General features: G+C 62.3%; 57 protein-coding genes and 1 tRNA gene (2 of these 58 running past the window's edge). 19 read left to right on the forward strand and 39 right to left on the reverse strand.

Annotated elements, in window-relative coordinates; all coding sequences use genetic code 11:
• From HMPREF1219_RS11135 to HMPREF1219_RS11170, 8 genes are all read right to left on the reverse strand, one after another.
• Positions 1-1,942, reverse strand: partial view of a heavy metal translocating P-type ATPase gene (locus tag HMPREF1219_RS11135; RefSeq protein ID WP_016459034.1) — the 5' portion only. The gene continues 650 nt to the left of window position 1, outside the view; only the first 1,942 of its 2,592 coding nucleotides appear in the window; its start codon is at positions 1,940-1,942; its stop codon lies off the left edge, out of view.
• On the reverse strand, positions 1,935-2,411 hold the full coding sequence (locus HMPREF1219_RS11140; RefSeq protein ID WP_016459035.1) for a hypothetical protein: 477 nt from the start codon (positions 2,409-2,411) through the stop codon (positions 1,935-1,937). Before HMPREF1219_RS11140 ends, HMPREF1219_RS11135 begins: the two co-directional genes overlap by 8 nt.
• Positions 2,412-2,413: 2 nt before the next feature.
• Positions 2,414-2,935 (reverse strand): hypothetical protein, encoded by a 522-nt coding sequence (locus HMPREF1219_RS11145; protein ID WP_016459036.1) that lies wholly within the window; start codon positions 2,933-2,935, stop codon positions 2,414-2,416.
• Positions 2,932-3,903 carry a porphobilinogen synthase gene (hemB, locus tag HMPREF1219_RS11150; protein WP_016459037.1) on the reverse strand — a complete coding sequence of 324 codons (972 nt, stop codon included), beginning with the start codon at positions 3,901-3,903 and terminating at the stop codon, positions 2,932-2,934. Before hemB ends, HMPREF1219_RS11145 begins: the two co-directional genes overlap by 4 nt.
• A 13-nt stretch (positions 3,904-3,916) precedes the next feature.
• A complete protein-coding gene (locus HMPREF1219_RS11155) occupies positions 3,917-5,620 on the reverse strand; it encodes a uroporphyrinogen-III synthase (RefSeq protein WP_016459038.1) in 1,704 nt (567 codons plus the stop codon).
• Between the two features lie 631 nt (positions 5,621-6,251).
• Positions 6,252-7,124 (reverse strand): hydroxymethylbilane synthase, encoded by an 873-nt coding sequence (gene hemC / locus HMPREF1219_RS11160; protein WP_016459039.1) that lies wholly within the window; start codon positions 7,122-7,124, stop codon positions 6,252-6,254.
• Positions 7,121-8,434, reverse strand: a complete 1,314-nt coding sequence (locus tag HMPREF1219_RS11165) for a glutamyl-tRNA reductase (protein WP_016459040.1) — start codon at positions 8,432-8,434, stop codon at positions 7,121-7,123. Before HMPREF1219_RS11165 ends, hemC begins: the two co-directional genes overlap by 4 nt.
• Positions 8,435-8,465: 31 nt before the next feature.
• The gene (locus HMPREF1219_RS11170; RefSeq protein ID WP_084594787.1) at positions 8,466-8,684 is read right to left on the reverse strand and encodes a glutaredoxin family protein; all 219 of its coding nucleotides are present in this window, start codon (positions 8,682-8,684) and stop codon (positions 8,466-8,468) included.
• A 146-nt stretch (positions 8,685-8,830) separates the two neighbouring features.
• Here HMPREF1219_RS11170 and HMPREF1219_RS11175 point away from each other — a divergent pair, with 146 nt between their 5' ends.
• On the forward strand, positions 8,831-9,865 hold the full coding sequence (locus HMPREF1219_RS11175) for an HAD-IB family hydrolase (protein ID WP_016459042.1): 1,035 nt from the start codon (positions 8,831-8,833) through the stop codon (positions 9,863-9,865).
• 49 nt (positions 9,866-9,914) lie between these two features.
• Here HMPREF1219_RS11175 and HMPREF1219_RS12660 read toward each other — a convergent pair whose 3' ends face one another.
• From HMPREF1219_RS12660 to HMPREF1219_RS11195, 5 genes are all read right to left on the reverse strand, one after another.
• Positions 9,915-10,016: a 30S ribosomal protein bS22 gene (locus tag HMPREF1219_RS12660; protein ID WP_003855542.1), complete on the reverse strand. Its 102-nt coding sequence runs from the start codon at positions 10,014-10,016 to the stop codon at positions 9,915-9,917.
• Between the two features lie 160 nt (positions 10,017-10,176).
• Positions 10,177-10,368: a helix-turn-helix domain-containing protein gene (locus HMPREF1219_RS11180; protein WP_040427789.1), complete on the reverse strand. Its 192-nt coding sequence runs from the start codon at positions 10,366-10,368 to the stop codon at positions 10,177-10,179.
• A 139-nt stretch (positions 10,369-10,507) separates the two neighbouring features.
• On the reverse strand, positions 10,508-11,281 hold the full coding sequence (gene proC, locus HMPREF1219_RS11185; protein WP_016459044.1) for a pyrroline-5-carboxylate reductase: 774 nt from the start codon (positions 11,279-11,281) through the stop codon (positions 10,508-10,510).
• Between the two features lie 3 nt (positions 11,282-11,284).
• On the reverse strand, positions 11,285-12,319 hold the full coding sequence (locus tag HMPREF1219_RS11190) for an efflux RND transporter permease subunit (protein ID WP_016459045.1): 1,035 nt from the start codon (positions 12,317-12,319) through the stop codon (positions 11,285-11,287).
• Positions 12,316-13,260, reverse strand: a complete 945-nt coding sequence (locus HMPREF1219_RS11195) for a Ppx/GppA family phosphatase (protein WP_084594789.1) — start codon at positions 13,258-13,260, stop codon at positions 12,316-12,318. Before HMPREF1219_RS11195 ends, HMPREF1219_RS11190 begins: the two co-directional genes overlap by 4 nt.
• A gap of 32 nt (positions 13,261-13,292) precedes the next feature.
• Here HMPREF1219_RS11195 and HMPREF1219_RS11200 point away from each other — a divergent pair, with 32 nt between their 5' ends.
• Positions 13,293-14,102: a DUF3109 family protein gene (locus HMPREF1219_RS11200; RefSeq protein WP_016459047.1), complete on the forward strand. Its 810-nt coding sequence runs from the start codon at positions 13,293-13,295 to the stop codon at positions 14,100-14,102.
• Positions 14,103-14,265: 163 nt separating this feature from the next.
• Here the strand turns inward: HMPREF1219_RS11200 and HMPREF1219_RS11205 are convergent, their stop codons facing one another.
• Genes HMPREF1219_RS11205 through mshA form a run of 4 tightly spaced genes read right to left on the reverse strand, consistent with a single transcriptional unit; the run spans position 14,266 to position 18,257 of the window.
• Complete coding sequence (locus HMPREF1219_RS11205) at positions 14,266-14,949, reverse strand: response regulator transcription factor (RefSeq protein ID WP_016459048.1); 684 nt, start codon at positions 14,947-14,949, stop codon at positions 14,266-14,268.
• Between the two features lie 8 nt (positions 14,950-14,957).
• Positions 14,958-16,202 carry a sensor histidine kinase gene (locus HMPREF1219_RS11210; protein ID WP_016459049.1) on the reverse strand — a complete coding sequence of 415 codons (1,245 nt, stop codon included), beginning with the start codon at positions 16,200-16,202 and terminating at the stop codon, positions 14,958-14,960.
• A 3-nt stretch (positions 16,203-16,205) separates the two neighbouring features.
• Complete coding sequence (locus HMPREF1219_RS11215; RefSeq protein ID WP_016459050.1) at positions 16,206-16,952, reverse strand: phosphoglyceromutase; 747 nt, start codon at positions 16,950-16,952, stop codon at positions 16,206-16,208.
• A gap of 21 nt (positions 16,953-16,973) precedes the next feature.
• Positions 16,974-18,257, reverse strand: coding sequence for a D-inositol-3-phosphate glycosyltransferase (mshA, locus tag HMPREF1219_RS11220; protein WP_040427839.1), 1,284 nt, complete (start codon positions 18,255-18,257; stop codon positions 16,974-16,976).
• 98 nt (positions 18,258-18,355) lie between these two features.
• Here mshA and HMPREF1219_RS11225 point away from each other — a divergent pair, with 98 nt between their 5' ends.
• Positions 18,356-20,116, forward strand: a complete 1,761-nt coding sequence (locus HMPREF1219_RS11225; protein WP_051120571.1) for a long-chain-fatty-acid--CoA ligase — start codon at positions 18,356-18,358, stop codon at positions 20,114-20,116.
• A gap of 247 nt (positions 20,117-20,363) precedes the next feature.
• Positions 20,364-21,332 (forward strand): lactate/malate family dehydrogenase, encoded by a 969-nt coding sequence (locus HMPREF1219_RS11230; RefSeq protein WP_040427792.1) that lies wholly within the window; start codon positions 20,364-20,366, stop codon positions 21,330-21,332.
• A 75-nt stretch (positions 21,333-21,407) separates the two neighbouring features.
• Here the strand turns inward: HMPREF1219_RS11230 and HMPREF1219_RS11235 are convergent, their stop codons facing one another.
• The gene (locus HMPREF1219_RS11235) at positions 21,408-22,451 is read right to left on the reverse strand and encodes a UDP-N-acetylmuramate dehydrogenase (RefSeq protein ID WP_016459054.1); all 1,044 of its coding nucleotides are present in this window, start codon (positions 22,449-22,451) and stop codon (positions 21,408-21,410) included.
• 24 nt (positions 22,452-22,475) lie between these two features.
• Between HMPREF1219_RS11235 and HMPREF1219_RS11240 the strand changes: the two genes are divergently transcribed.
• Complete coding sequence (locus tag HMPREF1219_RS11240; RefSeq protein ID WP_016459055.1) at positions 22,476-22,967, forward strand: DUF2505 domain-containing protein; 492 nt, start codon at positions 22,476-22,478, stop codon at positions 22,965-22,967.
• A complete protein-coding gene (locus HMPREF1219_RS11245; RefSeq protein ID WP_016459056.1) occupies positions 22,967-23,731 on the forward strand; it encodes an LmeA family phospholipid-binding protein in 765 nt (254 codons plus the stop codon). The genes HMPREF1219_RS11240 and HMPREF1219_RS11245 overlap by 1 nt, the downstream gene beginning before the upstream one ends.
• Here the strand turns inward: HMPREF1219_RS11245 and HMPREF1219_RS11250 are convergent.
• A complete protein-coding gene (locus tag HMPREF1219_RS11250; RefSeq protein ID WP_016459057.1) occupies positions 23,718-24,071 on the reverse strand; it encodes a hypothetical protein in 354 nt (117 codons plus the stop codon). The genes HMPREF1219_RS11245 and HMPREF1219_RS11250 overlap by 14 nt on opposite strands.
• A 14-nt stretch (positions 24,072-24,085) precedes the next feature.
• Here HMPREF1219_RS11250 and HMPREF1219_RS11255 point away from each other — a divergent pair, with 14 nt between their 5' ends.
• Positions 24,086-24,664 carry a TetR family transcriptional regulator gene (locus HMPREF1219_RS11255; RefSeq protein ID WP_016459058.1) on the forward strand — a complete coding sequence of 193 codons (579 nt, stop codon included), beginning with the start codon at positions 24,086-24,088 and terminating at the stop codon, positions 24,662-24,664.
• Between the two features lie 128 nt (positions 24,665-24,792).
• On the opposite strand, the gene HMPREF1219_RS11260 is transcribed toward HMPREF1219_RS11255, so the two are convergent.
• From HMPREF1219_RS11260 to HMPREF1219_RS13375, 10 genes are all read right to left on the reverse strand, one after another.
• Positions 24,793-25,074: a DUF2516 family protein gene (locus HMPREF1219_RS11260; RefSeq protein WP_016459059.1), complete on the reverse strand. Its 282-nt coding sequence runs from the start codon at positions 25,072-25,074 to the stop codon at positions 24,793-24,795.
• A gap of 4 nt (positions 25,075-25,078) precedes the next feature.
• Complete coding sequence (locus tag HMPREF1219_RS13010; protein WP_016459060.1) at positions 25,079-25,228, reverse strand: hypothetical protein; 150 nt, start codon at positions 25,226-25,228, stop codon at positions 25,079-25,081.
• A 6-nt stretch (positions 25,229-25,234) separates the two neighbouring features.
• Positions 25,235-26,545 (reverse strand): DUF445 domain-containing protein, encoded by a 1,311-nt coding sequence (locus HMPREF1219_RS11265; RefSeq protein ID WP_016459061.1) that lies wholly within the window; start codon positions 26,543-26,545, stop codon positions 25,235-25,237.
• A gap of 80 nt (positions 26,546-26,625) precedes the next feature.
• Positions 26,626-27,015: a hypothetical protein gene (locus tag HMPREF1219_RS11270; protein WP_016459062.1), complete on the reverse strand. Its 390-nt coding sequence runs from the start codon at positions 27,013-27,015 to the stop codon at positions 26,626-26,628.
• A gap of 46 nt (positions 27,016-27,061) precedes the next feature.
• Entirely contained in the window at positions 27,062-27,817 is a 756-nt protein-coding gene (locus HMPREF1219_RS11275) for a succinate dehydrogenase/fumarate reductase iron-sulfur subunit (protein WP_016459063.1), read from the reverse strand.
• On the reverse strand, positions 27,817-29,805 hold the full coding sequence (locus HMPREF1219_RS11280; protein ID WP_040427840.1) for a fumarate reductase/succinate dehydrogenase flavoprotein subunit: 1,989 nt from the start codon (positions 29,803-29,805) through the stop codon (positions 27,817-27,819). The genes HMPREF1219_RS11275 and HMPREF1219_RS11280 overlap by 1 nt, the downstream gene beginning before the upstream one ends.
• A gap of 96 nt (positions 29,806-29,901) precedes the next feature.
• Positions 29,902-30,657 (reverse strand): succinate dehydrogenase cytochrome b subunit, encoded by a 756-nt coding sequence (locus tag HMPREF1219_RS11285; RefSeq protein WP_016459065.1) that lies wholly within the window; start codon positions 30,655-30,657, stop codon positions 29,902-29,904.
• A gap of 208 nt (positions 30,658-30,865) precedes the next feature.
• On the reverse strand, positions 30,866-31,057 hold the full coding sequence (locus HMPREF1219_RS13450) for a DUF6767 domain-containing protein (protein ID WP_143485476.1): 192 nt from the start codon (positions 31,055-31,057) through the stop codon (positions 30,866-30,868).
• Positions 31,058-31,282: 225 nt separating this feature from the next.
• A complete protein-coding gene (lpdA, locus tag HMPREF1219_RS11290) occupies positions 31,283-32,692 on the reverse strand; it encodes a dihydrolipoyl dehydrogenase (protein ID WP_016459066.1) in 1,410 nt (469 codons plus the stop codon).
• A gap of 440 nt (positions 32,693-33,132) precedes the next feature.
• Positions 33,133-33,258, reverse strand: a complete 126-nt coding sequence (locus tag HMPREF1219_RS13375; RefSeq protein WP_016459067.1) for a hypothetical protein — start codon at positions 33,256-33,258, stop codon at positions 33,133-33,135.
• Positions 33,259-33,575: 317 nt separating this feature from the next.
• Here HMPREF1219_RS13375 and HMPREF1219_RS11295 point away from each other — a divergent pair, with 317 nt between their 5' ends.
• The 7 genes from HMPREF1219_RS11295 to HMPREF1219_RS11325 all read left to right on the forward strand — a co-directional run bounded on the left by HMPREF1219_RS11295 (position 33,576) and on the right by HMPREF1219_RS11325 (position 39,764).
• The gene (locus HMPREF1219_RS11295) at positions 33,576-34,880 is read left to right on the forward strand and encodes an alpha/beta hydrolase (protein ID WP_016459068.1); all 1,305 of its coding nucleotides are present in this window, start codon (positions 33,576-33,578) and stop codon (positions 34,878-34,880) included.
• A 128-nt stretch (positions 34,881-35,008) separates the two neighbouring features.
• Positions 35,009-36,166 carry a polysaccharide biosynthesis protein gene (locus HMPREF1219_RS11300; protein ID WP_016459069.1) on the forward strand — a complete coding sequence of 386 codons (1,158 nt, stop codon included), beginning with the start codon at positions 35,009-35,011 and terminating at the stop codon, positions 36,164-36,166.
• 181 nt (positions 36,167-36,347) lie between these two features.
• Positions 36,348-37,157 (forward strand): glycosyltransferase, encoded by an 810-nt coding sequence (locus HMPREF1219_RS11305; protein WP_016459070.1) that lies wholly within the window; start codon positions 36,348-36,350, stop codon positions 37,155-37,157.
• A 21-nt stretch (positions 37,158-37,178) separates the two neighbouring features.
• The gene (locus HMPREF1219_RS11310) at positions 37,179-37,871 is read left to right on the forward strand and encodes a glycosyltransferase family 2 protein (RefSeq protein WP_040427793.1); all 693 of its coding nucleotides are present in this window, start codon (positions 37,179-37,181) and stop codon (positions 37,869-37,871) included.
• Positions 37,868-38,212: a DUF2304 domain-containing protein gene (locus tag HMPREF1219_RS11315; protein ID WP_016459072.1), complete on the forward strand. Its 345-nt coding sequence runs from the start codon at positions 37,868-37,870 to the stop codon at positions 38,210-38,212. The genes HMPREF1219_RS11310 and HMPREF1219_RS11315 overlap by 4 nt, the downstream gene beginning before the upstream one ends.
• Complete coding sequence (locus HMPREF1219_RS11320) at positions 38,212-38,931, forward strand: acyltransferase family protein (RefSeq protein WP_016459073.1); 720 nt, start codon at positions 38,212-38,214, stop codon at positions 38,929-38,931. The genes HMPREF1219_RS11315 and HMPREF1219_RS11320 overlap by 1 nt, the downstream gene beginning before the upstream one ends.
• A 38-nt stretch (positions 38,932-38,969) precedes the next feature.
• A complete protein-coding gene (locus HMPREF1219_RS11325; RefSeq protein ID WP_016459074.1) occupies positions 38,970-39,764 on the forward strand; it encodes a DsbA family protein in 795 nt (264 codons plus the stop codon).
• A 216-nt stretch (positions 39,765-39,980) separates the two neighbouring features.
• Here HMPREF1219_RS11325 and HMPREF1219_RS11330 read toward each other — a convergent pair whose 3' ends face one another.
• Entirely contained in the window at positions 39,981-40,907 is a 927-nt protein-coding gene (locus HMPREF1219_RS11330; RefSeq protein WP_016459075.1) for an NAD-dependent epimerase/dehydratase family protein, read from the reverse strand.
• Between the two features lie 66 nt (positions 40,908-40,973).
• Between HMPREF1219_RS11330 and HMPREF1219_RS11335 the strand changes: the two genes are divergently transcribed.
• Positions 40,974-42,365 (forward strand): MFS transporter, encoded by a 1,392-nt coding sequence (locus tag HMPREF1219_RS11335; RefSeq protein ID WP_016459076.1) that lies wholly within the window; start codon positions 40,974-40,976, stop codon positions 42,363-42,365.
• Positions 42,366-42,459: 94 nt separating this feature from the next.
• Here HMPREF1219_RS11335 and HMPREF1219_RS11340 read toward each other — a convergent pair whose 3' ends face one another.
• The 4 genes from HMPREF1219_RS11340 to HMPREF1219_RS11355 all read right to left on the reverse strand — a co-directional run bounded on the left by HMPREF1219_RS11340 (position 42,460) and on the right by HMPREF1219_RS11355 (position 46,871).
• Positions 42,460-42,942 (reverse strand): hypothetical protein, encoded by a 483-nt coding sequence (locus tag HMPREF1219_RS11340; RefSeq protein ID WP_016459077.1) that lies wholly within the window; start codon positions 42,940-42,942, stop codon positions 42,460-42,462.
• Between the two features lie 225 nt (positions 42,943-43,167).
• Positions 43,168-43,794, reverse strand: a complete 627-nt coding sequence (locus HMPREF1219_RS11345) for an MBL fold metallo-hydrolase (protein ID WP_016459078.1) — start codon at positions 43,792-43,794, stop codon at positions 43,168-43,170.
• A complete protein-coding gene (locus tag HMPREF1219_RS11350) occupies positions 43,794-44,870 on the reverse strand; it encodes an S-(hydroxymethyl)mycothiol dehydrogenase (RefSeq protein ID WP_016459079.1) in 1,077 nt (358 codons plus the stop codon). Before HMPREF1219_RS11350 ends, HMPREF1219_RS11345 begins: the two co-directional genes overlap by 1 nt.
• Before the next feature lie 45 nt (positions 44,871-44,915).
• A complete protein-coding gene (locus tag HMPREF1219_RS11355; protein WP_016459080.1) occupies positions 44,916-46,871 on the reverse strand; it encodes a glycoside hydrolase family 3 protein in 1,956 nt (651 codons plus the stop codon).
• A 78-nt stretch (positions 46,872-46,949) separates the two neighbouring features.
• Between HMPREF1219_RS11355 and HMPREF1219_RS11360 the strand changes: the two genes are divergently transcribed.
• Positions 46,950-47,297 carry a DoxX family protein gene (locus tag HMPREF1219_RS11360; protein WP_016459081.1) on the forward strand — a complete coding sequence of 116 codons (348 nt, stop codon included), beginning with the start codon at positions 46,950-46,952 and terminating at the stop codon, positions 47,295-47,297.
• A gap of 9 nt (positions 47,298-47,306) precedes the next feature.
• Positions 47,307-47,903: a DedA family protein gene (locus tag HMPREF1219_RS11365; RefSeq protein ID WP_016459082.1), complete on the forward strand. Its 597-nt coding sequence runs from the start codon at positions 47,307-47,309 to the stop codon at positions 47,901-47,903.
• Between the two features lie 94 nt (positions 47,904-47,997).
• On the opposite strand, the gene HMPREF1219_RS11370 is transcribed toward HMPREF1219_RS11365, so the two are convergent.
• The 3 genes from HMPREF1219_RS11370 to HMPREF1219_RS11380 all read right to left on the reverse strand — a co-directional run bounded on the left by HMPREF1219_RS11370 (position 47,998) and on the right by HMPREF1219_RS11380 (position 50,052).
• Positions 47,998-48,555, reverse strand: coding sequence for a hypothetical protein (locus HMPREF1219_RS11370; RefSeq protein ID WP_245554465.1), 558 nt, complete (start codon positions 48,553-48,555; stop codon positions 47,998-48,000).
• 223 nt (positions 48,556-48,778) lie between these two features.
• A tRNA-Thr gene (locus HMPREF1219_RS11375) sits at positions 48,779-48,851 on the reverse strand.
• A 52-nt stretch (positions 48,852-48,903) separates the two neighbouring features.
• Complete coding sequence (locus tag HMPREF1219_RS11380; protein ID WP_016459084.1) at positions 48,904-50,052, reverse strand: DNA polymerase III subunit delta'; 1,149 nt, start codon at positions 50,050-50,052, stop codon at positions 48,904-48,906.
• Between the two features lie 34 nt (positions 50,053-50,086).
• Here HMPREF1219_RS11380 and HMPREF1219_RS11385 point away from each other — a divergent pair, with 34 nt between their 5' ends.
• The gene (locus tag HMPREF1219_RS11385; protein WP_016459085.1) at positions 50,087-51,505 is read left to right on the forward strand and encodes an adenylate/guanylate cyclase domain-containing protein; all 1,419 of its coding nucleotides are present in this window, start codon (positions 50,087-50,089) and stop codon (positions 51,503-51,505) included.
• Positions 51,506-51,641: 136 nt separating this feature from the next.
• Here HMPREF1219_RS11385 and topA read toward each other — a convergent pair whose 3' ends face one another.
• Together topA and HMPREF1219_RS11395 are read right to left on the reverse strand one after the other, a co-directional pair.
• Positions 51,642-54,503 (reverse strand): type I DNA topoisomerase, encoded by a 2,862-nt coding sequence (topA, locus tag HMPREF1219_RS11390; RefSeq protein WP_016459086.1) that lies wholly within the window; start codon positions 54,501-54,503, stop codon positions 51,642-51,644.
• A 145-nt stretch (positions 54,504-54,648) separates the two neighbouring features.
• Positions 54,649-54,852 carry a cold-shock protein gene (locus tag HMPREF1219_RS11395; RefSeq protein WP_016459087.1) on the reverse strand — a complete coding sequence of 68 codons (204 nt, stop codon included), beginning with the start codon at positions 54,850-54,852 and terminating at the stop codon, positions 54,649-54,651.
• Positions 54,853-54,884: 32 nt separating this feature from the next.
• Between HMPREF1219_RS11395 and HMPREF1219_RS11400 the strand changes: the two genes are divergently transcribed.
• Positions 54,885-55,789, forward strand: partial view of a DEAD/DEAH box helicase gene (locus tag HMPREF1219_RS11400; protein WP_016459088.1) — the 5' end (the start) only. 1,318 nt of this gene lie beyond the right edge of the window; 905 of the gene's 2,223 nt are visible here — the first part of the coding sequence; it begins with the start codon at positions 54,885-54,887; its stop codon lies off the right edge, out of view.

A 55,789-nucleotide genomic window follows, 5' to 3' on the forward strand; every position in this document is an offset into this window, starting at 1 on the left:
CCTGGACGGTGACCATGTCGCCGTCCTTGTTGGGGATTGTGACCATACCGACGAAAGAGCCCGTGTTTGTCACGGTGAGGTCATCCACGTCAATCCAGTGCGGAATGCCATCCCCGCCGGTTCCCGCGTCGCGGGCTTCGCGCGCGGCGCGGACGATGGCCCGTGAGGCCGGGTGGGTGGATTCCATCGCCAGTGCACCCGCAACGCGGAGGACGAGCTCGGAATCTTCGCCGCGGGCGGCCGTGACGGACTCCACCGTTGATTCACCCGTCGCCAGGGTGCCAACGCGGTTGAACACCACCGTGTCCACGTCATCGAGGTTGCGCATCATTTCCGTGTTGCGCACGAGAATGCCCTTGCGGGCGCAGTTTTCCAGGCCCAACCGCATGGCCAGGGACGTGGACAGGGCCATCGCCACCGGTCCGACGGAGGCCAGGACCGCGAGCGCGGAGGCAAACGCCGAGTTCAGGTTGTTGGAAATGAGCCACCACAGACCGAAATCGATCACGGCAATGGTCAGGGCTGCGGGAACGAGCATGGAGGCCGACTTGGTGGCAACGTAGGTCGACCGGTTGGAGTACTGCGTGGCCTTAGACAGCCAGCGGCGAATCCCCGCCAGCCGGGTCTGCGAGCCCGTCTTAGCCACGCGGACCTTGAGTGGCCCGCCCCGGTTTAGCGATCCGGCGAATACCTTGGAGTTCACCTTCACGTTATGGCGCGTCCCATTGTGGATAAAGGTGTGCTCCACCTCACCGGCACCGCCGATGACGAACCCGTCGACGGAGATCATCGCCCCGGTGGGAACGATGATGTCATCGCCGTTTCGCACCTCGGAAACCGGGAGCACAACGCGGGTGGGCTTGCCCGTCTTGTGGTCGCGACGGACCACGGTCACGGTGTCGTTGGGGTTGATATCGCGCTCAGACCAGTCCTCCAGCAGGTTCGACCGGGTGCGGCGGGACAGTATCCGGCCGAACAGGAGGAACACCGTGGTGCCGCAGGCCACGTCGAGGAACAGTTCGCCGTCGGTGATGCGACGGTAATCGTAGGCGAACAGGCTTGGGGTTGATTCCCAGCCGAGGCTGCCCGCTGGCGTGCAGACGAGCAGGAAAATACTCCAGCAATAAGCGGCGATGATCGCCAGCGAGCTCGCCGCATCGAGCGCACTCATGCCACGCCGGAACCCACCGAGCGCGGCCCGGTGGAACGGCCAGGCGCAATAAGTCACCACGGGTGTGGCGAGCGCCAGGCACACGTACTGCCAGTAATCAAACTGGAAGTTCTCGTTGTAGCTCATGAGCAGAACAGGAAGCGTAAAGATGAAGCTCACGATGAGCCGCCACTTGGTGATCAGCTCCCGGGCCGTAAACAGCACCTCGTAGCCGGTTGACTCGTCGCGGTGCGAGATCGGGCGACCGGAGTGAAGGAATCCAGAGGAACGTTCGGGCGCGGTAGCGGACTTCAGGCGCTGCAACCGTAACTCTTCCGAGCGAGGGAGACGACCGTAGCGTCGAGAAGCCCCGACGGGACGGTGCTCGCGCAGGAACCGCGAGTGGTCGGGCTTGTCACGGTGACGCGCGCGACGCTGCAGCGACCCCGCGGTGAGCTGGGCCTCAAAGCCGTGCTCCTTGAGCTTCTCAATGAGGAACGATGGCGAAACCACATCGGGAGCCGTCACCCACGCCACGGAGGTGAGGAAGTTGAGGCTGACCTGCACGCCCGGGGACTGCTCGAGGATCCCAATCACCTGCGACACATCCGCGGCGTTATTGAGGCCCTCAATTTCCAGCCCGTAACTGGACAGATCGTTGCCACGCCAGGGCTGATCCGAGTCCGTCACCTGAATCTGGTGACTGCGGGGGCGATCGTAGTTGATCCCGATCTTTGCCGCCGCCTGCTTAGCCTCGGCAATCGACTGGCCCACAGAGTTCAGCTCAGACATGTCCACCCCGAATCCGTTCGACGTACGCGTTGGATTCCTGCGTGTACATAAGAAGGGCAGCGAAGGCCAGCAACACGGGGATAATCCCCAACACGAATCCACCCGCCTTCACTACAAACGCCAACAGGTTACCGATCACGGCCACAAGCACCACCACTGCGAGCCACCTGCGGGACATAGTCGAACCGCGACGTAACTGCGAGGCCAAGACGGCGACAACAAGCGCGATGACAATGTTGAAGACGGCGACGATGCGCTGGTTGCGCACCACCGCGGCCCGGAAACTCGGGTCCACATCTAGTTCCCCCTGGTAGCCAGAGGTTGCCAGAACCAGGCCCGCAAACATCATGAGGATGGCTGTGCCGATGAAGAGGAAAAAACTCACCGTCAGTGAGATGGGGTGCCCCGCAGACTTCGGACTGTTGTTCTGCATCTCCGGACGGTACATCGAGGGGAACATCTCCGGCATGGCTAATCCTCCTTCACTCGATTTTTTTCCACGTAGCTCCGCGTTTCCTGGCGGGAGCTGAAGTATATGCCGGTGGCGGCCGCTACGATGACCACGATGTGGGCCCAACCAATGACGAGTGTGAGCCACGTGGGGACGCCCAGCGCCCCGGCCACCGACACACCCATCACGGCATCGATGATGAGGATGCCGCTGAACAGTTGGAGCGTGAAGTTAGCCGAAAATGCTTGCTTCTTGCCCTGCTTGACGCGGTAGGCAAAAAACAGGATGAGGCCGGCGAAGAGCAGACCGAAAGCGACGTTAAAAACCAGACCCATATATCCCGCCAGGGTGACGTACGTGCCGGGATCGATCCCCTCAGGAACCTTGGCCTCTCCCAGCGCCTCGCGGGCCGCGGACTGCGGATATGTCCCCGCTACGCCTTGGAGGATGAGCCCGAGCGCCTTGAAGATGGCGAGCACAAGCCAGCACCGCAGCGCGTAGCTTACGGTGGTGGGGATGGTCTGCTCTTCGGTTTGTGTCACAGCTTCTTGGCTGCCTCTACCGCGTAGTACGTGAGGATCTGGTCAGCGCCCGCGCGCTTGATGGAGGTGAGCGACTCCATCATGATGCGGTCGCGGTCAATCCAGCCGTTTCGTGCGGCTGCCTCGATCATCGCGTACTCGCCCGATACCTGGTAGCTGGCCACCGGCACGGTGGACTCCTCGGCAACGGCGGCGAGCACATCGAGGTACGGCAGGCCCGGCTTCACCATGACCATGTCCGCTCCCTCGGCGATATCCAGCTCCACTTCCTTGATGGACTCGCGGAAATTGCGCGGATCCTGCTGGTAGGTCTTGCGGTCGCCCTTGAGCGAACAATCGACGGCCTCGCGGAACGGGCCGTAGAAGGCCGAAGCGTACTTGGCCGAGTAGGCCATGATGGCGACGTCCTCAAAGCCCTCATCGTCGAGCGCGTCACGGATCGCGCCGATCTGGCCGTCCATCATGCCCGAGGGGCTGACCATGTGTGCTCCGGAGCGGGCCTGGGACACGGCCATCTTCTGGTACAGTGCGACGGTGGGATCGTTATCCACCCGGCCGTCCTCGGTCACGACACCGCAGTGGCCGTGATCGGTGAACTCGTCGAGGCACGTATCCGCCATGACGAGGACATCGTCACCGAACTCCTTGCGCAGGCGCGCGATGCCCTTGTTGAGGATGCCGTCCTCGGCCCAGGCCTGGGAGCCGACGGCATCCTTCGACACCGGGACACCGAACAGGTCGACGCACAGCACGCCAGCGTTGGCGGCCTCCTCGACGGCCTTCACCAGGGAATCCAGCGTGTGCTGGTACTGGCCCGGCATGGAGGAAATCTCCTGCGGAGCGTCAATCCCCTCGGCCACGAACATCGGGTAAATGAAATCGGAGCGATGCAGATGCGTCTCCGCAGTGAGCTCCCGCATGGCGGGGTTCACACGAAGGCGACGGGGACGGAAAGTTTGCTTAGTCATGTCCCCTACCCTACTATTGCGCGCTCTTCTTGCGACTACGACGCTTCTTCCGTGGAGCGGGGAGCGTCCCGGCGGCACGAAGACCAGCCACGTGGTCGGCTAGCGCGTCGACAAGCGTGACAATAGAGGCCACCTCCGGCACAACGTCGACACGCAGGCCCAGCTCCCTGGCGGTCTCTGCGGTGGCGGGCCCGATGCAGGCGATAATGGTGCGCGCATGCGGCTTGCCGGCGATGCCTACGAGGTTCTTCACCGTGGACGAGCTGGTGAAACAGACGGCATCGAAGCCACCGGACTTGATCATGTCCCGGATTTCCACGCTCGGCGGCGCCGCGCGGACCGTGCGGTAGGCGGTGATGTCATCCACTTCCCAGCCAAGATCGCGCAGGCCATCGGCGACCACGTTGGTGGCGATGTCAGCCCGGGGCATGAACACGCGACCCACCGGGTCGATATCCTCGTCGTACTCCGGGAATACCTCAACCAAACCGTGCGCGTTCTGCTTGCGGGCCGGTGGCATGAGCTCCGGGGTGATGCCGAGCGACGAGATCTTCTCTGCCGTCTTGGCACCCACCGCCGCGAACTTCACGCCGGCGAAACTGCGCGCATCCAGGCCGAAGGCGGTCACCTTGCGCCACAGCGCCTTGACGGCGTTGACGCTGGTGAGCACGACCCACTCGTAGCGGCCCTCGACGATGCCCTTGATGGCTCGATCCATCTGGGCCGGGTTGCGTGGCGGCTCCACCGAGATGGTGGGCACCTCCTGCGGGATCGCGCCGTGGGAGGCCAGCCGTGCCGACATCGGCCCGGCCTGCTCTTTCGAGCGTGGCACGAGGACGCGCCAGCCGTACAGCGGGCGGGATTCCCACCACGAGTACTTGGTGCGATCATCCACGCCCTTGCCCAGCGTGACCACGAGCGTGCCCGGCAGCTCCCCGTCGAGCTTGCCCAGGTTGGCCAGGGTTGTATCGTGGGTGCGCTGCAGGCGCGTGGTGCCGTTGACGGTCACCGTCGCGGGCGTGAGGTTGGACAGCCCCTCCTCAAGCAGCTTGGTTGAGATGGTGGCGAGGTGCTCAGCCTCCGCTTGGATCACCAGCGGCTGTGGCGCGGATGCCAGCCCCTTCCAGTTGATGTCCTCGTCGCGGGTGAGGTCCACCTTGGTGTAGTTCGAGTCGAGCGTGATGCCGGCGAACATGGGCACGGTGGCCGGCAGACTCATGCCGGGGACGATGTGAAAATCAAGGCCCCGCTCAGTGACGGTGTTTATCTCTGCCAAAACCGCGGGGTTGGACAGCGGGTTGCCGCTGACAACGCGGACGACGTCGATGCCCTCGTCCGATTTCTGCTTCAGCCAATCGGCCGACTTGTCCGGATCCTCAGCTGCCATGACGGTGATCTCGGCTGCGGTCGGCGGTGCGGGCCGCGGTGGGCGACGACGCGCCCCACCAGCCTTCGCCTCGGCGCACAGCTTCTCGTACGCTTCCTCGGCTTCCTTTTTCTTCTGTGGTGGAACTGGAAGCTCCGCGCCGATGACTGCGCTCACACCGTCAGAAACCTGTGGTTCGACGAGCGCATAGGCGGTGTTAGCCAGCACGTTGCGTGCGGTGACCGTGAGCAGATCGGGGTTTCCCGGCCCGGCACCGACGAAGGTAATCCGGCCCTTTTCCTGGACCGGCTCCGCCTTCTTCTCAGCCGTAGAGCCTGTTTCGCCTGCCATAAACGCTTTCTAGCTTTCTCTTCGTCCTACGCTTTCTTGTGTTTCCCGGCCCGGGGCCTTCACCGGCCCCAAACTAGGGAAACGCCCTGCCTGCGCGCTGCATTTCCCGGCCCGGTATAAAAAACCGCACCCGCTGCAAACCTCTCAGGAGGGCATGTGGTAATAAAGGATAATTCAAAACCCACGAAAATAGAAAACCACGAAATTTCTTTCGCCGTATCGTTTACAGATTAAACTCAGTCTTCCCCTGCATCACCGTGCAGGATTGAGCTTGATTTGTTCGATTCTACGAATGACAGCACTACTGTTGGAGAAGCCTTTCACTGCAAACCCACGGTCAAAGAGATATCTCCGTCGGAATTACTTTTCTAACCAACCGCGTCATAGGAAAGTTGATGTTGTACCCAGCCTTTCCATCCTTGGACTTTGCAAATTCAACTGCTCGCCGTTGAGCTGCAGGATCAGCCTTTACCATCATCAAAAATGGCCTGCAAACCCCAATTCGGCCAGCTGGGTTCAGCTTCTGCACACCTCATGGATCAGCCGAACCCAGGCCACAAAGCCAACCAACACCCCTAAAGAAGTCGAGACCTGTCTACCTACTGCCAACACGCGTCACGAAAGCGCAAGACTACCGAATGATCTCCTCGGCACCCCGGGCGCGCAGCTTCTCGGCCACCTGGCGGCCAAGTTCGTCGGGGTCGGTGCCAGTGGCGGTCTCCACGATCTGCTTGGAGCCATCGATGGCGAAGGCACCGGCAGTGAGCGTGATCTTAGAGCCGTCAACGGTGGAGTACGCCGCCAGCGGGGCCGTGCAACCGGCCTGGAGGGTTGCCAGGACCGCACGCTCGGCGTGGGCAGAAGCGGTGGCGGAGGCGTCGATAAGCGTGGAGATGGCCTCCACCGCAGTGCGGGACTCCACCGCAAGGATGCCCTGCGCGGGGGCCGGCATGAGGTAGGTGGGGTCGAACACCTGGGTGGCCTCGTCGCCGCGGCCGATGCGGGTGAGCCCGGCGTGGGCCAGGATGACGGCATCGAGCTCACCGGAGGCGACCTTGCCCATGCGCGTATCCACGTTGCCGCGCAGGGGGCGAATATCGAGGTCAGGGCGCAGCGCGCGGAGCTGAGAAATGCGCCTGGGCGCGCCGGTACCTACCTTGGCCCCCTCGGGCAACTGGTCAAGGGGGAGGCCGTCGCGGGCGATGAGCGCCTCGCACGGGGTCTCGCGGACCGGGTAGATGGTAGTGAGGCCCTCGGGCTGACCGGTGGGAAGGTCCTTGCAGGAGTGGACGGCAACATCGATCTCGCCGCGGTCCATAGCCTCGCGCAGCGCCTGGGTGAACACGCCCACGCCGATCTTTTGCACCGGGGACAGGTTGCGGTCGCCCGGGGTGGTGATGATCTTCAGTTCTGCGTCGTAGCCTGCGCGAATGAGGGCATCTCGAACATGGCCCGCCTGCGTGGTGGCAAGCTTGGAACCGCGTGTACCGATGCGAAGTGTCACTTGTTCTCCTTTGTTGCCTTGTTCATGGTGGCGCTGGTGGGCAGCTTGGCTGCCTGCGTCGATACAGACGGCGGTTGGAGGCCGAACAGCTGCTGCAGCGCGTTATCGTAGCTAATCGTCCCCGAGTTGGCGGCCAGGGCTTTGACCTGCACCGTTGGCTGGTGAAGAAGCTTGTCGACGACCCGTTGTACGGTTTTTGCTACCTCACTGTGAACCTCGGGGTCGGTGTCCACCCGGTTATCAAAGCGCTCCATCTCCTTCTTCACAATCCCGGCAGCCATGCTGCGCAGCGCGGACAGCGCCGGGGCCACATCGCGAACACGCTGGGCCGAGGAAAAGGCATCGAGCTCCTCGCGGATGATCCGCTTGGCTATCTCCTCTACCTCTTTCGATTCCTCGCGCTCGGACTGCTTGAGCGACTCGATGTTAATGAGCGTGCCGGGGACCTCGGGATCGATATCGCGGGGCATGGACAGATCCACAAACACGGGCGAGTTGGTGGTGATATCCGGGGCCTTGACGGTGTAATCGTGGGCGCCGGTGGCGGAGACGATGATGTCCACATCCCCGTAGGTCTTTTGCCGCTCGTTGAACTCCACGGCGTGGGCCGGCACACCGGCCTCGCGGGAGTGCTGCGCGAGCCGCTGGGCGCGGTCAAACGTGCGGTTGGCAATGACAAGCTCGTCGATGCCACGCTTGCCCAGGTGGGTGGCGGCAAGCGAACTCATCGCGCCCGCGCCGAGCACGAGCGCCCGGTGGCCCTCAAAGCTCTCGGAGTGCAGCGTCTCGGCCACCTGGTCGAGGGCGAAGGTGACCATGGAGGCACCGGTCGCGTCGATGCCGGTTTCGGTATGCACCCGTTTTCCGGTGTGGAGCGCTGCCTGCGCCAGGGCGTGCAGAGTTGGGCCCACCGTGCCGTTTTCGCTCGCGGCCTGGTAGGCGGTGCGCACCTGGCCGATGATCTGCTGTTCACCCAGCACCATGGAGTCCAGCCCGCTAGCCACGGCGAGCATGTGCTCCGCTGCCGCGTCGGCGTAGCGGACGTAGAGGTGCTCCCGCAGCTCCTCCGCATCGAGCCCCGAGACATCGGCGAGGCACTCGACAATCTCGTTTACCCCCGAGTGGAAGCTGCTTGTCACCGAATACACTTCGACACGGTTACAGGTGGAAAGCAGGATCACTTCCGACAGCGACGGGCAGTTCACCAGACGCGTGGCCGTGCGGTCGCGCTTTTCGGGGTCCATGGAGACCCTCTCGAGCACCGTCACCGGCGCCACGCGGTGGGACATGCCCACAACTAGTACGCTCACGAAATATTCACCTCATGCCTTAGGGACTTCGTCATTTTCCTAGCGCCTCGATGAGTTCGTCGTTATCCACTTCCCAGCACGCGAACTCATCACCGTCAATAAGAATAACCGGTACCCGGTCTCCGTATTCCATAGCCAATTCTTTGTCAGTGTCCACGTCACAGGTAGCAAACGTGGATCCGTGGGCGAGAACGACGGGCTTGATCTGACTTTCCACCCGTGCGCACGAGCCACAGGTAGCCCGCACCATCAGGGTTACTTCATGAGCCACGGTCGTTGCACTTCCTCCGGGTCCTTCGATAGTCCTAAATATCTGTTCTTATCATGCACTATAAGCCAAAGATGCCTACGATGTAACATACCGGCAAAGCATAGAAAGGCCTAAACGAACCACCCGTGGCACCGTCTCAATCAACCAACGATCTCCTCACTGCGTGGACCATTTCCCACGGCAACCTCCGCCGTTTTTTGGAGGAGACGGCACTCCCCCCGCTGGGCCCCAAAGCACAGGAGGAGGCCGGCGAAGCAGCAGCCGAGGAGGCCATCAAAACCACCTTTGGTCTTGGCATCGATGCCTACGCGGGTGGCGTTGACGCGGTGACGGGGGCCTACGAGGCCGCCGGCGCGCACCACCTGTCCACCCCAGATCCGGACATCCCCCAAGAGGAGGGAGTGGCCGCGTTCTTTGACGTGGACAATACCCTCATTCAGGGTGCCTCGCTCATCATGTTCGCCGTGGGGCTGGCCAAGCGCCACTACTTCCGCACCCGGGAGCTCATCCCGTTTGCCTGGAAGCAGGTGAAGTTCCGCGTCGGGGGCTCGGAAAGCGCCACGGATATGGCCAAGGGCCGCGAACAGGCGTTGGACTTTATCAAGGGCCGCGATGTGGACGAGCTCGTCGCGCTGTGCGAGGAGATTGTGGACGAGAACCTCCCGGACAAAATCTGGCCCGAAACCTCCGAGCTGGCCGCCATGCACCTCGCAGCCGGCCACCAGGTGTGGCTCGTGACATCCACGCCCGTGCAGCTCGCGCAGATCATAGCCAGGCGCTACGGCATGACGGGCGCCTTGGGCACCGTCGCCGAGGTGAAAGACGGCAAATTCACCGGCAGGCTCGTCGGCGATATTCTCCACGGCCCAGGCAAAAGCCACGCCGTTGCAGCCCTGTCCACCATCGAGAACCTCGACCTCGAGCGGTGCACCGCGTACTCGGATTCCATCAACGATATCCCCATGCTCTCCATGGTGGGCACGGCGGTGGCGATCAACCCCGACCGGGCTCTGCGCTCCGAGGCCAAGAAGCGAGGCTGGGAGGTGCGGGATTACCGCTCGATCCGCAAGCTTGCCCTCCGGATCGGCCTGCCCGCCGCCGTGGTGGCCCTGGTGACCCTCGTGGGCAGCGCCGCGCATGCAAAAGGCCACCAGGACTAAGTCCGGTGGCCTTAAGAACAAGTGAGCTGAAAGCCCACGTTCCAAGTTTTTACTTGCCGAGCTTCCTGCGCTGAACGCGGGTACGGCGGAGCATCTTGCGGTGCTTCTTCTTGGACATGCGCTTACGACGCTTCTTGATTACGGAACCCATAGGGCTTTCAACCTCACTTATTTATGTTGGCTTGTTGTAGCTTTCTAGTGTCTCACACAGTCGCGGCTGCCTGATAGCCAACCGCGTCAATAAAAAGTTCAAGACACGAACGGCAACATCATAGCGCTAGCTACTGGAGTACACCAAAATCGGTTGTGTTCTAACCGACTTCGTAGGCGGATGCCTCCAAGTATTCGGACACGGCCTTCTCGTTTACACGGAAAGAACGTCCCACTCGGACCGCCGGCAGCTCGCCTGCGTGGACGAGACGGTACACAGTCATCTTAGAAACGCGCATGATCTCCGCGACTTCCGCCACGGTGAGGAACGTTCCCTTATCTTCTTGTGCCATAGTTATTAACCCTTCGTCGCACGTGCGCGCCGCAGGCTTCCCCTCCTGCAGATAACAGTCACGCATGTGCTTTAAACAGCTTACCGTTAACAGTGTTACTCATGCGACTTAAATGGAGAAAAACTTTTGTTTCCCCACCTCATCGGGGGTTAGTCAGTTCCCTATTTCGCTCCGCACAGGCATCAACTGCAGCGTAGATAGCACTCCTCAAACCGCCATCTTCCAGGGCCCTCACCGCGGCGACCGTGGTCCCGCCCGGGGACGAAACGTCGTAGCGCAACTGGGCCGCGGACTTGTCGCTGGCGAGCATCTCACCGGCTCCCCTGATCGATTGGATGGCCAGCCGGGCACTCACCTCGCGGGTCAAGCCGTGGGCGACCCCGGCGTCGATAAGCGCCTCAGCAAAGAGGTAGACGTAGGCGGGTGAGGAACCGGACAGAGCAGTCACCGCGTCCATGTCCTTCTCGGACACGACGATCGTCTCCCCCACCGACTGCAACAAGGGCTCCACCTCAGCGGTCTCCACGCCCGGCGCGGGGGCGATCGCACACATCCCGGCCCGCTTGAGCATCGGCGTGTTGGGCATCACCCGAATGACGTTGGCGTGGGGTGCAGCCTCCGTCAGCTCCGCGAGCGTCACGCCCGCGGCAAGCGAGACCACTGTGGCCCCCTCCGGCAGGAGCGGGGCAAGCGGGGTGAGTACATCGACGATGGCGTACGGCTTAACGGCAAGGAACACCACCTCACAGGCGGCATCGGCCGGATCCTCCGAGGATGCCACCCCGTAGGTTTGGCGGAAATACGCCGAGCGCTCGGGCCTCCGGTTGATCACGGTGATATCGGTGCGCCCGGAGGAAACCAGGCCCGCCACGAGCGCCTCGCCGATGTTTCCACCGCCGTACACTGCGATCATCGTTTACAGCCCTGTCACCAGTGCCGGGCCGAATGTGAGCACAAGGCCGGTGATTGTGGCCAGCACGGTGGTGAGCGTGTCCTTTCCGGTCTTGAGCGAGTGCACGGCAACACCGATCGCCACTGTCACAACAAGCGCCAGGACAATGACGATGAGTGGCATAAGCGACGAAGCCCACAGGGACATGAAGGCGTAGAACACGAGGACTCCCACGATGAACGCCACGAGGGCCGTGACAACGATCCCCGCGATGGATGGCTTCTCGTCGGACTCGTCGCCATCCGCTACATCCGCGTCGTCGTTGGACTCGCGCTCGGCGAAGTCCGCATCCGCGTAATCCTCCGCGTCCTCGGAATCATCCGGGAAGAAGTCATCGTCGTCATCGTCTTGCTCGAGGCGGGCGGGCGTGGTTTCCTCATCCACCACTACCTTGGGCAAAACGGAGGTGTTATCCGGCGAGGGCTCCGCGGTGTGAACCGGGGCAGCCGTGGACTTGGTCGCCTTTGGCGCCTCCGTGTGCTGGTCCACCACGGGGAACGAGCCGGTGGTCAGTGGCGCGGACTCGCCATCGGTGAATACTCGCAGCACCATCGTGTCATCGGCATCTGCGGCAGCCGAATCGGCGGCCAGGAATTCGCCTGCCTCCTCCTCGGCGCCGTCATCGGCCCGGGTTTCTTCATCGGGCACGTCGCTGGACACGACCGGGCCGGGTTCGGCACGCTTCGCCTCCGTGGCGTACACCCGCGAGCCGCCATCCCCAGTCTCTGCGTCATCCGTGTGGGTGACTGCCGCAACTTCCGGGCCAGTTGTTGCAGGTTCAGCCTGCGGTGCCGTTTGCTCGGAATCGTCGGCATCGATGGGGTGCGTAGTGTGCCGGGCATCCTCCGGCTTTTCCGTCACCTTTGGAATGGATCCGGTGAGCTCAGCAACGGAGATGCCACCCTCGTCAAGGCTGCGACGACGCCGTCTCCGGGAACCATTCTGAGATTTCCCGGACCTGGCTAGCAGCTCAGCTACAGTCAGTTGTTCTTCGCTCATTTTTCTTCTTCCGATTCCAATCCACTATCGATGCGCCGGAGGATAACACCTTCTCGCAAAGCCCAGGGACAAATTTCCATCTGCTCTAATCCTAAAGCACGCATTGAAGCTTCTGCCACGAGCGCACCGGCAACGATTTGGTGGGAACGATCCTGGGAGATCCCCTCCAGCTCCGCGCGGTCCGCCGCCGTCATACGCGAAATAAACGCGATGACCTGCCGCAACCCGGCCGCAGTGAGGGTCCTTTTTACCCTCGGTCCGGCAGACGATGGTGCAGCACCCGTAAGCCGGGCCAAACTGCGGAAAGTTTTTGATGTGGCGACGGCGAGATCAACCTCGCCGCAGGCGCGCAGTTTACGGGCTGGCTCCGCCAGCTCGGCATCAATGTAGTCACGCAGGATGCCAATCTTCTTCTGCGAGGGCGGATCCGTGTCGAACCACGTGTGCGTAAGTCGGCCCGCCCCGAGATCCAGCGAAAACGCGAGATCCGGCTCCTCGTCGGTGCCGGTTGTGAGCTCCAGCGAGCCACCGCCGATATCCAGGTTGGTGATCCGCCCCGCAGACCACCCGTACCAGCGGCGCACCGCGAGGAACGTGAGCCGAGCCTCGTCCACGCCGGAGAGAATCTGCAGGCGGATCCCTGTTTCCTCCTCCACCTTGTCCAGGATTTCTTCCGAGTTCGTCGCGCTTCGGATCGCTGAGGTAGCGATGGGAAGCAGCTCGTCGCACCCGAGTTGCTGGGCTAGCTCTTTGGCCTCTTTTACTCCCCTGAGCAGCTTATTCACGCCCTTGGAGTTGATGGCTCCGTCCTTATCCAGGTACTCCACCAACTTCATCGTGGCTTTCCAGTCACTCATGGGTGTCGGATGCCCGCCCACCCGCGCGTCAATCGCCACGAGGTGGACCGTGTTACTTCCGACATCTAAAACACCTAATCGCACACTCTTAAGGTTAGACGGTCTAAGGTAGCAGCGTGAACAACACCACGGTTTTTTTGGGTTATCCGGACGGAACGCTCGCCGCCGACGCGATCAAGAACGGCACCGAATTGGGCCCGGATTTTCCGCGCGAGTGGTTCGAAATTGTCAACCCAGACGATCCGTTCCATCTGTTCACCTTCGATGTCACCTGGCTTGCCTCCTTCTACCAGTGTGGCTACGGCACCACCTGCCACGGTATCGATGGCGTCCCGTCTCACGGTTGCTGCCCCCACGGCGCCTTTCTTGTCGACGCCGCCGAGCGCCGCAACCTCACCGCCCTTGTCCCGCGTCTCACCCGCTCCGAGTGGGAGAATTTCACCGACGAGCCGGAAGCATGGATGGAGTGGGACGAGATCGACGACGAGCCCAACCCGAAAACAGCCGTGGTGGACGGCATGTGTATCTTTGCTAATTCCGCCGATTTCCCCGGTGGCGCCGGCTGCGCCCTCCATCTCCACGCCCTCAACAACGGGCTCGACCCCGTCGAGGTGAAGCCCGAGGTGTGCTGGCAGCTCCCGCTTCGCAGGCTGGAGGACTACGAGACCCGCGCCGACGGCTCTGAGATTCTCCACACCACCATTACGGAGTACATTCGCCGCGGGTGGGGCGACGGTGGCGAGGATTTCATCTGGTACTGCACCACGAACCCGGATTGCCACAACGCCACGCAGCCCCTGTGGAAGACGGCGAAGAGTGAGCTCACGGCCATGTGTGGCGAGAAAGTGTACGACCTGTTGGCCGAATTCATGGAATCCCGCGGCACCCCCACCGCCGTGCACCCGGCCACTGCCGCCCGGAACTAACCCGGCCCGGCCTCCACATGCACCCGGCCGACACAATCAACCGGGCCGTATCCGGCGCGCGATCCTAACCCGGCCCGGCCCCCACATGCACCCGGCCAACAGAAGCAACCGGGCCAACAAAAAACCGGCAACTCCTTGGGAGCTGCCGGCTGAGAAGTAAGGGCTAGGCCTCGAACTTGTAACCCAGGCCACGCACTGTCACGAGCTGCGTGGGATGGCTGGGCTCGGCCTCGATCTTGGAGCGCAGGCGCTTGACGTGAACGTCGAGAGTCTTCGTATCGCCCACGTAATCGGCACCCCACACGCGGTCGATGAGCTGGCCACGGGTGAGCACGCGGCCAGCGTTGCGGAGAAGGTACTCAAGCAGGTCGAACTCCTTGAGTGGCATGGCCACCTGCTTGCCGTCGACGGTGACGATGTGGCGCTCCACATCGAGGGACACGCGACCACCTTCGAGGATCTGGTCGGCCACCGAGCCATCGGAATCGCCACCGCGTCGCAGCACGGCCCGGATGCGGGCGATGAGCTCACGGGAAGAGTACGGCTTGGTCACGTAGTCGTCGGCGCCGAGCTCCAGACCGAGGACCTTATCCAGCTCCGTGTCGCGGGCGGTGACCATGATGACCGGCACGGTGGACACCTGCCGCAGCCTGCGGCACACATCGGTGCCGCTCATCCCGGGCAGCATGAGATCAAGGAGGACGAGATCAACGTCGTTTTTGTTGAATTCGGTGAGTGCTTCACGGCCGTCAGTGGCGATGATCGCGTCGAAGCCTTCCTTTTTCAGAAGGAAGGCAAGTGGCTCCGCGAGTGATAATTCGTCCTCAACTATGAGCACTGTTGCCATGATATGTCCTACTGCTTCCTTACTTTCTCTTCGCTCCCGCGTGGCCCGCGGGAATCAATCGTCCTGTTTACATCCTGTTTCCTGGCGGGATGAGGGAGATCTTCTTTCTCCTCACCAGGCTTATAGATGGGCAGTTCTATGGTGAAGGTGGACCCCGTCGAAGGCCTCGACCACAGTTTAACCGTTCCACCATGATTAGCGGCCACATGCTTAACAATAGCTAGCCCCAATCCGGTACCACCAGTGGAACGCGAGCGGGCCTTGTCCACGCGGAAGAATCGCTCAAACACGCGCTGTTGGTCCTCCGCCGAAATGCCAATGCCGCGGTCAGTAACGCGGATGTGGACGGTGTCCGCGGACACCACCTTCTGCGTCACCGTGACAGGTGTTTCCGCAGGTGAATAGTTAATTGCATTGGAGATGAGGTTGGTTACCGCGGTGACCAGGAGGTTGAAATCGCCCAGCACGTACACGCCCGTGCGCACGCCCCGGTTGAGGCGAATGCTGGCGTTTTCGGCCTGGACGGTCGTGCGGTTGATGGCTTCGTCCACCACATCGTCGATGAGAACGGGGGTGAGATCGGGCAACGCCTCCGCCCCCTGGAGCTTCGACAGGGAAATGAGTTCGGTGATCATATCGCCGAGTCTGCGTGCTTCCCCGTACAGGCGCTCGCCAAAGTAGTCGACGGACTCGGGGTCATCGATGGATTCAAGCAGCGCCTCGGCGAGCAGCGCAATACCTCCGACGGGGGTCTTGAGCTCGTGGGACACGTTGGCCACAAAGTCGCGGCGGGCGTGTTCCATTCGCACGGCCTCGGATTGATCGGTGGCGTAGACAATGACAAACCTGTCGTCGGTAAGCGTCAGCGGGGCGACCACAACGTGAATGTCGGTGACACGGTTCTTCCCGGTCCGGCGGGGAGCACGCAGGTCCAGGCCACGTTCCTCCTTATCGGAGAGGACAGCGACGGCGAGCTTCCAAATCTCCTCGGCCACCGTGCGTTCGTGGATGAGCCCCATGGTGTGGGCGGAGGCGTTGGACATGACAACCTCGCGGTTGGCGCCGAGGATCGCCACGCCGACGGGCGCCCCCTGGATGGCGAGGTGCAGCACCTGGCTCACGGTGGTGACTCGCGGTTCACTGAGCGTGCGGGCGATCCGGGCCCGGCGCGCGAGTGCCTCCGCAAAGCGATACACCGCCACCCCGATGAGGGTGGCGGCGATGCCTGCTAGGAAGGCGAGGATGTAGAACAAGGTTTACTTGTTGCCCTGGTTGGCAACAGCCTTTGCGCCAGCCTCGGCGGCCTCGGGATCGAGGTAGGTGCCGCCCGGGTTGGCTACGGTGCCGTCCTCGTTGAGTTCGTACACCAGCGGGATGCCGGTGGGGATGTTGAGGCCTGCAATGTCCTCGTCGGAGATGTTGTCCAGGTACTTCACCAGGGCGCGCAGGGAGTTACCGTGGGCCGCAATGAGCACGTTCTTGCCTGCCAGCGCCTGCGGGAGGATCTCCTCCTTGAAGTAGGGGATGAAGCGGGCGACAACGTCCTTGAGGCACTCGGTGCGCGGAACCTGGTCAAGGTTGGCGTAGCGCGGGTCGTGTGCCTGCGAGTACTCGCTGTTATCGTCGAGCTCCGGCGGCGGGGTGCCGTAGGAACGGCGCCACGTCATGAACTTCTCGTCGCCGTACTTCTCCTTCGTGTCGGCCTTGTTGAGGCCTTGCAGGGCGCCGTAGTGGCGCTCGTTGAGGCGCCAGTCGCGGGTGACGGGGATCCACAAACGGTCAGCCTCGTCGAGGGCGATGTTGGCGGTCTGGATGGCGCGACGCAGCAGGGAGGTGTACAAAACGTCCGGCAGGATGTTCTTTTCCTTGAGCAGCTCGCCGCCACGCTTGGCTTCCGCGCGGCCCTTCTCGGTCAGTGCAACGTCAACCCAGCCGGTGAACTGGTTGGATGCATTCCATTCGCTCTGCCCGTGGCGGAGTAAGATCAATTTTCCTTGAGTCATACTCTCAGTTTGCCATGACTTTTATTGCTTGTCGACGCTCACTTCTCCGGTCGCATCTCGGCCCACGCATGGCTCGCGCTTGCGTCCCAGGAGTTCGGTGTAAATCTCCTGCAACCCCTCTGCTGTGTGTTTCCAGGAATAGCGGGCCGCATGGGAGACGGCGGCCTTTCCCATCTCGATGCGGCGATCGTCGTCGGCAAGCAGGCAGTTGAGAACCTGGGCCCAATCGGAGGGATCGTGGGATGGAACCAGAAGCCCCGTGGTGCCGTCGTCCACTGCGATCGGCAGACCACCCACCTTAGCTGCGACGACGGGGGTTCCGGTGGCCTGGGCCTCGAGGGCGACGAGCCCAAAGGACTCGTTGTAGCTCGGCACCGCGACGATGTCGGCGGCCTGGTAGATCCGCACGAGGTCCTCCGGCGGGCGGGGGGCCGTGAACCGCACGTAGCGGGAGATCCCCAGCTCGGCAACGAGGTTTTCGTACTCGCGCGGGCTCGCGTTCTGGCCGGAGGGACCCCCGCACATGATGGCCCGGGTGGTGTAATCAGGATCACTTTCAATGAGTGCGGCCAATGCCCGAATCAGGACATCCGGCCCCTTAAACTTCTGCAGCCGACCGACAAACGCCACCACCTTCGCTTGCAACGGCAGGCCCAATTCGCGGCGCGCGCGTTCTGTGGCCCGGCCCGTGCCAGGTGTGAACAGGTCCGTATCCGCCCCGGGGTTGACTACAACAATCCGGTCCACTTCGGCGTCGTAGTGGGCCACGAGGTCGGCCCGCTCCTCCACGGTGTTGGCGGTGATGATGTCCGCGTTATCGATGATCTGCTGCTCGCAGATGCGGCGCGCCTCGCTCTCCTTCGTATCGTCGAGCGTGCGGTGCGCGTTCTTCACCGCGGCGAGGGTGTGGGCCGTAAAAACGAGCGGCACGTTCCACAGATCGCGCAGCAGCCACCCCACCTGCCCGGATAGCCAGTAGTGGGCGTGAATCACGTCGTAACTTAAGCCATTGCAGCGGGTAAAGCTTTGAATCCCGCCGGCGAAGGCCGCCAGCTGGGTGGGCAGGTCTTCTTTGTCTAGCCCCTCGTACGGCCCGGCCACGATGTTGATTACCCTGAGGTTCTCGGCCGCCTGCACAACCTCCCCCTGACTGGGGATAGTCGCACGTGTGAAAATATCCACCTGCGTGCCCTCTTCGGACAGCTTTTTCGCCGTAGACATGACAAACACGTTGAGCCCGCCTGCGTCCCCCGTTCCTGGCTGCATGAGTGGTGAGGTGTGCATGGAAATCATGGCGATACGCATGGCCCCCATTGTACGGACACGCCACCGCCATTCTTGTTTTGTGCTACTAAGTTTGCCCACGGGGGTGTAGTCTACTTACCCGTAACTATCTCGTCTTTATGATAAGTAGGAAAACTTATCCCCAGCGGAAGGAAGTAGAAGTGGCACAGGCTTACGAAACCAAGGCGTGGCTCAAGCATTACGCCCCATGGACGCCCCACGAGCTCGATTACAGCGACACCACCATCGCCTCGCTATACAGGGAGAACCTCGCCAACAACGCAGATAAGCCGGCAACCTACTTCTTCGGTCGCACCATGACTTTTGCGGAGCTAGACAAGCAGGTGCGTCGCGCAGCCGCCGGCCTGCGCGCGTTCGGTGTGCGGCCCGGTGACCGCGTCGCTCTCGCGATGCCCAACTGCCCGCAGCACATCATCGCGTTCCACGCCATCCTCCAACTCGGCGCCATCGTTGTCGAGCACAACCCGCTGTACACGGCCCACGAGCTGGAAGAGCCGTTCAAGGATCACGGTGCCCGCATCGCCATCAGCTTTGACAAGACCAGCTCGACGCTGGAGCAGCTGCGCGCCACCACCCCGCTGGAGACGATTATCTCCGTCAACCTCATCAACGCGATGCCGCGCTACATGCAGCTCGCCCTGCGGATTCCGCTGCCCCCGCTGAGTAAGACCCGCGAGCGACTCACGGGCTTCGCCCCCAACACGGTGCCGTGGGAAACGCTGTGCTCGTCCGCCATCGGCGGCGACGGCTCCGACATCGAATTCCCCGAGGTGACCAAGGATGATACCGCTGTCATCTTGTACACCTCCGGCACCACCGGCGTGCCCAAGGGTGCCCAGCTCACGCACGGCAACCTGCACTCAAACGTGAAGATGGGTGCCGCGTGGGTCCCCGGGTTCCCCCACGAGGACGAGCGCATCCTCGCCGCTCTTCCCCTCTTCCACGCCTACGGCATGACGTTTGCTGCCACGCTGCCGTTCTACGGCGGCTCCGAGATGGTGCTTCTGCCCACCCCAGATCTCAAGCTCATCATGCAGGTGATGAAGAAGCACACGCCTACCTTCGTTCCTGGTGTCCCCACACTGTACGAGAAGATCCTCGAGGCGGCAGAGCAGACGGGCACCGACATTTCCGGTATCAATAACGCCTTCTCTGGCGCTTCTACACTGCCGGTTTCGCTCGTCGAACGGTGGGAAGCCGCCACGGGTGGACGCCTGGTGGAGGGCTACGGCCTCACCGAGTGCTCCCCCATCCTCACGGGCAACACGATGGATGGCAACCGCCGTCCCGGCTGGATCGGCGTTCCCTTCCCGGACACAGTGGTCCGCATTTGTGACACCGAGGATCCCTCCCGGGTGCTTCCCGACGGCGAGGAGGGCGAGATTCAGGCCAAGGGCCCGCAGGTGTTCAAGGGCTACCTCAACAAGCCCGAGGCCACCGAGGCCAGCTTTGTCGACGGTTGGTACCGCACCGGGGACGTCGGTGTGATGGACGACGAGGGCTACATCAAGATCGTCTCCCGTCTCAAGGAGGTCATCATCACAGGTGGCTTCAACGTCTACCCTGTCGAGGTGGAAGAAGTGCTCCGGGCTCACCCCGACATCGACGATGTGGCCGTTGTGGGCCTCCCCCGTGGCGACGGCTCCGAGATCGTCACCGCGGCGATCACCCTCAACGAGGGTGCCGCTCTCGACCCCGAGGGCCTCAAGGAATACTGCCGCACCCAGCTCACCCGCTACAAGGTGCCGCGCAAGTTCTTCCACTTTGAGGACATGCCCCGCGACATGATGGGCAAGATTCGCCGTCGCGACGTTCGCGATCAGATCATCGAGCGCAACGACATCAAGCCTGCCAAGTAAGTACTTGGCAATCCGGCCCGCCTGAGCGCGGGCCGTTTGTGTATTCACGGGCGGGCCCAGGTGGATACGTCACCGCCCCGAACCCGGCCCGCTCCCACCTGGTTTTCACCAGCGAATATGACGCGGGCCAAGCACGGCGAGCCAAATTGGTCACACATTTCCATAACGTGAGATATTTATCTCATTCCGCTTTTATAAGGTGCCAAAAGCGCACATCTTCCCACGTACCGGGGTAAAGCTAGTTGGTATGACGAATTTGAAGCATGGACCACGTTTGGTAATTATCGGCGTCGGGCACGTCGGCTCCCAGGTACTCACCGAGGCGGTGCGGGCCGGGATTTTCTCAGAGATCGTAACGATCGATAAGAAGGAAGGCACGGCTTACGGCGAGGCCCTCGACCACCACCAGGCTTCTGCGCTGCCCGGCGACCCGGGTGTGACACTGCGCAGCGGCGATTACGATGACTGCAAGGACGCGGATGTCATCATCTGTGCCGCCGGCCCCTCCATCATCCCGGATGGGTCCGGCTCGCAGCCGGACCGGACATCACTCACCGGCATCAACGCGAAGGAGATCCGCCAGGTGATGACGGACCTCACCTCCGTTACGCGCGACCCGGCCCTCATTTTTATCACCAACCCGCTGGACACGATGGTGTTCTTGGCTCAAAACGAGTTCGATTACCCGCGCGCGTTTGGCACGGGCACGATGCTCGATTCTTCCCGGTTGCGCCGCATCGTGGCCGATCGCCTCGGCATTTCCCCGGCGACGGTGTCCGGCTACATGATGGGTGAGCACGGCACCACCGCGTTCCCCGTCCTCTCGCGCCTCACCGCATGCGGCATCCGGGCCGACGAATTTAAGGAGCACTTCGGCGTGGAGCTTGACCCGGAGGAGATCCGCCAGTCGGTTGTCTCCGCCGCCTACGACGTGTTCAACGCGAAGGGCTGGACAAACGCCGCCGTCGCTCGCTCCGCCGTCCTCCTGGGCCGGGCTGTGCTTTTCGACGAACAGGCAATGTGGCCTGTATGCTCCACCCTCCACGGTGAATACGGATTCGACGGGGATGTCGCGTTCTCCCTCCCCTCCATCATCGGCGCGGACGGCGTGGAAAAGCGATTCGCCGTGTCCCTCAACGAGTGGGAGCAAGAGCAGCTCGCCGCCACCGCAGCAGACATCCAACAGACGATCAAGGACGCTGAGGTCCGCTACTAGCGGAACCGTTCCGGGCCCGGCCAGATCCCGGTCAGGCCCGGCAGCCGGCTGGCGCGTGCGGTTTTCGGCCGAGCGCTACAGTTCCAGGCCCACCCACACCGGCTCCGGGCGCAGTTCAATACCCGTTTTGTCGTACACGCCGTCCCGGATAGTGCGGGCCAGGGCCGCGATGTCCGCGGCGGTGGCGGAGCCACGGTTGGTAAGCGCCAACGTGTGCTTGGTGGAGAGGCGCGCCGGGGCCCCCTCGCCGGGGTACCCCCGGTTAAAGCCCGCCATCTTATCGATGAGCCACGCCGCCGACAGCTTCACCTGGCCATCGTCGGCCGGGTAACGGGGGGCATCCTCGGGGAGGGTATCTGCAAGGCTCGAATCCACGATCGGGTTGGTGAAGAAGGAACCGGCGCTCCACGTGTCGTGGTCCGCGGGGTCGTACACCATCCCCTTACCGCGACGCAGCTCCAGCACCGCCTCGCGTACCTCGGCTGCGGGCCGGCGTTCACCGCCGTGGGAGGCGCCGAGCTTTTTAGCAAGCTGGCCAAAGCGCAGCGGGTGAGACATGCCGTCGGGGCGCAGCTCGAGCTCGATCTCCAGCACAACGGCCCGGCCGGTGAATTTCAGGTTGGAATAGCGGTAGGAGAGCTCGAGCTCGTCCGCGTCGACCCACTCCACCGCGCCCGTGCGGCGATCGAAAAGCTTCACCCGCCGCAGGACGTCGGCGATTTCCGCCCCGTAGGCGCCGACGTTTTGCACCGGCGTGGCTCCCGCCGAGCCGGGGATGCCGCTCAGGCACTCGATGCCACCCAGGCCCGCCTCCACGGTCTTCCTCACCACGTCGTCCCACCGGGCACCCGCCTCGGCACGGACTGTGGCCCCCTCGAAAACAACGTTGTCCTGGGCCATGATGACCGCAACGCAGTCGACTGGGCCGTCGGCCACAAGAAGGTTGCTGCCACCCCCGACGATGAGCGCGTCGGGGTGCTTGCCCACCACGTCGATGACGCCCTGCTGGGTGGTGCAGCGATACGCCGCGCGGGGCTTCCCGCCCACGTGAAGCGTGGTCAGGTCAGCGAAAGTAACGTCGATGAGCTCGGTGCCGGCAGCCTGCGTGGAATCAAACACACCTTTAACGGTAGTCTTAAGCCTATGACTGCACGAAATGAAGTAACTGTCACTATCCCCCACTCCAAGGAAAAGGTTCTCCAGGCGTGGCGTACCCGCGAGTTCTGGGAGTTCGACACCAAGAACCTCACCACCGAGCCCGGTGAGGTGCACGAATTCACCGAGGCCGACGGCAAGGTTGACGTTGCCCTGTACGAGGTTATGGCCATGTCCCTCCTCCCCGAGGCCGTCCAGGGGATGATCAGCCAGGACCTCAAGATCAAGCGCACGTTCCACCTTGAGGACGAGAACACCGCCAAGTACAACAGCGACGTCAAGGGCACCCCCGTGGACTTCGGCGCGGACATCGCCGTCGCCGGCGAGGGCGACACCACCACGCTGACCTACTCCAACACCGTCGACGTGAAGATCCCGTTCATGGGTGCCGCCATCGAGCCGAAGGTGGCCGAGGCGCTGGAGCAGACCACCCAGCACGAGGCCGAGCTCATGGCCCAGTGGATCTCTGACAACCTGTAATGGCGAAGCTTGGCAAAGCCCTGGCGGCCATCGTCGTCATCCTTCTCGTGGTGGCCGCCGCGGCTGAGTTTGGCCTGCGCTGGTACATCGGCGACAAGCTGGAGACCTCGGTGAGGGCGCAATCCACGGTGGAGATCACCGAGGACCCGTCCATCGCCTTCGGTTCCACGCCACTGCTGTTCAGCCTGGTCACCCACACGGTGCCGACGGTGGATCTATCGGTTCCCTCGACGCTCAACATCACCCCCGACGACCCGGCCCCCGCTATCGCTGGAGCCCCCGCCGCCGATGTGAGCCTCACTGACCTCGATATTTCCAACCCGAACGTGCTCTCCGCGGCCCACATGACCGTGCGGGTGGAGCTTCCCGACGAATTCCTGCTTGCCACCATCCAGCAACAGATGGCGGCCAACCCGCCCTCGACGGGCAGTGCGCTGGGTGATGCCTTGCTCAAGCAATTTGTCCGCATCAGCAACCTGACCAGCACCGCCACCTCCGGGACGGTGGACGTGGAGTTCACCGACGGCGCGGCCACGCTGGGGCTCGAGCCCCGCGTGGAGGCCGGCCGCCTCACGTTCCGGGCCACGAACGCCCAGCTTTTGGGGTTCGAGGTGCCGCAGGAGATCGTCGATGCGATCTCCGAGTCTCTGGCGGATGCGGCCCGCGATGCGGCCGGCCAGATGAACGTCGACAAGCTAGAGGTGAAAGACGGACTCATCGAACTCACGGTGAGCCAGGACAACCCCCAGTTCAGGACACAGTAACCCAGGCGGCGGGGACCTCCCGCACAGCCTCCTCCTCCCCCTGACGGACGCGCAGTCCCAGGGGGATTTCCTCACTCACGGACTCCTTAATGGCGATGAACTCGGACAACAGGGCCGAGGGGTCCGTCAGATACTCGCGGCGCGGAACGTACTCCACCTCCGTCGCCCCCATCGCCACCGCCAACCGAGCCTCGGCAGCCTTCACCAGCGTCTGCGAGGCCCCCAGCGGGTAGCCCACGACGCAGCGGACGTGCTCCCCCGTGAGCGGCAGGTGCGTAGGCAGCACGGTAACCGGGCCATCAAGCGTCGGTTTGTCCAACGGATCTAAATATTCACGCATGGCACAATAGTAGAATGAGCACCCGATCGGAGACCACCAGGAGGTTGCGCGACGCGGCCCGCGCAGCAGTCATCGCGGACGGCATCGGCGGGTGTCGCATCGACCGCATCTGCAAACGCGCGGGGCTGACCAGGGGCGCGTTCTACTCCAATTACTCAAACCTCGAGGAGCTCCTCTCCGCAACACTTTCGGAGCACCTGACAGTGCTCACCAACCGCGCCCTCTCCCTTGATGCCGAGTGGGTGGAAACCATCACCCGGTTCACTCCCGAGTTGTACGCGCTTGACGGCCCGGAAAAAATCGCCACCCTTCTGCTCAACGTGGCAGTGGCCACGGGGCTGACCGGAGAGGCGGAGCTCATCAACATGGAGACCCTCACCGCCGCGGCGCATGGGTGGATGCCCACACTGCCGCTCGACGCGATGCGCGATGCGCTTACCCACGTGGGCCGGGTTGTGCTCACCGCCGCCGGGCGCACCCCCACCACCGACGACGACACGCTGGGAATCATCCTCATGCGGCTCGCCCCCCGCGACGCGCTCAACGCGAATCTCGCCGCGACACTTTTTATGGCCCTCTCCGAGCCCGACTAGGACCAGCCCCTCTGGCCGTGGCACCGCCCCCATCAAACGGTACAACGACACGCCTCGTCCCCCGGCCGGTGGCACGGGTGCAGGAAGCAGAAAAACCCGGGTGTAAAACACCCGGGTTTTGTGCCCACTTAGTAGCTCAGGACGTCCTTGATGCTGGGGCGCACGTCGCACCAGTAGATGCCGATGACCACCATGCCGATCCAGCCAACGAACGGAACGAAGAACAGGAACTGGGCCAAGGTAGCGGCGGCGAGGATCGCCACCCACGTCATCTTCGGTTTCCGGTCAGCAGCCGGGAAGGCATCCTCCCTCGTCATGAGGCACTGCACGATGCCGACAACGCCGGCTAGTGCCACCGCGAGGAAAATCGCCTGGACAATGCGGGTAAAAATGAGTGTAGCGAGCGCCATAAATCTAGTTATTCTTCTTTCTCAGGTTGGACCAGTCCGTGTCACGCGAAGCCTGCTTCACGTCCTCAACAAGCTGCGTACGCGACTCACGGGTGCGCACGTTGAGGTTGGAAACGAACTGCTTGATCGTCTCAATAATCTTGGAAAATTCCATGGTTAGTTACCCTCCAAAGAGTACAAAGGACACAGTATAGATGGCCAGCCCCGCGAGCGCGCCCACGATGGTGCCGTTAAGTCGAATATACTGCAAATCCTTACCCACCATGAGCTCGATCTTGTCGCTGGCTTCCTCCGCGTCCCAGCGTTCCACCGTCTCCGAGATGATGGCCGTGATTTCCGGGGCGTAGTTGTTGGCCAGGAAGCGGGCCGCTTTCTGGATCTTCTCGTCCAGCTGGTTGCGGCGCTCCGCGTCGTCGAGGAGGTTTCTCCCCTGCTGTTCCACGAACTCCGCAAACCGGACCCGCAGAATTGATGTTTCGTCCGTCAGAGCGCTTGTCAGCGCCTCCACGGCATTCTTCCACAGCACGACGGGAATCTCCTTCACCGCCGTAGATTCGAGGATGCCGGCCTTGAGCTCCTCAATCCGGGCCATGGTCTTCTCGTCGCCTTGGAGGTCGATGGCGAACTGGGCGATCACGCGGCGCACCGCATCCCGGGCGGGGTGGTGAGTATCGCGGGCCACGTCGGCGGTCCACTTGACCGCCTCGCGGTACACCTTGTCGCCCACCAGCCGGTTGGCAAACTCGGGGGCCCAGGCGGGGGCGCGATCGTCGATAAGCGAGGTGATGAAGCTCTCAGACTCGTACGTCTTGCGGTGCAGCCACTGGGCCACCTCCTCGATGATGGGCTCCGTCTTGCCGTCGTCGATGAGCTGCTGGAGCACACGCCCCATGGGCGGGCCCCACTCGGGCTCTGCGGCCCGGTCGATGATGAGAGTGCGGATGAGCGCCTGCGCATCGTCCTGGGGCACCTCCGTGAGCACCTTGGCCCCCAGGGTGCCCGCCTCGCGGGAGACAGCCCGGGCGTGCTGGGGATCCGACAACCACTGCCCAATCCGGTTGGGGATGCCGGCCTCACGCACCTTCGCCACGATGAGCTCTGCGTTGAGGAAGTTCTCCCCCACGAATTGGCTGAGCGCCCCACCCAGCTGGTCCTTCTTGTTCTTCACAATCGCCGTGTGTGGGATCTTCAGCCCCAGCGGGTGACGGAAGAGGGCGGTGACCGCGAACCAGTCGGCCAACCCGCCGATCATGCCCGCCTCGGCGGCTGCCCGGACGAACCCCACCCACTGCGGCGAATCCGGCGCAGTGTGCACCTGCCAGTAGCGGCACAGGAGGTAGATGACGGTGGCCACGAGCAGCAGACCGGTGGCGATCGCCTTGTGCTTGCGCAGCGCCTTGCGGCGTTCGGCCTCAACCTCTGGGGAGGGCCCTGGGACGGGTAACGATGGCATAGTAGCCATTGTAGACATGCAAAAACCAGCCCCACCGCTCCGCATGAGGTGCAAGAGGCGTAAAACGGTGCGACTGGTTATTAGTCTTCTTTAAACGACTAGTGCTTGTAGCCCGTGGCCTTGGAGAACTTCTTCCAGTCACGGCGGCCGTAGGCGATGAGGCCGAAGCCGACAATGACGAGCACGGCGGTGAGCACAATGCCCACGGTCATGATCGTTCCGTTCATCGTCGGGGCGCCACCGGCAAGGCCGAACACCAAGGTGCCGAGGCCTGCGAGGGCGGCGAGCACCAAACCAGCACCCAGCCAGGTGGAGGTCTTCAGCAGCGAAGAGTGCGGTGCAACGAGGGAAACCGGCTGGTAACCATCGACGTAACGGCTTACGTCGAGGGAGCCAATCTCCCTGTTCTCCTGTGTTGCGTCGCTGTGCACGCCGGACACGGCGGTCGCCGTGTGGCCTTCGCCTCGCAGAGCGTGGTTATCGGTCATCGCCATCTGCCTTTCTACAAAATATTTCTCAAGTTACGGATTAACTTTAGTCGTCTTTACCACGAAGAGCAGCTCGTGCGCGTTCTTTCGTCACAATGGATACCGCCGTAAGGGGGATACCCGCCGGGCAGACATCGGCGCACTCGCCGTACAGGGAGCACGGGCCAAAGTTGGTCTCGAGCTCGTCGATCATGCGACGTGCACGGCGACCGCGCTCGTGCTCACCCATCGGGGTGAGACGCAAGTGCTGCAGCTTAGCGCCGGTGAACAGGTGGGCTGCTCCGTTCGGGCAGGCGGCGACGCAGGCGCCACAGCCGATGCAGGCCGCAAAGTCGAGAGCCTTCTCGGCGTTCTCGTGGCTCGTTGCCAGCGTGTCAGCATCCGGTGCGGTACCGGCGTTGACGGAGACGTAGCCGCCCTTTTCCATGACGCGGTCGAGAGCGGAGCGGTCCACCACAAGGTCACGGATGACCGGGTACACGGCGGAGCGGAACGGCTCGATCTTCAGGGTATCGCCGTCGTGGTACAGGTCCTCGCTCAGACGCTGCTGGCAGGCGGGCTTGTTCTTGTCCAGGCCGTGCGGGCGACCGTTGACCATGAGGCCACAGGTGCCACAAATACCTTCGCGGCAATCAGATGCGAATGCGAACGGCTCCTTGCCCTCCTCGATGAGCCCGAGGTTGACGTGATCCAGGAGCTCGAGGATGGACATCTGCGGAACAGCGTCCTCCACCTCGACTGTCTCGAAGTGACCCTCGGAGTTCGAGTCGGCCTGACGCCAGATTTCAAGAGTGAGTTTCATTACTTGTAATTCCTTGTCATCAGAGGGATTTCTTCGAAGTACAGGGGCTCCGCGTGGCGGATGAAGTGCTTATCGCCGCCGCGCTCCCACGCGGACACGAAGCACCAGTTCTCGTCGTCACGCTCGGCCTCGCCATCCTCACTGAGGTGGTCGGAGCGGTAGTGAGCGCCACAGGACTCGTCGCGATCCAGGGCGTCGATGCACATGAGCTCGCCCAGATCGAAGTAGTCCGCAACGCGGTTGGCCAGCTCGAGGGTCTGGTTCATCTCGTCGGCGGAACCGGGGATGAACAGGTCAGACCAGAACTGGTCGCGCAGCTCGCGCAGCTCCGGAAGCGCCTCGCTGAGGGCCTCGGTGTTGCGATCCACGCCACACTTGTCGTACAGGATCTTGCCCAGCTTCTCGTGGAAGTAATCCGGGCCGTGAGAACCCTTGATGTTCATGAGCTTCTCGATCCGGTCGTGGGCACGCTGCAGGGCGGCCTTGGCGGCCGGGCAATCGGCGGGAGGAAGCTCCTCGCCGAGGTGCTGACCGAGGTAGTTCGGGACCGTGAACGGGAGGGTGAACCAGCCGTCCACGGAGGCGGACAGCAGGGAGTTCGCACCCAGGCGGTTGGCGCCGTGGTAGGTCCAGGAGCACTCGCCGGCCGCAAACAGGCCCTCGACGTTGGTCATCTCATCAAAGTCGGTCCACAGGCCACCCATGGTGAAGTGGCAGGTGGGGGCGATGCGCATCGGCGTGGTGTAGGGATCCTCGCCAATGGTCTCCTCGTACATGTCGAACAGGTTGCCGTAGCGCTCTGCCACGGTCTCCTTGCCCAAACGCTCAATGGCGTCGCGGAAGTCGAGGTAGGCCGAGTTGTGATTCGGGCCCACGCCGTACCCCTTCACCAGCTGGTGAGTGATGGCACGGGAAGCAACGTCGCGGGGCACGAGGTTGCCGAACGCCGGGTAGCGACGCTCGAGGAAGTAATCGCGCTCCTCGTCCGGGATCGTGTTCGGGTCGCGGTCGTCGCCCTTTTCCTTCGGGCACCAGATGCGGCCGTCGTTACGCAGCGACTCGGACATGAGGATCGTCTTGGACTGCCAATCGGAGTTCTTGGGCAGGCCCGTCGGGTGGAACTGAATGAACGAGGGGCTCGCCATGAAGGCGCCCTGATCGTAGGCGCGCATCATAGCCGAGGCGTTGGAGTTCTTGGCCAGCGTGGTCTTGTGGAACACGTTGCCGTAACCGCCGGTGGCCAGGACCACAGCGTGGCCCATGTGGGCGGTGAGCTCACCGGTGATGAGGTTGCGCATAACCACACCGCGGCAGACCTTCTTGCCGTCCTTCTCGTCCACGATGATGTCGTACAAATCGTTGTGCGTGAACATCTCAACGGTTCCGGCGTCAATCTGGCGCTGCAGTGCGGATGCGGAAGCAAGCTGCAGCTGCTGGCCCGTCTGGCCGCGGGTGTAGTAGGTGCGGGACACCTGCACACCACCGAAGGAGCGGGTGGCGAGCGTGCCGCCGTACTCGCGGGCGAACGGGGCGCCGATAGCGTTCATGTGGTCGATGACGCGCACGGACTCGACGGCCAGGCGCCAGCAGTCGGCCTCGCGGCAGCGGTAGTCGCCACCCTTGACCGTGTCCTTGACGTGGCGGTACGTGGAGTCGTTATCTACCTTCTTGCCGCGGGCAGAGTTCACGCCACCCTGGGCAGCGATGGAGTGCGCACGACGCGGGGCGTCGTGGTAGGTGAACACCTTGATGTTGTAGCCGAGCTCACCGAGGGCGGCAGCTGCTGCAGCGCCCGCGAGGCCCGTGCCGACGACGATGATGGTGAACTTGCGGCGGTTGAGCGGGGAAACCAGCGTCATGTGCGCCTTGTGGTAATCCCAGGCCTCCTTGAGCGGCACGCCCTCCGGCAGGCCGGCCTCGAGGATATTACCCAGCTCCACCTCGCTCACCGACGACGCGGGAGCGGTGAATTCTTGCCCGTTGGGCATGGTGTAGGTGTCAGTGCTCTTGATCACGCCTGGCGTAGCGCCTGCCTCTTGGACACCAATCTTGGATGAAGTACTCATATCTTTTTTGCTCCCTTTCTATCCGATCCAGCCTGCGAGGACTGAGATCGGGATGAGCGCGTTCCCCACCAGGACGGCAGCCGGGATGAGGTAGGACACGAACAGCAGCACGGCGCGCCAGCGGCGTCCGGTGATGCCGAGGTCACTCACTGCCGTCCACAGGCCGTGGCTCAGGTGGAAGAACAGGATGACCATGGCAAGGATGTAGAAGCAAGCGACGAGCGGACGGCTGAAGCTTGCGACGACGTTGGCAAATGCCTCGCCGTGGACGAACACGTCGCTGGCGGCGGGCTGTGCGCCGATGGTCAGGTCCAAAAGGTGGAAAATAATGAACAGCAGCAGCACGATGCCGGTGATGAGCATCGTCCGTGCGGAGAAGCTATTGAGTCCGCCCATGAGTCCCGAACGACGGAACTTGCCACGGGACTTGTGTGCGCGCCCTTGGAGAGCAAACGCGGAGTACACGTGAGCCACCAGGCACACGAGCAAAACAATGCGGAACGCCCACAGGAACGAACCGTACGGGAGCATGGGCTCGCCGAACTCGCGCAGGAAGGCTGCGTATTCGTTCAGATGGTTAACGCCATCGGTATCCGGAAGGAAGATCTTCAGGTTTCCGATCATGTGAACAAAGACGAACAGGCCGAAAATAATGCCCGTAATCGCCATAATGAGCTTGAGCGCCCATGAGGGCGCGCCCGGCCGCTCACGTAGCGGCTTAGTTGTGATTTTGCCGTGAGCAACTGCCTCACGGTCATCATATTTAACAGTCATGGCACCTCCAGTGTCCCTTATACCTTACGGCCAAGTGGGAAAAATCTCCCACTTTCCCGTTTTTAACGTGCTGAACGTCACACATCGAGCGCAGGTCTGTTCCGACCCGTGAGTAACGGTGCACAGCAATAACGCAATTTTCACCGGGCACGCAATTTGCCCGTTTCGCACGCATCACACCCTCGATCGTGGTTGAACTTTTTACTTATTACTTATTACTGTCACCGGCCACGCTATTCTCGCCCTTTTTCCGGGCGATCATCTCGCAACGCAGCTCCATGAGATCCGGATCATCACGAACCAGAGCAACCAGCTGGCAGTCCTGAGGCCCCGTTGCCCCGGGCACACAAAGTGAGCACGGGTCTCCGAACCGGATGGGGCATTTCGGTTCTGCTGGCATAACCTAAAGGTAACATGTTAGGCCCCAAAATCTAGCATTTAACCGCAGGTCTCCCCCGGTTTTTCACATTTAAATATGCGCATTTTTTGTTGCGTAATTCTTCTCCACCAACGTGACCTGGAGGCACAAGAAAACCGCCACCCTCACAGACCGTGAGCGTGGCGGTGAAAAAATTTCCAGCGGCTCCCCTCACACAGGTGCCCGCGTGAGGGGTGGCGGAATTTTTTACAGGTTGATCATGTGGCCCGCAATGCCGTGGGCGGCTTCCTTCATCGCCTCCGACATCGTCGGGTGGATGTGGACGTTGCGGGAGATTTCCTCGGCGGTGAGGTCGAAGCGCTGCGCGAGCGTGAGCTCTGGAATCATCTCGGACACGTTGGCGCCCACCATGTGTGCGCCGAGCAGCTCGCCGTGGCGGGCATCGGCAACGATCTTCACAAAGCCTTGCTGTTCTGCCAGGCCCTGTGCCTTGCCGTTGGCGGAGAACGGGAAGGAGGCCACCTTCACCTCGGCATCCGGGAACTTCTCCTTGGCCTTCTCCTCGGTGTAGCCGAAGGAGGCGACCTGCGGGTTGCAGAATGTCGCACGCGGCATCATCATGTAATCGCCCAGCTCCAGGGTCTCCGCGCCGGCGATCGTCTCGGCTGCCACGATGCCCTGTGCCTCGGCCACGTGGGCGAGCTGCAGCTTGGCTGTGACATCGCCGATGGCGTAGATGTGCTCCACGTTGGTGCGCATACGCTCGTCAATGTCGATGGCGCCACGCTCGGTGAGCTTGACGCCGGTATTCTCCAGGCCGTAGCCCTCCGTGCGCGGGGCGAAGCCGACGGAGACGAGAACGCGATCGACGGTGAGGGTTTCGCTCTTGGAGCCGTCCTTGGATTCGATGTCTACCTCCACGGAGTCACCGTTGTCGCGCACAGCCTTGGTGGCGTGGGCGGTGAGAAGCTTGATTCCCAGCTTCTTGTACTCGCGGGCGATCGCCTTGGATACTTCCGGATCCTCGTTGGGCAGGACGCGGTCCATGAACTCGACGATGGTGAGCTTGACGCCGAAGTTGGCCAGCACGTAGGCGAACTCCATGCCGATGGCGCCGGCGCCCACGATGACCATGGATTCCGGAAGCTTCTCGTTGAGGATCTGCTCCTCGTAGGAGACGACGTTCTCCGAGAGCTCCACGCCCGGCAGGGTCTTGACCACGGACCCGGTGGCGATGATGCAATCGTCGAAGGTGATTTCCTTGCCCTTGTCATCCCCCTCGGTGATCTCAATGGTCCCCACATCCTTGAAGGAGCCGAGGCCGTTGATCTCGGTAATCTCGTTCTTCTTCATGAGGAAGTGGACACCCTTGACGATGTTCCCCGAGACCTTCCGGGAGCGCTGGTGTGCCGACTCATAGCTCATGGTCACGTCACCTTCGATGCCGAAGGTCTTCTTTTCCTTGGTCAGGACGTGAGCAAGCTCGGCGTTCTTGATGAGGGCCTTAGAGGGGATGCAGCCCACGTTGAGGCACACGCCGCCCCAGTATTGCTTTTCTACTACTGCAACTTTCTTACCCAGCTGGGCTGCGCGAATGGCAGCAACGTAGCCACCAGGGCCCGCGCCGAGAACTACAACATCAAAATGTTCACTCATACCTCATTAGTGTACGGATTCACTCGCCCTAGCGCCGGTTATTAATAACTTATTGTCTCCCCGCATAGAAAAATAGCGAGGTCAGCAAAGGAAAATGACCCCACCCGCGCGCATAACAGCACCCGCCTCACCGCCCCCAAATTAAGGTATTACTAAACGTTCCGCAGGCCGTTGATGACCGGTTTTCCGCTTTTCGACGTCTCCCTCCCGCCGTCAGCGCCTCACTCCCGCTAGTTTCATCCTCCGATGCGAGTTCAGGGGTAAGTAGCAAAAAGAGCCCCCACATTGTGGGGGCTCGCAAGGCGCGCCGACAGCACACCTCACGCTTCAGACAGTGGGCCGGCACACAGGCCGAGCCTGCAGGGCTCCTCTAAGCGGGCTGCAATTTACCGGGCCCAGCCTGCTTGGCCTAGTTCACTGGGCCCAAAACGGTGCGCGACCTAGATTGCGCCCAGCTCAGCGCTGGTGACGGCCAGCGAGGAAGAGCCGTTGTGCAGGAGCACGCCGAGGAACTCGTTGATAGCAATGATGATCTGCTCGAGGGGATCGAGAGGGAAAAACTGCATGATTAGCCTTTCTGTCGCGCACCGGCTCTGGCGCCTCAAGCGACCACTGCGGAGCGCGCGATAACTTTTCTAGTTTCGATAGTTCACAGGTACAGGCAACGCTACTGCCAGATCCCACCTTCGCAGGCGGCGTGAAGGCAGCACGAAGCGGTCATTGCGATGATTCTATAGTACATAGTCGCAGTATGCGCGCCTCACGTTACACCCAGTGAAGGTTGTGGTTTTACGTGTTAACGTAAACGGCTAGAATTTCGATATATCACGTGAATCTCCTGTCAGGAGAATAAAAACTAGTCATATTGTGTAAGGATGAATCGATGCGTTCCTCGAGTTCCATGTCTCGCCTCGCTCACAGTCTCGCTGTTAGCACAGTAGCAGCCGCCACCCTGTTTGGTGGCCTACCTGCCGTTGCTTCGGCCCAGGAAGCGGCAGCCACGGAGGCACCGGCTACCACCGCTCCCGCTGCCGAGACAGCCTCAACGGACGGGCTCGCCACCCTCACCAAAGAGACCAATGATGGCAAGGGCTTGGAAAAGTGGCGCGCCAAGGTCGGCGGCTTCAAGCGTGCTCCGCTGAAGGACAAGAAGACGGGCAAGGTCATCCTCGATGAGTCCGGCCAGCCGAAGATGGGGTACACATACGGTGAAACCGAAAGTGGCCAGCAGTACTACATCTACAACACCGGCTCCCAGGATCCGCGTGTGAGCGTGTACCAGGCCAAGTCGCCCTCTATGAACAACCGCTCGGTGCCGCTCGTTGTGATCCACGCGAAGGACCCCAATCGTCCCACGCTGTACGTTCTTAACGGCGGTGACGGCGGCGAGGGTTCCGCCAACTGGATCATGCAGACGCCGATGATCGACTTCTACAAGGAAAAGAACGTCAACGTCGTTGTCCCCATGGAGGGCAAGTTCTCCTACTACTCCGATTGGGTGAATGACAAGAAGAACCTCGGCGGCAAGCAGATGTGGGAGACGTTCCTCACCAAGGAGCTGCCCCCGGTGATTGAGAAGGAGCTGCAGGCTAACGACAAGCGCGCCATCACCGGCATGTCGATGTCCGCCACCACCGTGCTTCTGTACGCGCAGCACCACCCCGGCTTCTATGACGCCATCGGTTCGTTCTCCGGCTGTGCCCAGACCACCAAGGACATGGGCCTCATCGCCATCAACCTGACGCTCGACCGCGCATCCTCCAACGTCAACGAGATGTGGGGCAACGGCGAGGCGTTCCAGCCTGGTTTTGCCGACGCGCCGATTGACAACTACCTGCAGTACAACGACGCACTCATCAACGCCGAGAAGCTGCGTGGCCAGACCATGTACATCTCCAACGCGTCCGGCCTGTCCGGCCGCTGGGATTACTGGTCCAGCCCGCGCACGAAGGGCAACTCCGCGGCCATGGCCGAGGTCGAGGTCGTCGGCGGCGTGATCGAGGGTGCCACCAACTACTGCACCCACCAGCTCAAGGCCAAGCTGGACAAGGCCGGTATCCCTGCCGAGTGGAACTTCCGCCCGACCGGCACCCACCAGTGGGGCTACTGGGAGGATGACATGCACCTTTCCTGGCCCACCCTGGCTAAGGGCATGGGCATCGGCGACGAGGTCACCGACGAGCAGTAATTAGCCCGACCCGACGGTCCCGACGTTTACGACGGTCCCGACGTTTACGACGGGCCCGACACGTGAGAAGCCCCGCCTCGTGCGGGGCTTTGTCATGTCTGCGCCGTAGCTTTTGTAGGATTTCCCCCATGAAGGCGATGAGTGTTGCGACGATCTTTTCCGCGCTATCCGGGTTTATCGTCATCTACGTCGCCACCCTCGCCCTCGGCGGCGACGTGTTCGAACAGTTCAACGCCTACTGGGGGCTCTTCTTCGCCATCACCGGATTAATCGACGGCCTGATGCAGGAAACAACGCGCGCGGTGTCGTCGACAAGCCCCAAACGCGGGGCAAGGCCCCACCGCGCTGCCCTCCTCATCGGCGGAAGCGTCGCGGCGATAGCGCTGGTGACCAGCCCGTTGTGGGTGGGCCGCATTGTGGAAAGCCACACGCCCTCCGCCCTCGTCCTCCTCCTCGTGGGCATCGTCTGCTACGCGTACCAGGCAGTCCTCTCCGGCATCCTGTCCGGGCTCAAGCTGTGGAACCACTACGCCATGCTCCTCATCCTCGACTCCGGCATCCGCCTCGTGCTCGTCCTCGCCGCCCTCGCCGCAGGCTGGGGGCTCCTCTCTTTCCTCATCGTCACGGTTATCGGTGCCGCAAGCTGGGCCGTCATCGTCGGTTGCTCGCCCCGGGCCCGCACCGCTTTGCTCACCTCGCTTGCCGACGTCCCCTCCCGCACGTACCTGCGCCGGGTTCTCGCCGCCATGCTCGCTTCGGGCGCATCTGCGGCCCTCATCACCGGCTTCCCCGCGATGATGAAGTTCACCGGCGACGCCGGCACGCTCGCGGGCCTCATGCTCGCCATCACCCTTACGAGGGCGCCTATCCTCGTCCCACTCCAGCGGTTCCAATCGGCCCTCATCGTCTACTTTGTAGAGAAGAAAGGCTCGCCTCTGCGCCCCATCCTCGCGGTGTTGGGGGTGGGCCTCATAGGGGCGCTCGCCGCCTACCTCCTCGGGCCGTGGATCCTACGCACATTCTTCTCCCCCGACTACTACGTCTCCGGGTGGATTCTCGCGGTCCTCACTTTCGCCGCAGCGTGGATGGGCGCACTCATCATCACGGGGACGCGCACTCTGGCTGCCGAACGACACCGCCTCTACGTGCTCGGGTGGATCGTGGCCTCGGTGTCCGCATTCGCCGCCCTGCTCTTGCCCCTCCCCGCCACGGCAGTGGTCCTCATCGCGCTCACTGTTGGCCCCTCCCTGGGAATCGCCGTGCACCTGGCGGGTTACCGCGGGTAGCCAGGCTTTTTCTAGGCGGGCCGAAGTCGGCCCGTCAGCACTTATCACCGGTACACGCAGCACGGGGGATTGCTCGGCACCGTCGCGAGTGCCGTTTCGTTGCCATCACGAGAGATGAGATGGGGGCCACCCACCCGGTTCCTAGTGGAAAACGAGCACCTACGCGGTACTCTTACGAATTATGCAGACTCTCGCCGTTCTCATGGCCGTGTACCACAAGGTGGACCCGCGCCAGCTGAAAGAAAGCATCGACTCGGTCATGAATCAAACGCGCCCAGCCGACGAGTTTGTGCTGGTGAAAGACGGCCCACTGACCCCCGAGCTCGATGATGTCATTGCCGGCTACGGCGACGCGCTCACCGTCGTCGCGCTGCCCACCAACGAAGGCGTGGGTGCCGCAATGGGTCCCGGGTTGGAGGCAGTGACGTGCGAGTTCACGGCCCGGATGGATTCCGACGATATCTGCCTGCCGCAGCGTTTTGAAAAGCAACTCGCTTGGTTTGAGCAGCACCCGGAAACTGATGCACTCGGGGCGGCAATGATCGAGTTCACCGAGAATGCCGACGGGAAGTACGTCGACCTCGGTGTCCGCGCGATGCCGGAGCACGCCATCGAGATCCGCCGGTACGCAAAGATCAACAGCCCGATCAACCAGCCCGCTGTCATGTTCCGCACCCAGTCCGTGCGGGAGGCAGGCGGCTATCAACCCATCAAGAATCTGGAGGATTACGACCTGTGGGCCCGGATGCTAGCATCAGGAATGCGTCTGCACAACTTGCCGGAGCCACTCGTGCGGTTCCGCCTTGACGAGGCTGTATTCACCCGGCGCTCCCAGGGAATGTGGGCCGCAGAATGCGAACTGCAGCGCAACCTTGCAGCATATGGCCTTGTTTCAAAGAAGCGGGGACTGGTTAACCTCGTGGTGCGCAGCGCCTATCGGGCAATCCCTGCGGGGCTTGTCCGGCGGGTTTACCGGATGCTTTTTAACTGACCCGCTATGGTAAACGGTGTTATGCAGAATCAAGACACGTGGCTTATCATTCCGTGCTTCAACGAGGGCACGGTCATTGGCGATGTGATCCGCCACGCGCGCGAGACGTTCCCCAACATTGTTGCCGTCAACGATGGCTCGTCCGATAATTCCGCGGAGGAGATCCACAAGGCCGGCGCCCACCTCGTCAACCATCCGGTAAATCTGGGCCAGGGGGCTGCCATCCAAACGGGTGTGGAGTACGCCCGGGCGCAACCCGGCGCGAGGTACTTTGTCACTTTCGATGCGGACGGGCAACACCAGGTAAAAGACGTGGTGGCGATGCTCGAGCGGCTGCGCAACGAACCGGTGGACATCATCGTGGGCACAAGGTTTGGCAGGCCCCGCTCCGCGGACGACCAGGTGCCGTGGATCAAGCGGTTAGTACTCAAGACGGTGGTACTCCTCTCCCCACGCACCCGCAAGCTCGGGCTCTCCGATGCCCACAACGGGCTGCGCGTTTTCAACAAGAAGGTGGCCGACGAGCTCAACATCCGGATGAATGGGATGAGCCACGCTTCGGAGTTCGTCGCGCAGATGGATGAGCGCGGCTGGCGTGTTTCTGAGCAGCCAGTAGACATCCTCTACACCGATTACTCGATGAGCAAGGGGCAGTCCCTCATTAACGGTGTCAACATTCTCGCCGACGGCTTCGTGGCTAGGAGGCTCAAATGATTCAGATCATCCTTCTCGTGGCGACGCTCGTTCTCGCCATCTTCTTCCTCTCCAACAGGCGCAAGTCGCGCGCCAAAGCGGGCGTGAAGATCGGCTTCGTGCTGTTTATCATCGCCAGCGTGTGGGCCATCCTGCGTCCCGATGATCTCACCGTGGTGGCCAATTGGGTGGGTGTTGACCGCGGCACGGATCTTCTCCTCTATGCGCTTGTCATCGCGTTCCTTTTTGTCACCATGTCCGCCTACATTCGCTTCCGCGAGCAGGAGTTGAAGTACGCCCGCCTGGCACGCGCCGTGGCACTGCAGAACGCCGTGAAGCCCGACGACTCCCCGCAGCCGTAGTGGATCTGGTTCACAGAAGACGCAGGCCTCAGCTTCCCTCCCTCACCGGGGCACGCTGGTGGGCCGCATTGTGCGTGTTTACCCTGCATTCCCTCGTCTTCTTGCAGGTGTACCCGTTCCAAAAATCGGCGCTCTTCGCCACCATCCACCGCTTCATCCCCATGCAGCTGGGAAGCGCTGGCGTGACGTTCTTCTTTATCTTGTCTGGGTTTCTCATCTACTGGTCCAACTCGCACATTCGCACCGGCAAGGAGGTGCGGCATTACCTTTTGCGGCGGGTGACCAAGATTTATCCCACGCACCTGTTGTCGCTTGTGCTGTTCGTGGTGGCTTCCGCCACGTTTACGGCCCACGGTGTGAGGTTAGTGCTGGACTTTTCCCGCCTCGAGTTGTGGCTGCCTAACGCGTTGCTGCTGCACACGTGGCGCCCGGCGTGGGCCACATTGGGCGGGATGAACACGCCGAGCTGGTCGCTCGTTTCGGAGATGCTCTTCTACTTAAGCTTCCCGCTCTTCGTGCCACTGTTTCGTCGGATTCGCGGGCGTGGCAACTGGGTGGGCCGCACGGAGTTCCCCATCGGCTACGGTGCCACCAAGGTCATTGCCGAGGGCTGCGTCGCACCTACCGACCACATCCGGGGTCGGGGCGGGCACTTGTGGTGGTACCAGCCCAACACCGCTGAGGAGATTTGGGCCTTCCTCCGAGTGCAGCACCGTTAAACCTGTAGGCTAGGAACGAAAACGTAGGAAGGAATCGAATGAAGAAGTCGCTCTATTGGATCCTCGGTGCAGTCGTGCTCGTCGCCGTACTACTTATCGGATACGCCCTGGGCAGTGGCGGTAAAGATAAGCAGGAACCGCCGGCACCGAACCCCACGACGGTCTCCTCCGCCGCACCGGCGGCACCGTCGACGCAAGCCAAGGAAGTCACACCAGTCGAGCCGTCCGGCACCGAGGGTGCTTTCCTCTACGGCCCCGGCAAGACCATCGCTTCCTCGGATGACATCACCAACGTGCACCGCCGCATGGCTAACGACCCGTTCGCCGAAGGCGATATTGATGCCCCCGTGGTCATCAGCGAGTTTTCTGATTTTGAGTGCCCCTACTGCGCCAAGTACGCCAACGATGCCTACAAGCAGATCCTCTCCGAATACGTGAACAAGGGACTTGTTCGCGTCGAGTGGAATGACATGGCTATCAACGGCCCCAACGCTGTGAAGGCAGCAGAAGCTGGCCGCGCGGCGGCGGCGCAGGGCAAGTTCCACGAGTTCCACAACGCGCTGTACACCGCGAGCAAGGACGTTCCCGGCCACCCCGAAAACGATATCGAGGATTTCGTCCGCTTCGCCGAGGAGGCAGGCGTCCCCGATATCGACCGGTTCCGCTCCGAGGTGGAAAACGGCACGTACACGCAGGCGGTCACCAACGCCACCAAGTACGGTGCCTCCATCGGCATCAACGGCACCCCGAGCTTCATCGTCGGTGATCAGTATGTCTCCGGCGCACAGCCCTTCGAGGCTTTCAAGGAAGTCATTGACACCCAGCTGAAGTAACAAACAGCTAGCAAAGACCGGCCGGCGAGTAATCGCAGGCCGGTCTTTTCGCGCCTTGGTTAGAAATAGATCCCGTTCCCGGCCCGCAGGGACTATGCCTTGGGTGGCGCGTCACCGGGCCGCACGGTGCTCGCGCGCGCAAAACGAAACCCGGCCCACACGCTCCGCGATTGCATATAGGCGGTTGCGGGGTGGGCCGGGAAAGAAACGGGTGTGTTACTTGCTCACGCTCTTAAAGTAATCAACTGTCTTGGCGATGCCTTCCTCCAGCGTCACCTGTGGCTGCCAGCCGAGAACCTCGCGGGCCCGGGTGGAATCCAGGGAGGAACGCTCAAGGTCACCGAGGCGGGCGGGGGCGAACTCGGGATTATCGGCAGCACCGGCAGCCTTGGCCACAAGGGTGTGCAGATCCCGGTCACTTGTTTCCACGCCGGTGCCGATGTTGAAACGCATGCCACCACCCTTGTCGCCGCTAGCCAGGTAGAAAGCCCGGGCCACATCACCAACAAACACATAATCACGCGTATTCGACCCGGTACCAAACACCTTGGTAGGCAGACCATTGAGCAGATGCTGACTGAAGATCGCCACCACACCGGCCTCACCAAACGGATCCTGACGCGGGCCATAGACGTTCGCGGGCGCAATGTGGGAGCACTCGAGACCGTACAGGTGGCGGTACGTGTTGAGGTAAATTTCGCCGGACACCTTCGACGCGGCGTACTGCGAGTGCGGATCCACCGGCGTGTCCTCCGAGACGGGGAACGAGGTCGGTGCACCGTAAATCGCACCGCCGGACGAGGTGAACACGATCTTCCGCACGTCGTGAGTGCGGGCGGCCTCGGCCAGGCGGATGGTTGTCAGGATGTTCGTCTGGGCGTCGAAAAGCGGGGAAGCCACCGACTTCCGCACGTCGATCTGGGCGGCCAGGTGGAACACAACCTCGGGGGCGTACTCATCAAACAACCGGTTGAGATCGATGTGAAGGAGATCGTCCTCCACCAACGGGACACCGGAAGGGACGTTCTCCCGCCTGCCGTGGGACAGGTTGTCCACGACGATCGGTTCATGGCCCTCCTTGAGAAGCAGCTCAACGAGATGGGATCCAATAAAACCGGCTCCACCGGTAACAAGTGCACGCATAATTGGGAATTGTAGTTTATTTGGGAATGAGTATCATGTGTAGGTTGCGATTTTAGGAGGTTTTCTATGGGCGAGAGAAAAAAGATCCTCGTTGTTCTGCTGATTCCGCTGGCCATGGCCCTCGTGGCGGTCAGTTCCATTAACGTGGCGCTCCCGTCCATTGAGCACGGACTCGGCGCGTCCGCCTCGCAGCTGCAGTGGATCCTCGCCGGCTACGCGCTGAGCTTCGGCGTGTTCCTCGTCCCCTTCGGGCGCCTCGGAGATCTGCTGGGGCGATCAACCTTCTTCACCATCGGCCTGGGACTCTTCTGCCTGTCCACAGCTCTATGTGGCTTCGCCAGCGACCCCACAATCCTCAACGTGTTCCGTTTTATCCAGGGTTTCGCCGCCGCCGTGTACAGCCCGCAGACCGCCGGCATCATCCAGACGTACTTCCACGGCCGCGACCGCGCCCGCGCGTTCGCCATGTTCGGCCTCACCGTCGCCGTGGCAGTGGCGGTGGGCCCGGTTATTGCCGGCTCCATTATTTCCGCCCTCGACCCGGCCTGGGGCTGGCGCTGGTCCTTCTGGTTCATGGTGCCCGTGGGCATCATCGGCATTTTCCTGGCCCTCCGCTGGCTGCCGTTTGCTGACGAAAAAGCCCACCGCAAGAAGGGCCACATTGATGTCGACCCCGTCGGTGCCCTGCTCCTCGCCTCCACCGTGGTGTGCATTATGTACCCCTTCATGTATCACGGCGATAACAAGTTCATGTGGCTGCTCCTCCCTCTCGCACTCGTGCTCGGCATCTGCTGGGTGCTGTGGGAGAAGCACTACGAAAAGCGCGGCAACGAGCCGATGGTCAACCTTGGGCTGCTCAAGCTCCACTCTTTCGGTTTTGGCACCGCCATCAGTGGCATCATGTTCATGGGCTCCACCTCGATCTTTTCCACGCTTGCCATTTACTTGCAAAATGGGCAGCACTTCTCGGCCCTCAGCGCTGGCCTCGTCGGCCTCGGTGGTGCCGTCACCTCCGCAATCACCGCCTACCTCTCCGGCAACCACTCCCTCGAACACGGGCGCGCCATCTGCATTAGCTCCCTTGCCGCCATGGTGATCGGCATGGTGACCGCTATCGCCGTCATTTTCTTCAACGGCATGCACGGCCTCAACATCTGGTGGCTATTCGGCTCCTTCGCCATCGTCGGTCTGGGCCAAGGTGCGTTCGGCTCCGCCAACCAGACCATCGCCATGCTCGACGTCCCGCCGAGCGAAGGTGGCACCGCAGGCGCGTTCAAGCAGACCGCCGAGCGCGTGGCCACCGCCATCGGCAACGCGATCATGACGGGCATCCTGTTCTCCGTGCTCGCCACCACCAACTGGAATCACGCCATCACCACCGCGTTCATGGCAATTACCGTTGTGGTTACCGTGGCGCTGGTGCTGCAGGTCCTCGATTACCGCAAGGCGAAGGCCTAAAACCACCGCACAAGCACAGTCAACCCCCACGAGATGGCGAAGCGGACACCGCCCACCTCCTCGTGGGGGTTACCTAACCTGCGGGTAGTACTTACTAGAACATCCGGATTTTCCACTGCCCTTCCTCTTTGACCAGGGGCAGCGGAATTTCATCAATTTCGGTGCCATCGGCTGTCGTTGCCCCGATGCCCACGATTTTCGCGTGCTGACCATCCTCGGCGATCTCCACACCAGCGATTCGCACAGCCTCAATCCAGGTCCGTGCGTTCTCCGCTTCCTTTTCGCCTCCGAACTGCTGGAGCAGATGCCGCGTGAGGGTTTCCTTGTCCTCGGTTTTAGCCATCTGCACAAGCTCTTCCGCATCGCGCCTCATGCTTTCCACGTGCTCCCGGCAAAACAGGGTGCGGGCAAGGTCAGAATTGACACTCGCCACGAAGGCATGCACCGCCCGATCCGCCCCCTGCTTCTCTGTAATCTCCCGCAGTTTCTCGTTCATACGCTGGGTAAAAATCAGGGCGGTTAAGGCCGCCCATTTCACTTTGGCTGCCTCGCTACGTGCAGTGTTGTGATCAGGCATCGTTCCTCCTTGTGCGCCGGTACCAGGCGCGGGCCCGGCGGCGAACAAGGGCGCAGCGTCGGGCCTAGCCAACCAACGAATATCTGTTCATACCTTCGCCTATCTTAGCTGCGGTGCGGGTTGATTGCAGGACGAAAAAACAACGCCACCTGCCGGCGTGCTGATCGCACGTGGGCAGGTGGCAGGGGGTTATTGTGGACGCTTAAAAACCGCGGTATGCCGGTACTAGTACCCGCGCTTGATCCACTCCTCCAGGTGGGGAGCCTCGCCACCGATGGTGGTGTGCGGGCCGTGGCCCGTGTACACCTGGGTCTCGGCGGGAAGGGTGAGAAGGTGCTCACGGATGGAATCAATGATCACCTCGAAGGAGGAAAAGCTCCTGCCCGTGGCACCCGGGCCACCCTGGAACAGGGTGTCACCGGAGAACAGCACATGCGCCTCGGGCGCGTAGAGGCAGCCGCTGCCCGGGGAGTGGCCCGGTGTGGACAGGAACGTAAGCTCCGTGCCTGCAATGGAAAAGGGCTGCTTGTCTTCGATTTCTTGGAAGTCCACGTCCGGGTGCGTCTCGTTCCACAGCATCCGGTCCCCCGGGTGGAGGAAGATCGGCGCGTCATACTTTTGCGATAGCTGCGGCGCGACGGTGATGTGATCGTTGTGGCCGTGCGTGCAGATGATGCCTTTGACGGTGCGGTCGCCTACCTGCTCGGCGATGGGGTCCACGCTGTGGGCCGCATCGATGATGTACACCTCGGAATCGTCGCCGACAACCCAGATGTTGTTGTCCACCTGCCACTCACCTCCGTCGAGCTTGAACAAGCCGGAGGTTTCCGCGTGGTCAATACGAAGTGCCATTAGAGCACCACCACGCTGCGGAGGACCTTGCCCTGCTTCATCGTTTCAAAGGCCTCGTTCACCTTGTCCAGGCCGATGCGCTCGCTGACGAACTTGTCCAGCGGGAAACGGCCCTGCAGGTAGAGGTCGGTGTACAGCGGGAAGTCACGCTCCGGCAGGCAATCGCCGTACCACGCGGACTTGAGGGCACCTCCGTGGCTGAAGATATCGGCGGCCTCGATCTCCACCTTCTTGCCCGGCGCGGGAACACCGACGAGGACGAGGGTTCCACCAAGGTCACGGGCGTAGAAGGCCTGCTTCCACGTTGCGGGGATGCCGACGGCGTCGATGACCACGTCGGCGCCGAACTCGGTGATCTCGTGGATATCGTCCACCACGTGGTCCGAGCTCACGAGCGTGTGGGTGGCACCAAATTCCTTTGCCCGCTCCGCCTTCTCCTTGTCGGTGTCCACGGCGATGATGGTGGTGGCACCGGCGAGGTGTGCGCCGGCGATGGCGGCTATGCCCACGCCGCCGCAGCCGATGACGGCGACGGATTGGCCACGGGTGATCTCACCCGTGTTGATGGCGGCCCCGAGGCCGGCCATGATGCCACAGCCGAGAAGACCCGCGGCGGCGGGGTCCGCGTCCGGGTTGACCTTGGTGCACTGCCCCTCGTGGACGAGGGTCTTCTCCGCGAACGCGCCAATGCCGAGGGCCGGGCTGAGCTCGGTGCCGTCCTCCAGGGTCATCTTCTTGGAGGCGTTGAACGTGTTGAAGCAGTACTGCGGCTCGCCGCGTTTACAGGCCCGGCACTCGCCACACACGGCGCGCCAGTTGAGTACGACAAAATCGCCGGGCGCGACGTGGGTGACGCGCTCGCCCACTGTTTCCACGATGCCGGCCGCTTCATGGCCCAGCAGGAAGGGGTAGGCATCCTCGATGTCGCCCTGCTGGTAGGCGAGGTCGGTGTGGCAGACCCCGCAAGCCTGGATCTTCACGATGACATCGTTCGGGCCAGGCTCGGGGATCTGGATGGTGGTGAGCTCCACCGGCTCACCCTTCGCGCGGGAAATAATTGCTTGAACCTTTGTCATACCCGCCACTGTAACGAGGTTCCGCTTGCGCGAAACCGTTTTCAGCTACAGTCCGAAGCCGTACACGTACCGGTTACCCACCGAATCGAGGTAGGCGTAATCCTCGCCGAGGTACTTGCCCGGCACGTCACGTGGAGAGGCCTTGACGGCATCCATCGACGCAGGCACAGCGAACGGCAGCCTGCCACGCGCCTCGCCACCGATGAGCGAATCGAGCAGGTTCTCCGGGGTGATCTCAAAACTACCCACGAGGCTATCGGCTCCCGGCTCGAGGTCCTTGAGGATCCACGGGTTGGTGAAGTTCACCACGACGATGGTGGGCACCGCCTCCTGGATGGCCTGCACGCGCTCGAGGTCAACCCCGCAATCCTCCGGGTTGATGGAGAGGGTTACTCCCTCCTTGTCGTCCTCGAAGAGCTCGATTTCCGGGCGCGCCCACACGATGGCGATGTCGGCTTCTTCTAGGCCCACCCTCTCCATTCGCTTGTCGACGGCCTGGTCCAGCTTGTCCTGTACCTCACCGATGGACGTGCGTCCGGTAGCAAAGGTGAACACCTTCTTGGACGGATCCAGCGGCAGGGCCTCGCCCTTCTTGAGGATGACAACGGACTCGCGCTGCTTCTTCTCGCCCAGCGCCTGCGTCTCCTCGTTGCCGATGACGCGCTCGGCCTCGTCCGGGTCAACGTAGGGGTTCTCAAACAGGCCCAGCGAGAAAATCTCCGTCAACAAGCGGGTTGCGGGGCCAGTGAGATCGGAACTGGAAAGGAGACCGTGGGCCACGGCGTCGACAAGCTTCTGGGGGTTGGACATATCGGAGAAGATGTCCGTACCAGCCTTGACGGCCTTGGCAAACCGCTCCTCCTCGGTGAGATCCTCCACGCCCCACACCATCGCGTCGATGACGCCGGAATCGGAGTTGATGTAGCCGGTGAAGCCCATCTTCTCGCGCAGCAGGTCGCCGATGATCGTCTTGTTGTAGGCGAAGGCGACCTCGTCGAACTGGGTGGTCGGGTTCTGCCACAGCTCCTCGTCCAACTGGCGGGCCGAGGAATTTACCGGCTTGGCGTAGTACGGCATGATCGACGTGCAACCCGCATCCACAGCCGCCTTAAACGGTGGCAGGTGGTAGGTGGCCAGGGCGTTCTCCGTGGGGTACTCGTTGGTCTGCCCCCAGGGGAAGTGCGGGTCGTGGCCGTCGATGCGGACGCCACCGCCCGGGAAGTGCTTGATGGTGGTGGCCACGCCGGCCTCCTCCATCCCCGTGACAACCTCGCGGATGTAGTCGGTCACGAGCTGCGTATCCTCACCGAACGTACCGTTGAAGCGCGACCAGCGGGGTTCGCTGGCCACGTCGGCCATGTAGCCGTACAGCTTGTGGATGCCGCCGGCGCGCCACTCGCGGGCAATGAGCTTGCCAAACTCGCGCATGAGCTCGGCATCGTCGAGCGCAGCCAGGCCGAGCTCACTCGGCCACTCGCTGAACACACCGGCCGACTCGTTGACACCAAAGCGGGCCACAAGAGAGACGTGGTTGCGCGGGTTGGAAGCGAAGACCGCGGGGATGGCAAAGCGGGTGTTCTCCGCGAGCTCCTGGATGGCGTTCGTCCACTCGGCCAGCCTCCGCGGCTTCAGGTTATCGCGCACGATGAAGTAGCGCTGGTGGCGCTCCTCAATCGCTTTCTTGCTGGCAGAGGCGGTGAGGACGGGTTCTGGGAAGGGGATGCCTGTGATCGGGTGCTTGTCCCGCCACACGTCCTTATCGTTTAGGAGCTTGCCTTCCTCCGGCTCCGGGAGGAAGGAGGAATCGCCCGGGTAGTGGGAGCCGATGATCATGAGGCCGGCTTTTTCTTCCACGCTGAGGCGGGAGGCAAGGTCTGCGGCGCGTTCTGCGGCGGGGAGCCGCCAATCCTCAAACGGGCTGAGCTGCCCGTCGCGGTCAAGGTCGCGGAACTCCTGTCCGTCGACAGTAATGGTGGGAACCACGTGGGAAACAATCTTCATACTTCACCACCTTAAAGTAACTTTCCGGGCCCGTCCGCTCGTTGCCAAAACTTGCGACGGGGCCGTATTCTGGTGCGCATGAGTAAAATTCTTGCTGCCGCGTTTGGCACGATGGGCGTGTTGCACTTTGCCAAGCCCGAGCCTTTCAACAATCTCATCCCCGAACAGCTCCCCGGCACCCCCACCCAGTGGACCTACTTCTCTGGCGTGTGGGAGCTAGCGACTGCGGCCCTGCTCATCACCAAGCCCAAGTGGGGTGGCATCGCCACCGCCGCCACCTCTCTTGCAGTGTGGCCCGGCAACTTCAAGATGGCGTGGGATTGGCGCCACGAGCCGGCGAAGAAACAAATCATCTCCATTGGCCGTTTACCCTTACAGATACCGCTCATCATGGCGGGCATCCGGATTTACAAGGACAACAAGTAGGACCAACACATGGGTGGATTTTTGGAAAGCATCATTGAGCTTTTCCTGCACTCCTCGCTTTTTTACCCCATTCTCGGGATGTTCGTCATCGGCGACTGTGTGTTCCCGCTTCTGCCCAGTGAGACAATTGTCAACATCGCCTCCGCCTGGTCCGGCTCGACCGGCCGCCCCTGGGTGTGGGGCATCTTCCTCGCCGCGTGGGGATACTCCATCGTTGGCGATAACATCAGCTACTTTGTGGGACACCTGTTTTCTGATCGCCTCACATTCAAGCCGAACTCGAAACGGGCTCGCGTATCCGATTGGGTGCGCAACTCGGTGGAGCGCAACGAGGCCGTCACGATTATCACGGCCCGGTTTATCCCCTGGGCCCGCTGGTTCTTGACTATCTTCTTGGGCTCGGTGAAGTACCCCTGGTGGAGGTTCTTCTTCGTCGACGCCGTCGGTGCCTTCATCTGGGCCACGCAGGCGACCCTCATCGGCTACCTCGGTGGCTGGATTTTCCAGGATTACCCCCTCATCGGCGTCATCATCGGTGTTGTCGCGGGGCTTACATCCGGCATCGTCATTCAGCACATCCAAAAGTCCCGGGTGGCGCAGGCCTAGCTACACCGTGACCCACTCTGGCACCGGCGTTTTTGAAGCTTCGGCGTTTGTTCACGCTTTGGCGCAAGCCCACGCTTTGGCGTTAGCCAAAGCGCTAGTCAAAGCCCCCTGGGACGAGTTCTATACCCGTGGCGGTGAGTCTGTGGCGCTGACCTGATCCCATGTCTTTTCTGGACCACGACCGCACCTGAAAATCCTCATCCCAGCGGGTGATCTCGAATCCGCCGCGCATTCCAGGAACCGGAAGCCAGATAGCTTCCGGCGCGTTCGGATCCGTGAGAACGGAGAGATTCACCGGTTTCCATTCCGGGAGATCGAGATGAAATTCCAGGCCCCGCCTTTCTACGAGCTCGGTGAGATGAGAAGAGTGGGCCGAGAAACGGGTGCTGGAAAGCTCAGTGAACGCACCGTGTGCGACGAACTCCTCTACGGGGCCACCCAGCGCCCGCACGATCTCCACCGGCAGCGTGAGTTTCGGGTTCGCCGGATCCCAATCGTTGATGCCCGGTTCCCACGGCAGCGCAGAGTCGTACATGGCCAGCGCCTCGTCGAACTCGCCTGCCATGAGCAGCGCGTGCACGTGGTGGGCCTGCTTGTGATAGGTCTCCGTCTGTGGGAACGCCCGCCATTCGTACACGTTGTCAGAATCCATGGGCACCATCGTAGTGAGGTTGCCCGCTAGTTACGGGCAGTGGTTTAGGTGTTAACCCCCGTGTGGTCTGTCTAGTTTTTGGATTGGACCGTCCATGGACCGTCTATGGTCGGTCAGAGGTCGGGGATAATTGGAACTTCTTGGGCTTTTTTGAGCTTCTTGTGTCTTCTCAGAAATGGACGAAACCCCAGCTAGAACCCGTGTCTAGCTGGGGATTTAACGGAGCCGCCTGTGAGAATCGAACTCACGACCTTCTCATTACGAGTGAGACGCTCTACCGACTGAGCTAAGGCGGCGCGGTCTAATGACCAGTTGGTAGTGTACATGACCACCCCGCCAGACAAGAAACTACCTGCTAATAAGGCGTATTTCCCCAATCATCGCGAACAACGCCGTGCGGGGCGTGACGTTCTTGGTGATCCGCTCCCGGGCCCGGCCGATCGCATCGATGCAGGCAAGCAGCTGGGAATCAGACAACCGCTGTGCAAGATCGGCAGAATCGCCGGCGAAGTCGGTGTGCAGGAGCGGGGCACTCGCCTTGGTGGCGAGCCCGTCGCGGAACAGCGCGATGAAATCCATGAGCAGCTGGTCGATGGTATCGCGAAGCTCACGCGTCTGCTGCTTCTTGTACTTCTGCTCCACCTTCTTGAGGATGTCGGCGGTGCCACGCATGACCCCGCCGGTTCCACGCCCCGAGCCGCCAGCGCCGAGGGTGAGGCGGGTGCGCTCCAACTCGGCGTCGAGAAGCTCTTTGATGCGGGCTTTCACGTCCGATTCAACGTCGGAAAGCAAATCAGTGACCTCAAGGTAGGCTTCCGAACCCGAGAAGAGAAGCTCAGCCAGGTGGAGGACGCGCGCGCGACGGCGCTGGGTGGTCGTATCGGTGGCGAGGTGGCGGGCGCGCCCAATATGGCCCGCCGTCGCGTGTGCGGCGAGCATCGCCTGCTCATGAGGGACACCGGAGGCTTCCACGGTGGCGGCCACCTCATCGAAGCTGGGGGTGGGAATGTAGACGTGGCGGCACCGGGAGACGAGCGTCTGCAGCATGTCCTCGGGATCCGTCGACGGCGCGCAGAGGATGATGACGGTGCGTTCCGGGGGTTCCTCCACCGTCTTCAGCAATGAGTTACCAGCGGCGGGCGTGAGCCGATCGGCATCCTCGATGATGACAACCCGAAACCGGCCCACCGTGGGTGCGTGGGAGGCACCGCGGATCACGGCCCGCATGTCCTCCACGCTGATGGAGAGCTCCGTGGGGTGAACCACCGTGAGATCAGGGTGCGTCCCCAGCAGTGCCTGACGGCAGCCCTCGCACTGCCCGCAGGGAAGGGACCCGCCGCTCCCCGTGCACAGCAGCGCCGCGGCAAAGCGCCGAGCCATGGTGGAGCGCCCGGATCCAGGTGGACCGGTAATGAGCCAGGCATGGGTCATAGCGGAACCGTGATCGCCGGCGCGGGCTGCGGTGGCGGCGTTGAGGAGATCGGGGGATAACTGCACGCTTCCCAAGCGTAGTTGATTTAGAGTAGAACTCATGTGGCTGTTGAAAACTTCCTGGCCCCGTTACGCGGTGGCGATGGCCGCCGTGAACTCGGCGGGTGCGGCGGCGATCGCTCTCATCATCTCGCTCGTCGCCCCCGTTCCCGCAGCTCTTGCGGTAGCCGGGCTGATCGTCGGCGTGGTGGCAGTGGCACTCGGCGTTGCATCCACGTTCTTTCTCTTCCGGCCGGTGCTCGCGTGGCGCCGGGATCCTGACGCGTTCGACCGGGCCATGGTGCGCCAGACAGTCATGCGCATCCCGCGCCTGCAAACGATTATCGGCATGGTGGTGTGGGCCGTCGCCACGGCGGTCTTCTACGCCATCTCCCGCTCCTCTGCCATCGCGATCTGTATGCTCGTCGGGCTCGCCCTAACCGCGTCGCTTACTTTCCTCACAGCCAAGATCCTTGTGCGGCCCGCTACCAACCGGGTGTTCTCCGGCCAGATCGAAAGTACTCGGCGCGAAACCGGGCCCGCTTCCCGCATCGTCCTCACGTGGGTGGCAACCACGTGCGTGCCGATGGTGGCCCTCGTAGCGTTCATGCGCCCCTCGGTGCCCGTCATCGTCGGCACGGTCACCGTCCTCCTCTTCGGTGCGGTCGCAACGGTGCTGGTCGCCTCCGTGGTCACCGATCCGATCCGGGACATCTCTAAGGCCGTGGAGTCCACCCGTCGCGGTGAGCTCGGGGTTCGGGTTCCGCTTTACGACGGTGGCCAGATCGGCACAATGCAGGCTGGCTTCAACGAGATGATCCGTGGTCTGCGCGAAGGCAAGCGCACCAAGCGCATGCTGGAAACGTACGTGGGCAAGTCCGTAGCTAACCGGGCCCTCCGGGAAACCCCGCAGCTCGGCGGCGAATCCCGCAAGGTGGCAGTCCTGTTCGTCGACGTTGTCGGCTCCACCACGTATGCCACGCAGCACACTCCGCAGGAAGTGGTCATTGCGCTCAACGATTTCTTCGAGCGTGTCGTCGCCGTCGTGCATGAGTACCACGGTTCTATCAACAAGTTCCAGGGTGACGCGGCGCTTGCTATCTTTGGTGCCCCTAACCCGCTTCCGGATGCCACCGGCAACGCTCTTGCCGCGGCCCGGGAGCTGCGCGCCCGCCTCCAGGAGGTGGAACTCGGTGCCGGGATCGGCGTGGCCACCGGCACGGTTGTTGCGGGCCATATTGGCGCCCGCGAGCGCTACGAGTACACGGTCATCGGCGACGCGGTGAACTCCGCTTCCCGCTTGACAGACCTAGCCAAGAACACCCCCGGCGGGGTTCTCACCACCGCGGCCACGCTGCGCGATGCCGGCGAGGCCGAGCAGGCCCGCTGGACGCTTCTCAAATCCGTCGAGCTGCGCGGGCGCTCCACGCTCACGCGCCTGGCCCGCCCTATCCGGCCCACGCTTGCGGATCGCTCCTAGCCCGCCGTACCGAACCCGGCCCACCCCACATCTGCTACCCGCCTATCCAGGCCGACTGGGCCCGGTTGAGCCCGGCACTCTGACACCGACATGACAAACGCCACCGGCCGAATGGTCGGTGGCGTCGTGCCTGTAGTTACCGCGAGCGACGGGCCTTGACCACGCGCTTGGTGGTCTTCTTCGGCCGCGTGGCCTTCTTCCGGGTCGTCTTCTTCTTGCCCACCTCGCCAGCTGCCTCGCGGGCGCGACGCTCGGAGAGCAGCTCGCAGGCGCGGGCATCGGTGAGGGTCTCCGGGGTGTCGCCACGCTTGAGGGAGGCGTTCGTATCGCCGTCGGTGACGTACGGGCCGAAGCGGCCGTCCTTCACCACCATCGGTTTGCCGGAGACATCGTTGTTACCCAGGGTCTTCAGCGGCGACTTGGCGGCCTGGCGGCCACGGCGCTTCGACTCCCGGTAGATGGCCTTCGCCTCGTCGAGGGTGATGGAGAAGATGAGATCCTCGGAAGCGAGCGAGCGCGAATCGTTGCCCTTCTTCAGGTACGGGCCGTAGCGGCCGTTTTGGGCGGTGATGACCTCGCCGTCATCATCCGGGCCCAGTTCGCGCGGCAGCGAGAGTAGCTTGAGGGCTTCCTCCAGCGTCACGGTGGCGGGGTCCATGCTGGAGAACAGGCTGGCCGTACCGGGCTTGAGCTTCTCCTGAATGAACTCGTCGATGCGCTTCTGCTTCTGCTTCTCGGCGGTCTTGGTCTCCCAATTCTTCTTCCGCTTGCCCTCGGCCTTGCGCTGCGCGTCTTCCTCGTCGCGCTCCTTCTGCACTGCCTCGAGAGCGAGTTTTTCCACCTCTGTGCGCTCGTCGTCGCGCACCAGCTCGGTGACGTACGGGCCGTACCGGCCCTCCTTGGCCACCACGGTGCGCCCCGTCGCCGGGTTGACGCCCAGCTCACGGCCGGACTGCGGGGTGGCAAACAGCTTCTCGGCGAACTCGAGGGTGAGCTCGTCGGGGGTGGTTGAATCGGGAAGGTTAGCCCGCTGGTACTCGGGGTCTCCTTGCTTGTCGACGCCCACTACTCGCTCGAGGTACGGACCGTAACGCCCGACTCGCACGACAATATCCCGGCCCTCTTTATCCTCAAACAGCTTGAGGGAGTTGACTTTGCGGGCATCGATACTTTCCAGGTTGGAGCCCACGATCGCTTTGAGGCCACCTTGCTGCGGCACGGAGTCCTCCGGGGCCTCGGCGTCGCCGAAGTAGAAGCCCGTCAGCCAATTCGTACGGTCCATGTTGCCGGTGGCAATGGCATCGAGCTGGTCCTCCAGTTCGGAGGTGAAATCGTAATCCACCAGGGAGGAGAAGTTCTGCTCCATGAGACCCACCACAGCGAACGCCACCCAGCTGGGCACGAGTGCGTTACCGCGGGAGAACACGTAGCCACGGTCCTGAATCGTCTTGATAATGGACGCGTACGTGGACGGGCGGCCGATGCCCAATTCCTCCATCTTCTTCACCAGCGAGGCCTCGGTGTAGCGGGCCGGCGGGTTGGTGGAGTGATCCTCGGGCTTGGCCTTAGTGGAGGTGACCTTCTGTCCCTCGGCAAGCACGGGAAGCCTGGTCTCGGCGTTGTCGGCCACCTTCCGGCCGTCGGAAAGCTCGGACGTCTCAACGTAGGCTTTGAGGAAGCCGGGGAACGTGATCGACCGACCAGTGGAGCTCAGCTCAACGTTGCCAGCCGACATCGTCACCTTCATCGACGTGCCGCGGGCGTTGGCCATCTGGGAGGCGACGGTGCGCTGCCAGATGAGCTCGTACAGGCGGTACTCCTCCGCGTCGAGCTTGCCGTGCAGCTCACCGGGGGTGGAGAAGCGGTCGCCGGCGGGGCGGATGGCCTCGTGGGCCTCCTGCGAGTTCTTCACCTTGCGCGTGTACTGGCGGGGCGAATCGGCAACGTACTTCTCGCCGTACAGCTCGATTGCCTGGTTGCGGGCCGCCATGAGGCCGGACTGGCTCAGCGTGGTCGAATCGGTACGCATGTAGGTAATGTGGCCGTTTTCGTACAGGCGCTGGGCGATGCGCATCGTACGGTCCGAGGTGTAGTGCAGTTTGCGGCCCGCCTCTTGCTGCAGCGTAGAGGTCATAAACGGCGGGTACGGCTTGCGTGTGTAGGGCTTCTCCTCCACCGCGTCGACGGTCACCGTGGCGCCGGTCAGGTTCGCGGCGATTTCTTCCACGTCCTGCTTGCCCAGGACGGTCACGGACGAATCCTTGAGCTCGCCACGGTCGTTGAAGTCGCGGCCCTGTGCCACGCGCTTGCCGTCCACGGCGGTGAGGCGGGCCTCAAACTCGTGGCTCGGCTCGTCCTTCTTGGTGTCCAGCGTGGCGACGAGATCCCAGTAGCTGGCGGACACGAACGCCATGCGCTCGCGTTCCCGCTCGACAATAACACGGGTGGCCACGGACTGAACGCGGCCCGCCGATAGGCGCGGCATGACCTTCTTCCACAGGACGGGGCTCACCTCGTAGCCGTAAAGGCGGTCGACGATGCGGCGAGCTTCCTGCGCGGAGACGAGGTCTTCGTCCAGCTCACGCGTGTTGTGCGCGGCCTCGATGATGGCGGGCTTAGTGATCTCGTTAAACACCATGCGGCGCACGGGAACCTTCGGCTTGAGCACCTCCAACAGGTGCCAGGCGATGGCCTCACCCTCGCGGTCGGGGTCTGTGGCGAGGTACAGCTCGTCCACCTCTTTGAGCTTCTTCTTAAGGTCCGCGACTTTCTTCTTCTTGTCGCTGCTCACAAGGTACAGGGGGCGGAACTCGTGCTCCGTGTCAACGCCCAGGCGTGCCCACGGCTCCTTCTTGTACTTCGCCGGGATCTCGGCGGCGGAGCGCGGAAGGTCACGAATGTGGCCTACAGAGGCCTCGACGATGTAATCCGGGCCCAAATAGGGCTGGATTTTGTTGGCCTTTGTTTGTGACTCGACAATCACCAGGCGCTTGACCACAGGTAACCTCTTACTTTCCGTCTTCTTGTTTGCAGAAGCACTTTAAAACTACACAGTAATATATATCCCTACCGCAGTCCGTACCTTAGCCGGGGGTGAGGTTAGCTCAACGAACATTTCTCGGCCCCGGCGTGGCGCACCTGAGCTAGATCGGACGAACGCGGGCGGCGTGCGACCCCTTCGGCCCCTCCATGATGAAATAGTCCACCCGCTGATCTTCTTGCAGCGTGCGGAACCCGGCCCCCTCAATATCCGAATAACGAACGAAAATATCCTGGCCAGATTCATCATCAATGATGAAACCGTAGCCGCTTTCTGGGTTGAACCACCGTACTGTGCCTTGTGCCATGTGTGTAGATTGTAAGACATGGAGGACATTCTGTGAGGTTTGGCGAAGAAATCGCAGAACAACTAGCCACCGCCCTGGGGGAGGAGCACATCGAGCACCTCCGGATCACCCCACCCCGGCCCGCCCGGTTTGCGCCGTACCCGGACTGGGTCGACCCGGGCCTACATGCGTTCCTCGCTGACCGAGGAATCACCCAGCTGTTCGAGCACCAGGCGATCGCCGCAACGGCGGCCCACGACGGCGACAACGTCGTGCTCTCCACCGGGACAAGTTCCGGAAAATCGCTCGCCTACCTGCTGCCCATCCTTACCGAGATGGCTAAGGAACGCGGCTCCACCGCCCTCTACCTCACCCCCACCAAGGCGCTGGCCACGGACCAGATCCGCAGCGTCAACGCGATCATCACCGGCTCCGGCATCCGCGGAGTCAACCCCAACGCCTACGACGGCGATACACCCCAGGAGGTACGCCACGCAGTGCGGGAGATGAGTCGCTTCATCTTCACCAACCCGGACATGCTCCACCAGGCGATTTTGCCCGATCATTCCCGGTGGGCCAGGTTCCTGCGCCGGCTTTCCTACGTGGTGATTGACGAGTGCCATTCCTACCGTGGCGTCTTCGGGGCTCACATGGCGCAGGTGATCTGGCGGTTCAAGCGCCTGCTCCACCACTACGGGGCCCACCCCGTGTTCATCGCTGCCTCCGCCACCTCCGCCGACCCGGGCGCGCACGCGGCCCGCCTGCTGGGAGAAGAGGTGCTCGCGGTCTCCCGCGACTGTGCCCCACGCGGGGAACGCACCACTATCCTGTGGACACCGGCGGAGGACACGTCGGCCACAACGGAAGCGGCCCACATCATGTCGGTGCTGCTTACCGAGGGGCTGCGCACCCTCACGTTTGTGAGGTCCAGGCGGGCCGCCGAAACGGTCGCGATGCA

It is taken from the genome of Corynebacterium pyruviciproducens ATCC BAA-1742 (assembly GCF_000411375.1).
Taxonomy (GTDB): Bacteria; Actinomycetota; Actinomycetes; order Mycobacteriales; family Mycobacteriaceae; genus Corynebacterium; species Corynebacterium pyruviciproducens.

Coding starts and splice junctions, on each gene's coding strand:
- HMPREF1219_RS11225 (WP_051120571.1), top strand. CDS start 18,356: ATGATAAGTAGGAAAACTTATCCCCAGCGGAAGGAAGTAGAAGTGGCA.
- HMPREF1219_RS11245 (WP_016459056.1), top strand. CDS start 22,967: ATGGCGAAGCTTGGCAAAGCCCTGGCGGCCATCGTCGTCATCCTTCTC.
- HMPREF1219_RS11205 (WP_016459048.1), bottom strand. CDS start 14,949: ATGGCAACAGTGCTCATAGTTGAGGACGAATTATCACTCGCGGAGCCA.
- HMPREF1219_RS11335 (WP_016459076.1), top strand. CDS start 40,974: ATGGGCGAGAGAAAAAAGATCCTCGTTGTTCTGCTGATTCCGCTGGCC.
- HMPREF1219_RS11215 (WP_016459050.1), bottom strand. CDS start 16,952: ATGACTCAAGGAAAATTGATCTTACTCCGCCACGGGCAGAGCGAATGG.
- HMPREF1219_RS11170 (WP_084594787.1), bottom strand. CDS start 8,684: ATGGTGCGGGCTACCTGTGGCTCGTGCGCACGGGTGGAAAGTCAGATC.
- HMPREF1219_RS11305 (WP_016459070.1), top strand. CDS start 36,348: ATGCAGACTCTCGCCGTTCTCATGGCCGTGTACCACAAGGTGGACCCG.
- HMPREF1219_RS11385 (WP_016459085.1), top strand. CDS start 50,087: ATGTGGCTGTTGAAAACTTCCTGGCCCCGTTACGCGGTGGCGATGGCC.
- HMPREF1219_RS11155 (WP_016459038.1), bottom strand. CDS start 5,620: ATGGCAGGCGAAACAGGCTCTACGGCTGAGAAGAAGGCGGAGCCGGTC.
- HMPREF1219_RS11180 (WP_040427789.1), bottom strand. CDS start 10,368: ATGGCACAAGAAGATAAGGGAACGTTCCTCACCGTGGCGGAAGTCGCG.
- HMPREF1219_RS11345 (WP_016459078.1), bottom strand. CDS start 43,794: ATGGCACTTCGTATTGACCACGCGGAAACCTCCGGCTTGTTCAAGCTC.
- HMPREF1219_RS11355 (WP_016459080.1), bottom strand. CDS start 46,871: ATGAAGATTGTTTCCCACGTGGTTCCCACCATTACTGTCGACGGACAG.
- HMPREF1219_RS11310 (WP_040427793.1), top strand. CDS start 37,179: ATGCAGAATCAAGACACGTGGCTTATCATTCCGTGCTTCAACGAGGGC.
- HMPREF1219_RS11190 (WP_016459045.1), bottom strand. CDS start 12,319: ATGAGCGAAGAACAACTGACTGTAGCTGAGCTGCTAGCCAGGTCCGGG.
- HMPREF1219_RS11365 (WP_016459082.1), top strand. CDS start 47,307: ATGGGTGGATTTTTGGAAAGCATCATTGAGCTTTTCCTGCACTCCTCG.
- HMPREF1219_RS11270 (WP_016459062.1), bottom strand. CDS start 27,015: ATGACCGATAACCACGCTCTGCGAGGCGAAGGCCACACGGCGACCGCC.
- HMPREF1219_RS13010 (WP_016459060.1), bottom strand. CDS start 25,228: ATGGAATTTTCCAAGATTATTGAGACGATCAAGCAGTTCGTTTCCAAC.
- HMPREF1219_RS11395 (WP_016459087.1), bottom strand. CDS start 54,852: ATGGCACAAGGCACAGTACGGTGGTTCAACCCAGAAAGCGGCTACGGT.
- HMPREF1219_RS11350 (WP_016459079.1), bottom strand. CDS start 44,870: ATGACAAAGGTTCAAGCAATTATTTCCCGCGCGAAGGGTGAGCCGGTG.
- HMPREF1219_RS11255 (WP_016459058.1), top strand. CDS start 24,086: ATGAGCACCCGATCGGAGACCACCAGGAGGTTGCGCGACGCGGCCCGC.
- HMPREF1219_RS13375 (WP_016459067.1), bottom strand. CDS start 33,258: ATGCAGTTTTTCCCTCTCGATCCCCTCGAGCAGATCATCATTGCTATC.
- HMPREF1219_RS11370 (WP_245554465.1), bottom strand. CDS start 48,555: ATGGATTCTGACAACGTGTACGAATGGCGGGCGTTCCCACAGACGGAG.
- HMPREF1219_RS11250 (WP_016459057.1), bottom strand. CDS start 24,071: ATGCGTGAATATTTAGATCCGTTGGACAAACCGACGCTTGATGGCCCG.
- HMPREF1219_RS11340 (WP_016459077.1), bottom strand. CDS start 42,942: ATGCCTGATCACAACACTGCACGTAGCGAGGCAGCCAAAGTGAAATGG.
- HMPREF1219_RS13450 (WP_143485476.1), bottom strand. CDS start 31,057: ATGCCAGCAGAACCGAAATGCCCCATCCGGTTCGGAGACCCGTGCTCA.
- HMPREF1219_RS11280 (WP_040427840.1), bottom strand. CDS start 29,805: ATGCCCAACGGGCAAGAATTCACCGCTCCCGCGTCGTCGGTGAGCGAG.
- mshA (WP_040427839.1), bottom strand. CDS start 18,257: ATGCGTATCGCCATGATTTCCATGCACACCTCACCACTCATGCAGCCA.
- HMPREF1219_RS11300 (WP_016459069.1), top strand. CDS start 35,009: ATGAAGGCGATGAGTGTTGCGACGATCTTTTCCGCGCTATCCGGGTTT.
- proC (WP_016459044.1), bottom strand. CDS start 11,281: ATGATCGCAGTGTACGGCGGTGGAAACATCGGCGAGGCGCTCGTGGCG.
- HMPREF1219_RS11360 (WP_016459081.1), top strand. CDS start 46,950: ATGAGTAAAATTCTTGCTGCCGCGTTTGGCACGATGGGCGTGTTGCAC.
- hemB (WP_016459037.1), bottom strand. CDS start 3,903: ATGACTAAGCAAACTTTCCGTCCCCGTCGCCTTCGTGTGAACCCCGCC.
- HMPREF1219_RS11315 (WP_016459072.1), top strand. CDS start 37,868: ATGATTCAGATCATCCTTCTCGTGGCGACGCTCGTTCTCGCCATCTTC.
- lpdA (WP_016459066.1), bottom strand. CDS start 32,692: ATGAGTGAACATTTTGATGTTGTAGTTCTCGGCGCGGGCCCTGGTGGC.
- HMPREF1219_RS11140 (WP_016459035.1), bottom strand. CDS start 2,411: ATGCCGGAGATGTTCCCCTCGATGTACCGTCCGGAGATGCAGAACAAC.
- HMPREF1219_RS11285 (WP_016459065.1), bottom strand. CDS start 30,657: ATGACTGTTAAATATGATGACCGTGAGGCAGTTGCTCACGGCAAAATC.
- HMPREF1219_RS11265 (WP_016459061.1), bottom strand. CDS start 26,545: ATGTCTACAATGGCTACTATGCCATCGTTACCCGTCCCAGGGCCCTCC.
- HMPREF1219_RS11240 (WP_016459055.1), top strand. CDS start 22,476: ATGACTGCACGAAATGAAGTAACTGTCACTATCCCCCACTCCAAGGAA.
- HMPREF1219_RS12660 (WP_003855542.1), bottom strand. CDS start 10,016: ATGGGTTCCGTAATCAAGAAGCGTCGTAAGCGCATGTCCAAGAAGAAG.
- HMPREF1219_RS11325 (WP_016459074.1), top strand. CDS start 38,970: ATGAAGAAGTCGCTCTATTGGATCCTCGGTGCAGTCGTGCTCGTCGCC.
- HMPREF1219_RS11260 (WP_016459059.1), bottom strand. CDS start 25,074: ATGGCGCTCGCTACACTCATTTTTACCCGCATTGTCCAGGCGATTTTC.
- HMPREF1219_RS11275 (WP_016459063.1), bottom strand. CDS start 27,817: ATGAAACTCACTCTTGAAATCTGGCGTCAGGCCGACTCGAACTCCGAG.
- HMPREF1219_RS11230 (WP_040427792.1), top strand. CDS start 20,364: ATGACGAATTTGAAGCATGGACCACGTTTGGTAATTATCGGCGTCGGG.
- HMPREF1219_RS11330 (WP_016459075.1), bottom strand. CDS start 40,907: ATGCGTGCACTTGTTACCGGTGGAGCCGGTTTTATTGGATCCCATCTC.
- HMPREF1219_RS11295 (WP_016459068.1), top strand. CDS start 33,576: ATGCGTTCCTCGAGTTCCATGTCTCGCCTCGCTCACAGTCTCGCTGTT.